We start from the raw sequence: 43,763 nt of genomic DNA, 5'->3' as shown, positions 1-43,763 counted from the left end.
GCGTGGTGATCACCCTGGTCCTCACCGGGTGCGCCGCAGGTGCCAATGAGTATGCGGGGTCTGGGTCACCGGCGGCAGGCAGGGCGCGTCCGTGACCTCGATCTGCCACGGCGAGGGGGTCTTGGTGTAGCCGGCGAACTGTGAACCGACCAGGATGTCGACCACGCCGTCGGTGATCCCGTCCTCGCGGATCTCGGCGCCCACCAGTTGCGCGGCCACCAGGCGCACGGCCGGGTCGTCCTTGCTGACCCCCACCACGGTGGTGGCCACGACCTTCTCGTCGGTGTTGTCGACCACGTCAACGATGAATCCGCGCGCCTTCATGGTGCGCGAGACGTTGGACGCGAGCCCCTGGGTGCGGCTGCCGTTGTAGATGTTCACGGTGATCTTGGTGCTCGAGAGGATGGAGCCGACCTGTTGCGGGGTGCATGACGGGACCGGCACCGGCGGTGGGGGGGCGGTGACATTGCGGTAGCCCCAGCGGGCGCCGAAGTAGAGGATCGTCAACAGCAGGAGCAGCGTGAGCGGGGTGCTCACCAACCGGGCAACGCGCTTCCACTCAACACCCTCCACAGATCGGCTCCCGTTCCGTCAGCGCAGTTCGAGCACGCGGGCGTGCATGGTCTGACGCTGCTGCAGTGCCGCCCGCAGGGCGCGGTGCAGTCCATCCTCGAGGTACAACTCACCGCGGTAGGCGACGACGTGGGCGAACAGGTCGCCGTAGAAGGTGGAGTCGTCCTCGAGGAGGGCCTCGAGGTCGAGCGTGCGCTTGGTGGTCACGAGTTCGTCGAGCCGCACCTGGTGAGGAGCGATCGCAGCCCACTGCTTTTGTACGTACCCGTGGTCGGGGTAGGGACGCGTATCGCCGACTCGCTTGAAGATCACTCTGCGAGCTTACCCAACCAACCCGTGCCGGGTCATCCGAACAGGCTGTCGTTGCCAAGGTGTGACCCTTCGCGAAGGTGACTGTGACAACCTAGGAGCCATGAGCGAGCAGCCGTCGGACGCCGTCGTCGAACAGATCACCCGCGGGTACACCTTTGAGGGGGCCTCGATCGACCTGGGTGTGCTGCTGCACGACGACCAGTCGGTGCCCAGCACGCCGGTGCCGGGGACGCGCATTCGCATCCCGTTGTCGATGCTGAACCGCCATGGTCTGGTCTGCGGCGCGACCGGCACCGGCAAGACCAAGACCCTGCAGGTGCTGGCCGAACAGATCTCGGCGGCGGGCGTCCCGGTCTTCGCCGCCGACATCAAGGGGGACCTGTCCGGGCTGGCCTCCCCCGGCGAGTCGAGCGAGAAGCTGCTTCAGCGCACCCGCTCCATTGGCCAGGACTGGCAACCACAGGCCACCCCCGTGGAGTTCTTCGCACTCGGTGGGGACGGACTCGGCGTGCCCCTGCGGGCCACCATCAGCGCCTTCGGGCCGCTGTTGTTGTCCAAGGTGATGGAGCTCAATGACACCCAGGAGTCGACGCTGAGCCTGGTCTTCCACTTCGCCGACACCACCGGGTTGCCGCTGCTCGACCTGGCCGACCTGCGGGCCGTGCTGCAGTACCTGACCAGCGACGAGGGGAAGGATGAACTCACCAACCTGGGTGGCGTCTCCAAGGCCACCGTCGGAGTGATCCTGCGCAAACTGGTCGAACTGCAGCAGCAGGGCGCCGACGAGTTCTTCGGTGAGCCCGAGTTCGACACCGCGGACCTGATGCGGGTCATCCCCGACGGCCGTGGGGTCATCTCGCTGCTGGAACTGCCGAACCTGCAGAGCCGCCCTGCCTTGTTCTCGACCTTCTTGATGTGGCTGCTTGCCGACCTCTTCAGCGAACTGCCCGAGGTCGGCGACATCGACAAACCCAAGCTGGTGTTCTTCTTCGACGAGGCCCACCTGCTGTTCAGGGACGCATCCAAGGCCTTCCTGGAGTCGATTGCTCAAACGGTGCGGCTGATCCGTTCGAAGGGGGTCGGGGTGTTCTTCGTCACCCAGTCGCCCACCGACGTGCCCGACGAGGTGCTGGCCCAACTCGGCTCGCGTGTCCAGCACCAGCTGCGGGCCCACACCCCGAAGGATGCCAAGGCGCTCAAGGCCACCGTGGCCACCTTTCCGATCAGCTCCTACGACCTGGCCGAACTGTTCCAGGGTCTGGGCACCGGTGAGGCGGTGATCACCGTGATGGACCCCGACGGCGCGCCCACTCCGGTCGCCCCGGCCCGCATCCTGGCCCCCAGGACGCTGATGGCACCCACGCCTGCCGAGGTGCTGGAGCCGGGCATCCGCGGCTCGGCGCTGATGGCCCGGTATGGGGCCGAGATTGATCGTGACTCGGCCTACGAGATGCTGACCCGCAAGCTCGAGCAGGGCGCCCGCCAGGCCGAGGCCGAGGCCTACCAGCAGGAGCAGCAGCAGGCCCAGCGACGCCCGGCACCGGCGCCGGCGCCGACCCGGTCGCGCCAGGGCCGCCCACCCCGCCCCGAGCCGTCAATGATCGAGAAGGTCGCCAACTCCACCGCCTTCAAGCAGATGGCGCGCACCGCCGGACGTGAGATCGTCCGCTCGATCTTCGGCACCGGACGCCGCCGCTAGTCGCGTGCTTCGTCCTGGCCCCTCCCAGATCCAAGGCTGTGAGGTCTGCCTCGTCCCCTGCACCAGCCACTTGCCCGTGAACGTGACCGTTGCCCCTGTCCGGGAACAGGGGCAACGGTCGTGGAGTAGAGCAAGTATCGCGAGAAGGCGATGTCTACTTCATCGTGCCCTGGCTGACCGAGCCCTGCAGCTGGCGCTGGAACAGCACGTAGACGACCAACACCGGCAGCACCGTGATCACCACGGCGGCGAACAGTGCACCGAAGTCGACGTCGTAGCCGGCCGCGGAGGCGAACCTGGCCAGCCCCTGCGACAGCACGTACTTCGACTCGTTCGTGTTCAACGCCACCGGCAGGAGGAACTGGTTCCACAGACCGAGGAAGTTGAAGATCGCGACCGAGGCCAGACCGGGCTTGGCCATCGGCAACATAATCGAGAAGAACGTGCGCCAGTCGCTGGCGCCATCGATGGCAGCCGCCTCGCTGATCTCGTAGGGCAGTGACCGGAAGAACGCATACAGGAAGAACACGGTGAACGGCAGGGCGAACGCCACGTAGACGACAATCAGGCCCGGCAACGTGTTGAGCAGCCCGAACCCCTGCAGGATGAAGAACAACGGAACGATGGCCAGGAAGACCGGCACCATCAGGCCCGCCAGCAGCGCGAAGTAGATCAAGCGTGCTCCGGGGAACCGGAATCGGGCCAGCACGTAGGCGCACATGGCACCCAGCAGCATCACCAGGAACAGTGCCGAGCCGACCACGATGACCGTGTTGAAGAAGTAGCGTCCGATGCCGGCCGTCTCCCACGCGGCGACGTAGTTGGAGACGTTGAAACTGGTCGGCAGCGAGAACGGGGAGGAGAAGATCTGGCTGGTGGTCTTGAACGAGGTCATCAGCGTCCACACCATCGGCGCGATGACGATGATCGTCCAGATCACCAGCAGGGCGTGGGCCACGGTCGCGAACGTCTTGTCCCCGGGGGTGGACGTCGGGTGCCGGGTGGCGACCTCGGCGGTGTTGAGGGTGCCGACGGAGCGGCCAGTCGTCGTGGTACTCACATCGTCACCTGGTCCTTGCCGCCGGTGAGGCGGTTCACGGTGAACACGATGGCGGCGAACACGGCCGTCAGCAGACCCATCACCACACCCATCGCGCACGCCACTCCGAACATCTGCTTGTCGAACGCCGTGGTCATCAGGTACTGGGCCATCACCAACGTCGAGTTGTCGGGGCCGCCGAACGGGTTCAGCGCCTGCATGTAGACGTAGGCGTCGATGGCCATGATTCCGAGGTAGATGTAGGCCGTCTGGACGTTCTCGCGGATCAGCGGCAGGGTGATCGTCCACGCGGTCCGGAACCGGCCGGCGCCGTCGATGCGCGCCGCCTCGTAGATCTCGGAGGGAATGCCCTTGATCGCGGCGATGAACAGGATCATGTAGAACCCGATGAATCCCCACACCACGATGAAGATCGTCACCGGCATGGCGGTGTTGACGTCACCGAGCCAGGGGAAGCTCTCGAAGCGTTCGAAACCCAGACTGGTCAGCACGCCATTGACCACACCCGCGCTGGGGTCGAAGATCTGGCCCCACATGATGCCCACCACGATGGCGGGGATGGCGTAGGGGAAGAACGAGATGACCCGGTAGAAACCGGCTCCTCGCAGACCCTTCACCTCGCCGACGCTGCGCCCGGCCACGGTGATCATCGTCGCCAGGATGAGCGAGAGCACCACGATGAGGAAGGGCAACAGGATGGCCAGCAGCACGTTGTTGCCCAGTGCCTTGAGGAACAACGGGTCCTTGGTCAACCGGACGTAGTTGTCCATGCCGACGAAGTCCATCTCACGGGAGAAGCCGCCCCAGTTGGTGAACGAGTAGCCGACGGCCTGCACGAACGGCGAGACCACGAAGATCGCGTAGAGCGCGAGGGGGAGGCCGAGGAAGACCAGGAACAGACTGACCCGGTCAAAGGAGAGATTCTTGACGCCCTTGCGGCGTGGTGGTGGAGGCTCTGCGGCCTCGACGACTTCGGGGGCGAGCGGGTTCAGCGTGGTCATCGGTGCCCTTCGCTGTCGGGGACGGCAACCGCCGTCCAAGAAGGTGTGGTGAACAGGGGATATCCCCCCGCATGTCACTGCGCGCGGGGTGGACACCCCGAAACGCCCGTCGACACTGCAGGGTTCAGCCGGGTGGACCGGCCGCACAGCGGGTCAGCGTGTCGACGGGCGTTCAACGGAGGTGAGGTTTCACCTGGCGGTCACTCGATGGTGATCTTCTTGATCGAGGAGTCGTTCTTGACCCGATCGCTGATCTGCTGCAGCCCCTTGGTCAGGGTCGCCGTGTCCGACTGCCCGGCCATGAAGCTGTTCAGCAGCACCAGCTGCTCCTTGTTCATCCCGTAGTAGAAGATGAAGCGCATCGAGAAGGTGTTGTCCCCGGCTGCGGCGAGCATCTTGCTCTGCGACTGCAGAGCGGTGGAGCCGAAGCCGTCCTCGGGAACTGTGTCCTTGACGATGGTGGGAGCCAGGCGCGTCTTGGCGAAGTTGGTGGCGGCCTCCTTCGACAACATTGCGCGCAGCACCTCCTTGCCGCCGGCACGGTTCTTGGCCTTGCTCGGGACGATGAAGCCCTCGCCAGCCTCGGCGCGGATGGCCTCGTAGCCCAACTTCGGCGAGCTTGTGACGGTGAGTTCGGGAACGCCCATCATCTTGAAGCCCTCCTTCGTCTGGGACTTCATCTCGTTCTCGATCCAGGCGCCGGACGGGTAGAGGAGCGCTTCCTGCCCGTTCGACCACTGGGCCTGGGCGGCGGTGAACTGGGTGCCATTGCCACCCGGCTTCACGTAGCCACGCTTGATGATGTTCTCCATGGCCTTGAAGACGTCCTGGATCGGCTTCTGCGACCAGGCGTTGGGCTCCAGGTTCTCCAGGGCCTTGCGGACGTCGAGGCCGCCCTCCTTGTAGGCGGAGGAGATCATCGAGGTCAGGTAGTAGGTGGCGGCTTCCTTGCCCCACAGGTACAGGAACTTGCCCTTCTCCTTCGCCTTGGCACCGAGTTCGGTGGCCTCCTCGTAGGTCTTGGGCGGGGTCCAGCCGTTCTCCTCGAACATTGAGGCGGAGTACCAGACGCCGTAGAGCGACAGGACGTAGTTGAGCACGGCGAACTTGCCGTCGTAGGTGCCGGGGCCCTTGACGCCGGCGAAGACCGTGTCCTTGATCGGCTTGCCCTCGTAGTTGTTCGCCTCGAGGATGTCGTCGAGGCTCTCGAGCTGGTCGACGATCGAGCCGAAGCCGATGAAGCCGGCGCCGGAGTTGTCGATCAGGTCGGGCGGGTTGCCACCGACGAAGCGGGGCTGCAGCTCCTGGGCGATCTGGGTGGAGGGCTTGACCTCGACAGTGACGTCGGAGAACTTCTTCTTCATCTCGCCGGCGGCGAAGTCGACGTAGTCGGTCTTGTACCCGCCGTTGAAGATGACAGCCTCGACCTTGGTGCCGGCCGCCAGGCCGAACGGGTTGTCGCTGGACGTGTCAGTGGTGCTGGCCTGGTCGGTGGGGGTGTCGCTGGATCCCCCGGCGCAAGCGGCGAGTGGCGCGATGGCTGCGGCGGCGATGGCGCCGCCCATGACTCCGCGGCGACCGATCTTGGATTGCTGCATCAGTGCTCCTGTATGCGTTCTGGATGGGGGCACCGGACCATCACCGTCGAAGGCCGTTCCCACACATGCTGTGACAGGCACAGTAGCCCCGAAACGCCGGAAACTGCAGACCCATCCCCGCCAAGCGCCGCGTTTCGTCACCAAGCCGTGACGTAGTTGCAGCAGCATTGAGCGATCGCTCACTCCGAGCGACAATTGCGAGGGCAAGGTGGCTTTGTGTTGAGCGAGCCGGGCTGCTCAGTCCTCGGCGAGGAGTTCCAGGACGCGCGGCTTCACCTGTTCGCCGAGCAGTTCGATCGAGCGCAGGGCCGCCTCGTGCGGCAGGGTGCCGTTGGAGTACTTCACGTCAATGCGTGACAGTCCCAGTTCCCTGACCACCCTGGCCATTTTGCGGGCCACCGTCTCGGGTCCACCCACGAGCAGGTTGCCCTCGGGCTGCAGCGCGGCATCGAAGGCGGCCCGGCTGTAGGCGCCCCAGCCACGCTCGGCACCCATCTTCAGCATCTGGTCGCGGTAGTGGGGGAACAACAGGTCGGCCGCCTGCTCGTCGGTCTCGGCCACCAAGCCGTGCAGGTGGGCCGCCACCGGCAGCCCCGGCCGCTCGAACTGCTGCAGCGCGCGGTGGTACAGGTCGACCAGCGGACGGAACCGTGCCGGCTCGCCGCCGATGATGGCCAGCATCACGGGCAGGCCGTACTGGGCGGCGCGCACCACCGACTGCGGGGTGCCGCCGACCCCGACCCAGGTGGTGATCGGGGTCTCGGCCGTGGGGAACACCTGCTGGTCCTCGAGCCCGGCGCGGGTCTGTCCCGACCAGGTCACCGGGTCGCCGGACAGCAGTTCGACCAGCAGGTCGAGGTGTTCGGCGAAGAGCAGTTCGTAGTCCTGCAGGTCGAACCCGAACAGCGGGAAGGACTCGATGAACGAGCCCCGCCCGGCAATGATCTCGGCGCGTCCCCCGGACAGGGCCTGCACCGTCGAGAACCGTTCGAAGACCCGGACGGGGTCGTCGGAGCTCAGCACCGTCACCGCCGACCCCAGCTTGATCCGCTCGGTGGTGCTGGCCAGGGCCGCCAGGACCACCTCGGGGGAACTGATTGCGTAGTCGACGCGATGGTGTTCGCCGACCCCGAAGAAGTCGAGACCCACCCGGTCGGCGGTCTGTCCCTCGGCGAGCACGTTGCGGACCACCTGTGCGTGTGACAGCAGGCCGCCGTCGGTTCCGCTGGTGATGTCACCGAAGGTCTCGACACCAATTTCGACGCTCATGCTGGCTGCTCCCTGTGCTGTTCCGTGGCGGATATCTAGTTGAACTAGCAACTACAGGTGGGTATTCCCGTGGCCGGCCCGGGGCGGGTCAGCCGTCGGCGCGCAGGCGTCCTGCGTACTTCTCCTTGAGCGCGTCGTTGTGGGCGTCGCCCCCGGGGACGTTGGCCGAGATGTAGACCGGGGGAGTGATGCCGCGGGCCAGCAGACGCTCGGCGATGCCCAGGGTCAGCAGCTGGGCGATGAAGGCGCCGGTGATCGAACTGATCGCACCCATGGTCATGCCGTCGGTGACCTCCAGGGTCGAGTCCCCGAAGGGGGCCAGGTTGTCGATGGTGACGTCGGCGAAGTCCTTGAGCCGCTTGCCGGTGGGGTGCTTGGGCTCGACGGCATCGGTGTGCTCCAGGCTGGTCACGACCACCAGGGGGTGCCCGGCCTGCTTGACCTGTTCGGCGACACCCACGATCGATCCGTTCACCCCGGAGTTGGAAATGATGATGAACGCGTCCCGCGGGTCGCGCGGGTGCTGGGCGAACACGTCGGCGGCCACGTTCGGGTCACGCTCCAGGCCGGCGCCGCTGAGCACCGAGGCGTCCCGGTCGCCGTACAGCACCAGGTTGCGCAGTGCCATCCGGGAGGTCGGGATGAGACCGCCTGCCCGCCCAGCGATCTCCATCGCGAAGGCCTCGGAATGTCCGGTGCCGAAGGCGGTGATGACCCCGCCATTGGCGACGGCGTCGGCCAGCAGGTCGGCCGCGCGGGCGATGGGTCCGTCGTGGGCGCTGGCGGTCAGGAGTGGCAGGCGCTGGGTGACCTGTTCGAGGAAGAGATCAGGGGTGGTGGACACGTCTTTGTTCCTTTCGGGTTGACCCGCCAGACTCTAGTAGGCATCACCACGGCGGTGACCAGCGAAGGAGGAGCAATGACGATCCCCGATGCGCGAACCGGCGACGACGGCACCCCCACCCGGCACCACGGGCGCACTGTCATCGGCGTCGACGCCGGTGGCACCGGCACCCGGGCCGTGCTGCTCGACGAGACCGGACGCGTGCTCTCACTGGCGAAGGCCGGCCCCGGCAACCCGACCTCGGCAGGTCTCGAGCTGGCGGTGGCCAACAATGTGTCGGCCTGCGTCCAGGCGCTGCTGGGGGCGCCCGATCCGGTCGAGCCACCGAGTGTGCTGGCGCTGTGCATGGCGGGTGTGCTCGCGGTCGGCGGTCGCGTCCCCGAGATCGACGTTGCCCTGGCCGCTGCCGGGCTGGGGGGCCGCACCGCCTTCAGGGGCGATGTGCTGGGCGCCTACTTCTCGGCCACCGCCGAGGCAGACGGGGCCGTGCTGATCGTCGGCACCGGCGCCACCGGCGCCCGCATCAAGGACGGGGAGTTCGCCGCCATGTCCGACGGCCTGGGGTGGTTGATCGGCGACGAGGGCTCCGGCTTCTGGATCGGCCAACAGGTCGTCCGTGCCGTGTGTCGAGCGCTTGACCACCGAGGCCCGGACACCGCACTGGTTGACGCCCTGATGGGCATCATCGACGTCACCCCCGGCCTGGTGCAGGGCTGGCGCGACGAGCGGCTCATGCACATTCTCACCTGGGCCTACGGTGGTCGTCCGGTCGAACTGGCGGCTGCCGGCAGGCTGGTCTCCGAGGTCGGCGACGACCCCGTCGCCCAGGGCATCATCGCCCGGGCCGCCGAGTACCTGGTCGCCAATGTCGCCTCGGTGATGGGCCAGCACACCGATGGCCCCGTCGTGCTCGGCGGCAGCGTGGTCGACCCGTCCTCGCCGGTCGGCCGACTGGTCGCCGCAGAACTCGGCGACCGGGTGCTGCACGCCAAGGACGGTGTCGCCGGTGCCGGGCTGATCGCCCTGCGCGAACTCGGGGTGCCAGCCGACGCCGACGTCCTGACCCGCATCACCGCCGGACTGGCCGCGTTGCGACACTGAACGATGTCACCGACGGTGGTCAATCTCACATCTGGAAATTGTCACCGGGTGAGAATGTCCATGGCCATGGACGCCGATCCGACGTAGCGTCAAGGCATCGCTTCGCCAAGGACGGTGCAAGGACGCGCCCTCCTTGCCAACCCAGGAGGACGCATGCGCGCGGTACAGGTCGTGGGATACCACCAGAACCTCGAAATGAAGGACATTCCGGAGCCCGAACTACAAGGCCCGCTCGACGTGATCATCAAGATCGGTGCCGCAGGCGTCTGCCGCACCGACCTGCACATCCTCGAAGAACAGTGGGCACCCAAGACCGGCGTCGCGCTGCCCTACACCATCGGCCACGAGAACGCCGGCTGGGTGCACAAGATCGGTGAGGCCGTCACCAACGTCAAGGTCGGCGACAAGGTGATCCTGCACCCGCTGCTCACGTGCGGCCAATGCCGCGCGTGTCGTCTCGGCGACGACGTGCACTGCGAGTTGCAGCAGTTCCCGGGCATCGACACCGACGGCGGCTACGCCGAGTACCTGCGCACCTCGTCGCGGTGCTGCGTGAAGCTGGACGATTCCCTGGAACCCGCCGACGTGGCAGCGCTGGCTGATGCCGGCCTGACCGCCCAGCATGCCGCCGCCAAGGCCTCGAAGCTGCTGCGCCCCGGCGACTTCTGCCTGATCGTCGGTGCCGGCGGCCTCGGTCACATCGGCATCCAGGTCATGAAGGCGATGAGCAGCGCCACCCTGGTCGTCCTGGACCGCAACCCCGAGGCGTTGACGCTGGCCACTGAACTGGGGGCCGACCACGCCATCCTGGCCGATGGAAGCCACGTCGACAAGGTCAAGGAGCTCACCGGTGGTCATGGGGCCCAGGCCGTCCTGGACTTCGTGGGCGAGGGCGGTGCTACCGCCGAGAACGTCTCGATGTTGCGGCGGGCCGGTTTCTACTACGTCATTGGCTACGGCGAGAACATCAACGTGCCGACCATTGACATCATCTCGACCGAGATCAGCTTCATCGGCAACCTGGTCGGTTCCTACTCCGACCTGCAGGACCTGATGGCGCTGGCGGCCCAGGGCAAGGTGAAGCTGCACACCCAGAAGTACTCCCTGGACGAGTTCCAGCAGGCCATCGACGACCTGGATGCCGGCAACGTGCGGGGGCGGGCGATCCTGATTCCCTGAACCCGAACGCTTTGCGCGGCCCGTCCCGGCGCCCCCCCACGGGCTCCGGGACGGGCTGTGCCCGGGAACGGTGGTCGACGACCACCACCCGCGGGGGTGGCCTCCTGCGCTCGACAGTCCCTGAACCTGCCCTGAACTGCCCGCGGGCGGGGGGTCGGGCTGGCAGGCTGGAAGGGTTCAGGGGCGCAGGCCCCGCCCTCACGAAGGAGTCACCAGTGGGACTGTTCGACAAGCAGAAGAAGTCCGAGTCCGCCGGCGCGTTGTCAGACGACGTGGTCACCAAGCTGGTGTCGCAACTGATGGCGGCCGGTATCGACGGTGTGGGTCCGCTCAAGTCGGCCCAGGCCGTCGCCGACAAGGCCCGGGCGAAGGCCGCCGGGAACACCGAGGCTGCCATCAAGGACGTCGTGGGTGACCACGTCAAGGCCGCCACCGCCGGGGGCTTCGTCACGGGTCTGGGCGGATTCTTCACCCTGCCCGTCGCGTTGCCGGCCAACCTGATCGAGTTCTACGTGCTCGCCACCCGGATGTCTGCCGCCGTCGCCCACCTTCGCGGATACGACCTGGCCCGTCCCGAGGTGCGCGCCGCCGTGCTGCTGGTGCTGACCGGAGCCAAGGCCGAGGAGGTGCTGCGCAAGGTCGGGATGGGTGGTGCGTTGGGTGGCTCGATCACGCAGGTGGCGCTCGGCAAGCTGCCCGCCGCCGCGCTGATGGTGATCAACAAGGGCGTCGGTTTCCAGATCGCCAAGTCGACCACCACCAAGCTGCTGCCCAAGCTCGGCAAGGGCATTCCGGTCGCCGGTGGTCTGGTCGGGGGCAGCCTGGACGCGTGGATGATGAACCGCATCGCCAGCCATGCCCGCAAGGAGTTCCCGAAGATCTGAGATGGGTGACACACCGGGGCGAAAGACTCGCGAAGAATGGCCTGCAGCCCTACCGCGACTGGCGTGATGGTGCTAGTCCGGAGGTGACGATCATCGTCGATTCGTCGTCCTCTGGAAGGGAGACGACCATGTTGCGTCCGGTGGACCGCCCTGTGGCCGCGGCCCGGAAGAAGTACCTGTTGATGGCAGATGCCTTCGTGATCTCGGGGGCGCTGTTCATGGTGTCGATGGGGGGCCTGGGACTGGTGTTCCGGGAGCCGTCGACTGCTTCGGAACTGCTGAGCCAGCTCGCGCTGATGCTCTCGCTCGCGAGCGGCCCGTTGGCCGCCTGGGTCCTGCACGGCAACCGGGTGAGGTGGGTGACCATCGCCGGCGTGGTGCTGGGTCTGGTGCTGGGTCCTGTCGTGGTGGGCCTCGGGTTCGGTGCGGTCTTCGTGGTCGCACGGTTCCTGGTCGATCCGGTGATCCGCTCGCTGTTCGATGGGCTTCCGGAGGGTCCGTGGGGGCTGGTGGCGTTGGGGGCTCTGGCCACGGTCGCCTTCCTCGGCTCGTCGCTGTTCGCGGCCGCACGTGACCTCGGCAGCCGATCGACGCCGCCTCGACGACGTCTTGGCGTGATCCGTCTGGGGCTGACGCTGCTCATCGTGGTCGTGATCGTCGCCTCGGTCGTGGTGGGCGGCGAGGGGGCCGAGGTGGGGATGTTCATGGTGCCGTTGGCCGCCGGTGGTGCCGCCACCGCCTGGGCGATCGCCTGGTTGGAGGGCAGGCAGGCGCGCACCTGACAGACTGGGCACATGCCTGTGCTCTTCGTTGACCTGGACGGAACCCTGGCCGACCGCGACGCCGCCGTGGCCCGCTGGGCGGCCGAGATCGTCGCCGACCGCGGACTGCCGGCGTCCCTCGTTGATGCCGTGATCGCCGCCGATGGACGGGGGCTGCGTCCCAAGCCACAGGTGGCAGCAGACCTCGTCGGGCTGCTCGGACTGTCGGACCAGGAGTCGAGGACCATCATCGAGGACCTGCGCGCCGGGGTGGTGCGACACGTCGCGCTGGTGTCGGATGCCGAGCCGGCCCTGGCCCGGGCACGGAAGGCGGGATGGACGATCATCATCGTCACCAATGGCGCGACCCACCAGCAGCAGGCCAAGCTGGACAAGCTCGGTGTGGCCCCCATGGTCGATGGCTGCGTGATCTCCGAGGCCTGTGGGGTCGAGAAACCCGACCCGGAGATCTTCCGCCTCGCCCTGTCGACGGTGCCGGGCACCGACAGTCTGGGTGCGTGGCACATCGGGGACTCTGCCGAGGCCGACATCCAGGGTGCCCACGACTTCGGCATTCGCTCGGTTTACCTGCGACACGGCCGCGACTGGACGCCGGGCATCGCGGCACCCACGGCCTTCGCCGACAGCTTCGGCGAGGCCGTCGACGTGGTGCTCGCCAGCACTGACCTTCCGTCGGGGTCCTGAACTGGGCATGTCGGCCCTGGCCCGGGGTGCCAGCAGGCGTGTGTACCTGGGTACTGGTCACCACCTGGATCGGTACCTGCGGCCCCTGTGGTCGCTCCACGTGTCGCCATAGCGTCGATGGCAGACGAAAGGAGCGCACATGATTACCGCTCAATCCCTGACGAAGCGCTACGGCGACACGGTCGCCGTGCACGGTCTTGACTTCACCATCGAAGCAGGCAAGGTCACCGGTTTCCTCGGACCCAATGGGGCCGGAAAGTCGACCACCATGCGGATGATGGTGGGTCTTGACACACCCTCGGCCGGCATCGTGACGATCAATGGGTGCAGGTACCGCGACATGTCGGCACCGCTGCGTGAGGTCGGCGCCCTGCTCGACGCGCGGGCGGCCCACCAGGGGCGAACGGCCTACAAGCACTTGCTGGCCATCGCGGCCACTCATCGGATCAGCCCCGGCCGGGTTCACGAGGTCATCGAACTGGCCGGCCTGGCATCGGTCGCCGACAAGCGGGTGGGTGGGTTCTCGCTGGGCATGGGGCAGCGGCTGGGCATAGCCTCCGCGCTGCTCGGTGACCCCGGCACGATCATCCTCGATGAACCCGTCAACGGGCTCGACCCGGAGGGAATCCTCTGGATCCGGGCACTGCTGCGTCAGTTGGCGCAGGACGGGCGCACGGTGCTGCTGAGCTCACACCTGATGAGCGAGATGACCCAGACCGCTGACCACCTGATCGTCATGGGGCGCGGGTCGATCCTCGCCGATGGCCCCATCCGTGAGGTCATCGACGGTGTAACCCATGCCATCGTCCGAGTTCGGACACGCCAGGTCGACCGGTTCGTCGCGGCCATCTCGGCGCCGGGGGTCACGGTCACGACCGCCTCCGACGGGGCGATCGAGGTTGCCGGAAGGACGGCAGAACAGGTGGCCGACGCGGCTGCTGCCTCGGGAGTCGTCCTGCATGAAGTCGTCACGGTGGAGGGCTCCCTCGAGGACGCCTACCTGGCACTGACGGCGGGAGCGATTGAGTACCGCTCGGCCACCACCTCAGGAATCGGAGCACACGCATGACCAGCATCGTCGTCCATCCGGACAACTCGACCCGGCCCGAACGCTCGGGCGACGGCATCGAACGGGTGCGCTTCAGCGACCTGCTGCGCTCGGAGTGGATCAAGTTCACCAGCCTGCCCTCGATGCTTGTCGGTCTCGCCGGCATCGTCGCCATCGGCGTCGGCAGTGCCTTGTTCCTGGCCGTGACCCTGGCCTCCTCCGGTCCGCCCTCCACGCCCAACCTCGACACGACCATCTTCGAGATCACGATGGGCACCGTGATCCTCGGTCAGATCATTGCTGGCATCCTCGGCGTGATGTCAGTGGGCGGGGAGTACTCCTCGGGCACGATTCAGTCGACCCTCATGGCCGAGCCGACTCGGGTGCGAAGCCTGCTGGCGAAAGCCGTGATGCAGTTCGTGATCCTGACGGCGACCGGGCTGATCACTGTCCTGGGCGCCTGGGCCGTCAGCTACTCGAGCTACGCCGAGTTCGGCCTGGCCGCACCCCTGGACGCCCCCGGTGTCGCCTTCGCGCTCCTCAGCGCCGCCTGCTACCTCGGAATGTGCGCCATCTTTGGGGTGGGCATCACCGCGCTGGTCCGTTCGACGACCACAGGAGCCATCGGTGTCTTCGTCGTGACGCTGCTCGGTCCCGTGCTGAGCGCAGTGCTGCCGCAGGGTCTCATCGCGCAGGTCGTGCGCATGTTCTTCCTCGGCACCATGGGTGACGCCATGCGCCGTATCCTTCCCGAGGGGCCCTTCCTGGACGTGTCGAGCGGACACATCAGTCCCCTGGCTGCGTGGGCACTGGCTGGGGCATGGGCGCTGGTCGCCCTGGTCGCGGGAACGATCGCACTGCGGAAGAGGGACGCTTGATGGACTCTGCGCCGGACCACGCCGTCCGGGATGCGCGGTGGGGCACCGGAGTCGCGGTGCCCCGCCGTGGCGCGCCCGATGGGCCGGGCCGACCCACCAGGGACGGCCTCGGCATGGATGCTGTGGCCATCGGTGGTTACCTGGTCCTCGCCGTGGGATTCGGCTACCTCTCGCTCGAACCACCACACGACAGTCCGTTCTGGGTGATGGTGCTGCTGCTGGGCGGCGGCATGGGAAGCCTCCTCGTTCGTCGGCGGTGGCCCAGGATCGCCTTCGCCGCTGCGCTCGCGCTGATGCTGATGTCGTTCGTGGCCGGCACCGCCGCCGAGGCGATCCTGGTGGTCATGTCCCTGCTCACGGCTGGCATCTTCCACAGCGCCCGGGCGGCGTGGCTGTGGTTGGCAGCCACTGTGCTGGCCGCAGCCGCCGGTGCCGCCATCATGAGCCACCGCATCCGTTTCGGACCGGCGCTGTGGGGCACCATCCTCCCGTCCCCGACCCGGGACCCGGTCGAGGGCTGGGTGAACGTCTTTGTGCTCAGCAGTGCGACGGCCGTCATCGTCACGCTGCTCGGGCTCAACATCGGTCACCGCCGACGCCACCTGGCCGCCCTGGTGGAGCGCTCGGAGCAGATGAAGCGTGAGCGCGACCAGCAGGCCAGCATCGCCAGTGCCCGCGAGCGTGAGCGCATCTCGCGGGAGATGCACGACGTGATCGCCCACAGTCTGGCCGTCATGATCGCGATGGCCGATGGCGCCGAGGCGATGGCCGTGCGTCGACCCCAGGAGTCGCGAGAGGCGATCGGCCGGGTCGCCGAAACGGGCCGACGCACCCTGGACGAGGTCCGGCGACTGCTCAGGACCGTGCGCGAGGAGGACGGCTCCCTGCTGCCCGGGCAGGATCCCCAGCCTGGTATCACGCAGGTACCGGCGCTCGTCGAGCAGTTCCGGGCGTCGGGTCTGCAGGTGCGTCTGGAACTGAGCGGATCGGTCCGCGATGACGCGGTGCTGGGATTGACCGTCTTCCGCATCGTCCAGGAGTCGCTGACCAATGTGTTGCGCCACGCGCGCGGGGTGCGTGACGTCCTGGTGCGCCTGGACCTGGCCGACGAGGAGGTCACGATCCTGGTGGAGGACACCTCCGATCCTGCTGCCCCATCGACCGACCCGGGCCGCGGTCTGGTCGGTGTCCGCGAACGGGCCGCAATCTACGATGGGTCGGTGCAGACCGGCCCCCGTGATGGCGGCGGGTGGCGGGTGTTCGTGCGGCTACCCCTTGAGGAGCGATGAGAGTGTCAGGACGAATTCGTGTGCTGCTGGTCGATGACCAGGAACTGATCCGGTACGGATTGCGCCTGGTGCTGGAGGCCGAGGACGACATCGTCGTCGTCGGCGAGGCCGCCGACGGGGAGGAAGCCGTCCGAGCGGCAGCGAGACTGACAGCCGATGTGGTGCTGATGGACGTCCGGATGCCGGGAATGGGTGGCATTGAGGCGACCCGGCGGATCACGGCCGGGCTGCCGGACACGCGAGTGCTCGTCATCACCACCTACGACCGCGACGAGTTCGCCTTCGGCGCGCTGCGGGCGGGGGCGGCTGGCTTCCTGCTCAAGAACGCCCAGCCAGCAGAACTGGTCGCGGCAATCCGCACCGTCATGTCTGGCGATGCGGTGGTCTCGCCGCGCATCACCACGAAGCTGATTGAACTCGCCGTTCCTCACCTGGCGGGTGCGCAGACCGGCGACGCCGACGAGGAGTTGGCCGTCTTGTCCGATCGCGAGCGGGATGTCTTCCTGCAGGTGGCCCGTGGTCTCACCAACACCGAGATCGCGCACACGCTGCACCTCAGCGAATCCACCGTGAAGGCGCACTTTGGTCGGATCCTGACAAAGCTGGGTCTGTCGAGCCGTGTCCAGACAGTGATTTTGGCCTATGAACTCGGGGTGGTGGGACGCGGCTCCAGCCAGAACTGAGCGCCGGCGCCCGCGGTGGGACGAGTCAGCGCCCCAGCACCTCGGCTGCCACCAGCGGCACATTGGTGATCAGCGCGTCGGCGCCCTGGTCGACCAGGCGGCGCATCACCTCGGGGTCGTCGATCGTCCACGGATGCACCGCGACCTCGGACTCGTGCGCCCGCTGGATCTCGTCGACGGCCAGGCTTCCCCAGAACGGATGCAGGGCAGTGGCACCGAAGGAGCGCGCGTAGTCCCAGGCACGGACCATCCGCTCCACGAACAGCACCCCCAGCGGTGCCTCGGTGCCCAGGTCGGCCAGGGTTGCCAGCGAGCGGTGGTTGAACGAGGAGTAGACGATGCGTTCGCGGGCCAGCCCCTTCAGGCGGGAGGCGCCCAGGACGGCCTCGGCGGCGGCCTCCATGCCCGGGTAGTCGACCAACGTGTTCTTCAGTTCGACATTGACGCGCAGGTCGGTGTCGGCGACCAGGTCGTAGACCTCGGCCAGCGTCGGAATGCGGCTGGCGAAGCCGTCCATGCCGTTGGCGAAGGTGAAGGCGCGCAACTGGTCCAGGGTCATCGTCTCGATGGCTCCCGAGCTTGTGCTGGTGCGGTCGATCGTCTCGTCGTGGCAGACCACGACCACCCCGTCGGCGGTCAGCTGGACGTCGAGTTCAATCCCGTCAGCCCCTTGTTCGATGGCGAGCTCGAAGGCCTCCAGGGAGTTCTCGGGGGCTTCGGCCGACGATCCACGGTGGGCCCAGATCTGCGTCATGACGGTTAGGTTACCCCCCGGCCCGCGCCAACCCGAACTGCGCGACTAGGCTGTCGCCAACCCATCCAGATGCCGACGCGGGCACTGGTCCAAGGAGGTTCAGATGTCAGATTCACCGCTGGTCATCGCCGTCGACTCATCGACCACCAGCACCAAGGCCATCATCGTTGATGCCACGGGTGCGGTGCTCGCCGAGGGACGTGCCGAGGTGCCCATGAGCACCCCCAAGGTCGACTTCTACGAGCAGGACCCCCGCGAGTGGTGGCGCACCACCAACGGCGCCATTAGCCAGGCGGTGTCCAACCTGTCCGGCAGCAACCGGGCCCGGATCAGCCACATCTCGTGCACCATCCAGCGCCAGTCGTTCGCGCTGGTCGACGACTCCGGACAGCCACTGCGTCCAGGAATCCTCTGGCTGGACGGCCGCGCCGCCGAACAGGTGCGCCGACTCGGTTCGGAGGAACTGCACGTGCTGTCCGGCTTCCAGCCCGACGTCACCCCGTCCTTCTACAAGATGGCCTGGCTGCGTGACCACGAGCCCGAGATGATGGACCGCGCCGCCAAGGTCGTCGGTGTCCACGCCTATCTGGTCTACGCGATGACCGGAAAGTGGATCGATTCCCGCGGCGCCGCCGACAGCCTGGGCCTGTTCGACATGTCCAAGCAGGAGTTCTCGGACGAGTTGCTCGACCTGGTCGGGCTCCGTCGGGAACAGTTGCCCGAACTGGTGGACCCCATCAGCGAGATCGACATCGTGCTGCCGTCGGTCAGCAAGGGCTGGGGCCTGTCCCAGGAGGTCACCCTGGTGGCGTCCTGTGGCGACGGCCAGGCAGCAGCCCTCGGAGCCGGGGCCATCGGCACCGACGAGGCCTACCTGAACATGGGCACCGCGCTGGTCGCCGGCGTCCACTCGCCGACCTACGAGCACGCAGGGGTCTTCCGCACCGACGCTGCCGGGCTCCCCGGACAGTACGTGCTGGAGATCGTGCAGAACTCCGGCGCCTACCTGGCCGGCTGGTTCCGCTCGGAACTCGGGGATCCCACGCTGCAGGGCAAGCCTGACCCGGCGCTGGAGGCCGCCGCGGCAGCGGTCCCCGCCGGCTGTGGTGGTCTGGTCACCCTTCCGTACTGGAATGCGGTGCAGTCTCCCCACTGGGACCCCATCGCCAAGGGCGCGGTCATTGGTCTGGCCGGTGCGCACAATCGTGGCGTGATGTACCGCTCGGTGCTGGAAGGCATCAGTATCGAGATGGCCAGCAACCTCAAGGGGCTGCAGCAGACCACGGGTGTGCCATTGACCACCATCCGGGTGGTCGGCGGCGGGCAGCGTTCCCCGCTGTGGCGCCAGATCATGACCGATGCCTGCGGGGTGGGCCTGACCGAGGTCAACCAAGAGGAGGTCTCGGCCATGGGCGCCGCGGTGATGGCGATGTCGGCCGCCGGGGCGCACTCGTCCACGGAGGAGGCAGCCAAGGCGATGGCCTCACTGGGTTCGACCAGCGAGCCCAACATGGAGGTCCACGAGCGCTACAACGAGCTCGGTGCCATCCAGGCGCAGGTCTACCCGGCAATGAAGGACATCTTCGAGGCGCAATACGCGTTCTCCAAGAAGTACCCGATCAACGACTGATCCGGACCGCATTTGCCCGCGTTGCAGCGATTTACCCTTGGTGCAGCCCGGGTAAATGCGTGCAGCCCGGGTAGATCGGCGAGACCCGGGTAGACCGGTGCAGGCCGGGTAGATCGGTGCAGCACGGGTGCCGGCGCGGAGTCAGGCGACACCCTGGTCGAGGCCTCGGAGGGTGTCGCGCCAGCCGATCTCGTAGGGCTCCGCGTTCGACTCGTCGGTGGGGTGGTGGATGCTCACGTCAGTGCCGCCCTCGGCCTCGATGAAGGTCACCGTCACGGTGTCGGTCTCGGCGGTCTCGATGCCGTCCTCGATCCATCGCCAGGTGAAGACCAGGCGTTCGTTCTCGACGACCTCCAGGTATTCACCGGTGACACCGAAGTCGGGGTTCTCGAAGCGGTAGTGGCCACCGACCCGGGCATCGGCGGCAATCCGGGTGGTGGGAACCGTATGCCACCACCAGGCCATCAGTCGCTCGGGATCGGTCCAGGCCTGCCACGCCCTTTCGCGGGGGACGTCGACGTGGCGGGTCAGGTCAAGGGTGGTGGTCATGCCGGCTCCTGGGTGGGGTGTTGGCTGGTGGTCGCCGCTGGGTGCATTGTGCTCACATTGTGCGTGATCACCGCCGATCTGGAGGCGATTCAGCGCCTCGGCGCAAACCTCTCCAGCATTGACAGGGGTGTGTTCTCGGTGGGCCGACGCACGAGGATGCGCTGATCTACCCGGGCTGCGCTGATCTACCCGGGCTGCGTTGATCTACCCGGGCTGCATCTCGGGTAAACCGGTGCAAGCCGGGTAAACCGGTGCACGCCGGGTGGATCGCCGCCAGCCGGGAAGACCGGGGCAGCAGGGCAGACGTTCGGCCCCAGCGCACACGCCATCGCGGGGCCAGCGGGGTGCTTGCGGCGTGACCGCGGCGCTCAGTGGCTCAGGGTCCTGGTCGACTCACCCGGTGGTGCGAGCCAGCGGTCCACCCACTGGGGCACCACCTGGGTCGCCGGGCCGAGGTGCACCTCGTCGTAGCGGACCCAGCCGTCCTGCTCCTCCAGGTTCAGCAGTACGGTGCGGGCCCCGGCGGCCCGGGCGAGCGCGGCCAGCCCGGCGGCGGGATAGACAACCCCGGACGTGCCGACCACCACGAACACATCGCAGCCGTCGACGACCTGCTCGATCTGGTCCAGGTGGTAGGGGATCTCACCGAACCAGACCACATCAGGACGAAGGGCGCGCTGGTCGCAGGTGGGGCAGGCGGGTCGATCGGCGAGGGGTCCGGTCCACCGGGTGCGGGCGCCGCATTGGGAGCACAGCGCGTTGAGGAGTTCGCCGTGCATGTGCACCACCCGGACCGACCCGGCCCGCTCATGCAGGTCGTCAATGTTCTGGGTGATCAGGGTGAAGCTGCCGCCGCGATCGACGACCGCCGCTTCCAGCCGGGCCAGGGCATGGTGGGCCGCGTTGGGGGCGACGGTCTGCGCCTGGGCCCGGCGGCTGTCGTAGAACGCGTGGACCAGGGCGGGATTCCGGGCGAAGCCGTCGGGGGTGGCCACGTCCTCGATGGCGTGGTTCTCCCACAGGCCGTCGCTGGCCCGGAACGTGGCCAGTCCCGATTCGGCCGAGATCCCGGCACCGGTGAGGACGACGACGTGGGTCATGCCTCGAAGCTACCGGCCGGGGCGCCATCCTTTGCCCGTCGGGACAGTTCCTCGTGCAGGACGCTGGGGTGGAACCGTCCGACCCGTCGCTTGACGATCACGAATGCCACCAGCAACACGACCAGGTAGGGCAGCCCGGCCTGCAGGGCGATCGACAAGCTCGGGATGAATCCGAGGGCGACGAAGACACCGAGACAGACCACCAGCACCACGGTCGCAGTCACCGGGCCGCCCCACAACTTCTTGGGAGCCAACGGCAACCCCAACCCGGCGCGGGTCCGGCGGAACTGGATGTAGGTGGCGGTGATCAGCGTCCAGGTGGTCAGCAGCCCGAAGATGAGGACGCCGAAGAGCAACTGGAAGGCGGTGTCGGGAAATGCCATGGCCAGCACCGAGGCCAGCACCATGCCGACGCTGGCGAGCAGCACCGCCGTCCGCGGGGCGCCGTGGGGTGAGGTCCACGTGAGGAAGCGCGGCGCCATCCGGTCGGCCGACAGTGAGTAGAGCATGCGTGAGGACGAGAACAGGCACCCGTTGGCGGCCGACAGGGCGGCGGTGATCAGCACGAAGTTCATCAGCCCCGCCGCGGCCGGCACGTGGGCCATCTCCAGGGCGCTGACGAAGGGGCTCTCCAGCACACCGCCGGAACCCGACGCGCTGACCGTCCAGGGCCGCAGGGTCACCACCACCGCGATCGCCAGCACGTAGAACAGCACCAGCCGGATGATCATGGCCTTCGCAGCCCGCGGCACGTCACGTGACGGGTTCTCGCTCTCGGCGGCGGCCACCGACACGTTCTCGACGCCACCGAAGCTGAAGATGGCCATCACCGCGGCGACCAGGATGCCGCCAACCCCCGCCGGGGCGAACCCGCCGTGGGCGGTCAGGTTTGCCACACCAACCGCCGGCTGGGTGGGTAGGCCCACGAAGATCAACAGGGCGCCCAGGGTGATGAAGATGACCACCATGGCAACCTTGATGATGCTGAACCAGTACTCGCTGGTGCCGTAGGCCTTCACCGTGGCCAGATTGATGGCGACAATCATCAGCGAGGCGAGCACGGTGCCCACCCCGACTGACAAGTCGGGCCACCAGTAGGCCAGGTAGTTCCCGGTGGCGACCACCTCGGCGCCGACCGCGATGCACATGGTGACCGCCACGTTCCAGCGGGTCAGCCACCCCCCGAGCGGGCCCAGATAGGCATGGGCGGCGGCCCCGAAGCCGCCGGGCACGGGATGGATGACGGTCATCTCGGCCAGGCACCACACGATCACCAGCGCCAGCACCCCGGTCAGGGAGTAGGACACGATGGTGGCCGGGCCGGCCTCGGCGATCATCGCCCCGGAACCCAGGAAAAGGCCCGTGCCCAGTGCCCCGGACAGGCCGATCATGGCGACCTGACGGCTGGTCAGGCCGCGGGCGAGCCCACCGGGCTCGCGATCAGCCGACCCGGTTGCCGGGGTCTGGGGAAGGTCGACCTGAGGTTCTGGCACGAGGCAGAAGTCTACGTGGCCTCGGCGGGGCCCGGGCAGGTGGGGTTGTCTCGACAACGCCCGACAATAGGTGGTGGCACGCAGGCAGCGTCGCCTAGATTGACGCCATGACCATCCGGACGATCACCCCCGCTGAGCAGCGCAGGTTGCGCACCCTCAATCTCGCCGCCGCCGCGTTGCACCTGGCCCAGGCGGTGGCTGTCGTCGTCCTGGCCACCGACTTCTCCCTGCCGATCACCGCCTCCTACCTCAGCGGTCCACCCGGGACCGCGCCGGCACCGGCAACTGTGCTGGCCGACCTGCCCACCGGGATCGCCGTGGCTGGCTTCCTCGTGCTGTCGTTCCTGGCGCACCTCATCGTGGCCACCGCGTGGTTCCGCCGCTACATCGGCGACCTGTCCCGGCAGATCAACCGGGCCCGATGGGTCGAGTACTCCCTGTCCTCGACGCTGATGATCGTCGTGATTGCCCAACTCGTCGGCATCTCCGACGTCGCGGCACTGATCGGGATCTGCGGCGCGAACATCTCGATGATCCTGTTCGGCTGGCTGCAGGAGAAGTACGAAACAGCCGGTACCGGCGGGTGGCTGCCGTTCGTCTTCGGCTGCATTGCCGGCGCGGTTCCCTGGCTCGCGATTGTCTATTACACGATCGCTCCCGGGTCCGAGGCCGAGCCGCCGGGGTTCGTCTACGGCATCGTGGTGTCGCTCTTCGTGTTCTTCAACGTCTTCGCGCTCAACCAGTGGCTGCAGTACCGGGCCAAGGGCAAGTGGGCCGACTACCTGTTCGGCGAGCGCACCTACATCGTGCTCAGCCTGGTGGCCAAGTCGCTGCTCGCGTGGCAGGTCTTCGGCGGGACGCTGGCCGCCTGACGCCCCACCACGACGACGTCCCCGGGACCATTGGCCCCGGGGACGTCGACGTGGATGACCGTTCAGGCGCGAGGGCCGATGTGTCCCTCGGTCGGCACCGGGGCGTTGGTCCAGTAGCCGTCGGCGGCGAACAGCTTCTCGACGACCTCGTCCAGCAGGCCGAGCTCGAAGAGCGCGTCCATGATCGTGTAGCGCGCGCGGATCGTCTGGCTCTGGTAGTAGGTCAGCTTCAGCTTCTCCAGCGAGATGTCGATCTGGGCGACGTGGTAGGGCCCGCCGACGCGCTTGAGGATGTCGGCGACCTCGGCCGCGCTCATCACCTGCGGCTTGACCCGGGTCAGGATGGCGTCCCAGTGGTCCTTGATCAACTGGACGCGCTCGGCGACCTGCTCGGCCGGGATGTACTTGGCCCGCGACTGCCCCAGGGCAGCCTCCTGGATGGCCGGGATCGGCTGCAGGTCAATGATGCGCTGGTCGTTCTGCTCGGGGGTCAGCCACTCGGCGGCGCGTGCCTGGGGGTCAACGCCCGCGACGTCCAGGGAGTCGAGGATGTCGTAGACCGCGCAGGAGGCGACGGTGCCCAGGCCCACCTTCTGGCCGTGGCTCAGCGGCGGCTCCCAGTCCAGTCCGTGGCCCTCCATCTCCCACTGGTGGCTGAAGTTGTGGCCGGCGCCCGAGGCCGGACGCGACGACTGGTGTGCCTGCATGGCCAGACCGGACAGCAGCAGTTCGTCGGCCAGCCCGACGATGGCGTCCGGGTCACCGGCCGCCAGGCCTTCGGGGTTGGACAGGGCATCGCGCAGCGGAGTCTGCACCAGGTCCCACACGTAGTCGTCCAGGGCCTCCATGCCCAGTTCGTCGGCGACCAGCCAGTCGGCGCCGCCGGGCACCTTCTCGATCAGGTCGCCCAGGCCGGTGGCGGTCAGGCGGGCGGGGGCGGCGGCCATGATGTCGTAGTCGGCCACCAGCGCGGTCGGGGCGGGGCAGTTGCGGGTGATCTTGAAGCCGTCCCGGGTGATGGAGGCGCCGAAGGCCGCGTAGCCGTCCATGGACGCGGCGGTGCAGACGTTCATGTACAGCCGGCCCAGCTCACCGGAGGCGAGTTTCACGATGTCATTCAGGGTGCCCGACGCGATGGCGACCGCGACGGCGTCCACCTTCTCCAACGCCTCGCGGGCCACGGTGACGTTCTCGTAGCCGGCGTACAGGGTGGGGGTGCCGGGGAAGATGTACGGCTCCTCGAGCTGGACGCCGGCAGCCTCCAGGCTCGCCTTGACCTGCTCGCCGGCCACGGCCCAGGTGTTCTCGTCGGCGACGATGATGGCGCGGGCCTCGCCGAAGACCCGGGTGAAGACCTGGCCGGTCTGGCTGACCACGCCACGCCCGGTGACGATCGCCTTGGTGTCGGTGGCGTTCTCGAGCGCCTTGTCAATCAACTCGGACATGCGTTGTCTCCAATCCTTGCGGTGGGCCGTTCCTGGCTGGGCCCCAACACCCCTCACCCTAGTGCTTGCCCTCGGCGGACGAGCGGGACCCCGGTAGGTCACCGAACGCCAAGCGACGCTGCCCGCGTCCGGTGATGGCAAGATCATGCCCATGTCACCCATCACTTCGCAGGCGGGGTCACGATTCGACCCGATGACCGAGGTCCGCACGTCCGGTGCCGAGTCCGCCGCGGCCGACGAGGGGGTCCGACTCGGGGCCCCCGGAGTCGCCGGCAGCGAGGGCTTCTCGGTGCGCCGACGCACGGCTCCCCGGCAGGAGCGCCGCGCCTACGGCAAGGAACTGCGCCACCAGGTGCCGCGTGACGAGCTGGGCACGTGGCATCCGTCCCAGCGCCAGGTCGACCCCGTCGACCAGATCATCGAGTCACACCAGGGGCGCATCGAGCGACTGATCCCCTTGCGGGTCGCCAGGATGACGGCCTCCCCCTACGGCTTCCTGCGGGGGGCGGCGAACGTCTCGGCGTCCGACTCGGCGACGATGGCCTACACCGGCATCATGCCCGTCATCTGCGGGGACGCCCACCTGGGCAACTTTGGTTTCTACCGCACCAGCGAGGGCGAACTGGTCATCGACCTCAACGACTTCGATGAGGCCCACCCCGGCCCCTGGGAATGGGACGTCCGACGCCTGGTCGCCAGCGTCTGGGTGGCCGGACGCGAGAACGGGTTGGGTGAGAATCAGTGCGCCGAAGCCGTGGCCCAGTGCGTCCGCGCCTACCGCGATGAGTTGCGGGCGCTGGCCGAGGAGCCGCTGCTGACCCGTGCCTTCGCCCGGTTCGACGTGGAACGCCTCAACGAGACGGTCAGCGAGCCCGGTTTGCGCGATGAGGTGGAGCGCGCCACCGCCAAGGCCCGCAAACAGACCAGCGACCGCAAGCTGCCCAAGCTGACCGAACCCGACGTCGAGGGCGGGCGTCGCATTGTCGATGCCCCACCCATCACCATCCGCTCGTCCCAGGCCCGCGCCGAACAGATTGCGGCCGCGCTCGACGAGTATCTGACCACCCTGCCCACCCAATGGGCCCGCATCGTCAGCGGCTACACCGTGCTCGACGTGGCGCACAAGGTCGTCGGGGTCGGGTCGGTCGGTCTTCGTGCCTTCATCGCGCTGCTCGAGGGTTCCAGCCCCGATGACGTGCTGTTCCTGCAGTTGAAGGAGGCCCGGCGTTCGGTGCTGGCTCCCTTCGTCCATGGCGACACCCCGCTGCACGACCACCAGGGCCGCCGGGTGGTGGAGTACCAGCAGGCGCTGCAGACCGCGTCCGACCCGCTGCTCGGCTGGTGCAGCGCCGGTCCCGTCGACCCCGCCAACACCACCATGCGGGGTCGCCCGGGGGAGTCACGGCCGGACCTGCACCTGTACGTGCGCCAGTACCGCAACATGAAGGGCGCTGTCGTGGTCGACGGGCTGGACGCCGGGGCCCTGGCCGACTACGCCAAGGTGTTGGGTCTGCTGCTGGCCAAGGGGCATGCCCGCACCTCGGGTGCGTCCATGATCGCCGGCTACATCGGACGCTCGGACGCCGTGCCGGATGCCTTCGTGAACTTCGCCCGGCTCTATGCCGACCAGACCGAGGCCGACCACGAGGCCATGCTGCGGGCGGTCAAGGACGGACGCCTGCCGCGTCCCGAGGGGGAGTAGCCCGACCACACCTGTGGGCAATCCGGTACTTGCGCAGTGAGGCAGGCCCTGTCATGGGTCCGCGATGGCCCGAAGGGACGCTCCGTTCAGCGCCCCACCCCTAGACTCAGCCCTGTGGAGCAGGAACGCGACCGGGGGTGGGAACCGCTGGTGGCCTATGCCCAGTCGCGCATTCGCAGCGGCTGGGTACGGGCGCGCGGCGCCGTGGTGCCCAACACGCAGTCGGCCATCGCCGCCACCATCGCCTGGCTGATCTGCCGCTACGTCATCGGTCAACCGCACCCCATCTTCGGGGCCATCGCCTGCTACCTGGCGATGGGCTTCAGCCGCAACCGCCAACCGCGTCGCGTGCTCGAGATTGGTCTGGGCGCCACCTTCGGGGTGGCCGTCGGTGACGTCGTCGTCCGGCTGGTGGGTTTTGGCTGGTGGCAGCTGCTGTTGATCATGCTCGTCACCCCGCTGGTGGCTCGTTTCATCGACCGCGCCGACCTGATGACGTTCCAGTCGACCATCAATGCGATGGTGGTGGCCTCGATGGCCTCCTGGGTGTTGGCCGATGGCCAGACCGCGACCGGCATGGCCCGCTGGGTGGACGCGCTGGTGGGTGCCGGGGTGGCGCTGGTCGCCTCGATCATTCTGCCCACCGACATCACCACCCGTCCCCGACGGTATGCGAGCACCGCCATTCTGCGGTTGGCGGATGCGCTGGCAGCGATCGGCGAGGGGCTCAGCAAGGGCGACGGCAACCACATCCATTCCGCCTTCGGGCACCTCAAGGTCGCGCGGCACCAGTTGACCGACGGCAACACCGCCCTGTCGTCCGCCGTCGACCTGGCCATGATCAACCCTCGCTTCCGCGCCGAACGGGTCGACCTGGCCGAGATCGACCGATTGATGACCATCACCGGACGCATGCACACCTCGATGACGATGCTGGCGCGGCAGGCCCGTGCCATCGTGGGCGAGTCCGGCCCCCGGCCGCGTCCGGGTGAGCTGGTCACGGAAGTGTCGACCGCCATGCGCCACCTCGGCTCGTCGGTCGGCCACTGGAGCAAGCCCGTGCTGGCCCGCCGCGAGGCCAGCACCATCGCCGGCGAACTGGCACCGCTGGACTCCGGCGCGCACGACGAGTGGCGCACGACCGCCCTGGTCTCGCTGCTGCGGGCAGTGGTGGTCGACCTGCTGCAACTGACGGGACTTTCCCTCGACCAGGCCCGGGCGGCGCTGACCAGCATCGGTGAGGTGAACGCGGAGCGGTTGAAGGCGCAGCTGCCCGAGGAGGGCGCCTCGTCGATGTGGGGAACGGTCACCTTCCCGGCAGTGGGTGACGAGGCGGGTTCGGGGGAGTCGGGACCAACGGAGCGCCCCTAGGATGGCCGCATGACCCGGCCAACCACACGCCAGCAGCGCCTGGTCAGCCTGGCCGAGTTCGTCCTGGAGTCCGGTGCGGTGCCCATGCGTGACCTGGCCGACCGATTCGAGATCAGTCGCATGACCGTCTATCGCGACGTCGCCGAACTGGAACGGGCCGGTGTGGTCTTCCTGCGCGGCGGTGAGGCCGTCGCCGGCGCGTCCTCGTTCACCGAGACCACCAACGCGTTTCGCAGCACGCTCAACGCTGACCGCAAGGTGGCCGCGGCGCGCACTGTGTGCGCGATGCTGCGACCCGGGTCGACGCTGATGCTGGACGACTCGTCGACGGCGCTGAAGCTGGTGCCGATGCTGGCCGACCTGGCGCCGCTGACCGTGATCACGCACTCCCAGGCCGTGGCCAATGCGGTGGCGGCGATTCCCCAGCTGCGGCTGTTCGTCACCGGCGGGCGCTACCGGCCCTCCTTCGAGTCCTTCCTGGGGGAGGCGACCGTGAACGCCCTGCGGCAGGTCAGCGCCGACGTGTGCGTGATGTCGGTGACGGCCATCAGCGACGCGGTGGCCTACCACCCGATGGAGGAGAACGTGGCGGTGAAACGGGCGATGATGCGCCAGGCCGACCGCTCGATCCTGCTCGTCGACGCCTCGAAGTTCGGTCACCGGGCGACCCATCGGGTGGCCGACCTCACCGAGTTCGATGACGTGGTGATCTCCGGTGAGGTGGCGGCCGGGGAGCGGGCGGCACTGGGCGAGGTGAACGTCACCTGGGTGGGGGAGTGAGCACTCACTCACTGCCTCGGCCATGTTGGAAAAGATGGTTAACAGACGTAACCTACGACGGTGGCAGCAACTGAATACTCCTTGGGGCACCAGGAGAAGCGCGTCTTCATAGGTCTCGTGCTCGGCATGTTCGTGGCAGCGATCTCGATGACCATTGTGGGGCCCGCGATGCCGCGCATCGTCGCCGAACTCGGCGGCATGGAGCACTACTCGTGGCTGGCCACCTCGTCGATGCTGGTCACCGCGGTGACCACCCCGATCGTGGGCAAGCTGTCCGACATGTACGGCCGTCGGCCCTTCTACCTGGCGGGTCTGATCCTGTTCATGGTGGGCTCGGCGCTGGCCGGTCTCAGCATGAGCTTCGCCTTCCTGATCTTCGCCCGATGCGTCCAGGGCGTGGGCATGGGCATCCTGATGCCGCTGTCCCAGACGATCATCGGCGACATCATTCCCCCTCGTCAGCGGGGCAAGTACCAGGGCTACATGGGTGCCTCGATGGGTGTCGCGCAGGTCGCCGGACCGCTCGCGGGCGGCGCCATGACCGATGCCTTCGGCTGGCGGGTGCTCTTCTACGCCTCGATCCCGATCGGCATCGTGGCCTTCATTGCCATCGCCCGGTTCCTGCACCTGCCGCACACCCCTCGTCAGGGTCGCATCGACCACTGGGGGATCACCACCCTGACCCTGTCCATGGTCTCGTTGCTGCTTGCGATCTCGTTCGGCGGCTCGACCTTCGCCTGGGGCTCGTGGCAGATCCTGGCAATGCTGATCGGTGGCGCCATCCTGCTCGGTGTGTTCATCTATGTCGAGACCAAGGTGGACGAACCGGTCATCCCGCTGGGACTGTTCCGCAACTCCATCTTCACCTGGTCGAACGTGGCCGGCTTCGTGATCGCCATGATGATGTTCGGCATCATCATCTACGTGCCCGTCTACGCCCAGGGCGTGATGGGCGCCTCGGCCACCGAGTCCGGTCTGATCCTGATGCCGATGAACATCGCCATGATCCTGGTCAGCATCATCATTGGCCTGCTGATCACCCGCACCGGCCGCTACAAGGAGTTCACCCTGGCCGGTGTGCTGCTGATGGGCGTCGGTGCCTGGCTGATGAGCCTGCTGACGTACGGCGACTCCCCCTGGCAGCTCAGCTTGGCGGTGCTCGTCTTCGGCGTCGGGTTGGGTGCCTGCATGCAGCAGTACGTGCTGATCGTGCAGAACGCGGTCTCACGTCGCGACCTGGGCGTGGCCACCTCGTCGACCCAGTTCGTCCGGGTGCTCGGACAGACCATCGGCATCTCGCTGTTCGGCACCTTGATGAACGTCGGGCTGGTGAGAGGGTTGCCCGACTACCTGCCAGCCGGCACGGACCCCGCCAGTGTCAACGCCGGGGTCGTCCTCGACCCCGCAGCACTGGCCCAGTTGCCGCCAGCGGTCGCCGACGCGGTGCGCCACGCCCTGGCCGACTCGCTGGGCACCGTCTTCCTGCTGGCCGTGCCGCTGGCCGTGGTGGCACTGGTCGCCACCCTGGCCATCAGGGCGCTGCCGTTGCGCGACACCGTCCACACCGTCGAGGAGATGGGGCAGGAGGCGTTGGCCACGATGGGCCAGACCTCGGGCGACGCCCGCCAGTTGCGGGTGCCGATCGGACGCTACTCGTCGCAGACCCGCACCGGTGAGCGCCTGATGGGCCTGCAGTTGCGGCTGCTCAGCGAGTTGGCCGACGCCGATCACAATCCGCTGCTGCGCCGCGCGGTCACCGACCTGGGGGACGGCGACTTCCAGCGTGGCCTGGCACGGCTGTCGACCACCGCCCTGATGCTGACCACCGAAGACCCGGAGGTCGCCGCCGACGCGGAACAGGCGGCCGTCGTCGTCGCCGCCAAGGACGAGAAGAAGGGCGGCGTGCTCAGCGAGGAGTTGCGCGCCGAACTGGCCGTGGCAGCCGCCGAACACTGCGACGAGAAGGTGCTGGCAGAGATCGAGCCGACCGTCGGGCAGCGCTATCAGGCCCTCGACATCACCCGACTGCGCCACGTCAGCAATGACCTGACCGCAGCCCTGCTCGTGGACCTCGACCGCCGACGCCGGGCCGAGCAGGCGACGGGTGAGGCCCTGTAACACCCCAGAGTGATACTTGCTGCTGTCCGGAGTGACAACCGGTCGCACCGCTGTTGGCCATGCGGCCAGTTCTCGGCCGTGACTAGGGGTTTCGTCGAGTTCGCAGGTGTGTGACCCGTCCCGCTGGGCGCTGAGGGCCTCGGCTAGGGTGGTTTCATGGCTGATGTGCAAGGTGTGGAACTCCCGTCCGGTCAGGTGGTGCCCCCGGTCACCTATGGCACCTGGAAGTTGGACGACGCCGCCGCTGAGGTGGCGGTCCGCCAGGCCGTCGAGGAGGGGTATCGCGCCGTCGACACGGGCCAGCGCTACCACAACGAGGCCGGCGTCGGCGCCGGTGTGCGGGGGGCGTCGGTGCCGCGCGACCAGGTGCTGGTGACCACCAAGCTGCGCGGTGGCGACCAGGAGCGTGAGCAGGCCAAGCGTTCCTTCAAGGCCAGCCTGCGCAACCTGGGACTCGACTACGTCGACCTGTACCTGATCCACTGGCCGCTGCCCAGGCTCGACAAGTACGTGGAGTCGTGGCAGTCGATGCGCGAACTGCGCGACGAGGGCCTGATCCGCACCCTGGGAGTCTCGAACTTCACCGCCGAGCACGTCGATCGACTGGTCGCCGAGACCGGTGAGGCGCCGGCCATCAACCAGGTCGAGGTGCACGTCGGCTTCCAGCAGGCGCAGCTGCGCCAGCAGATGGCCGAGCGCGGCGTCGTCGTCCAGTCATGGGGCTCGATCGGCCGTGGCAAGGGGTTGCTCGCCGACCAACGGCTGGTACGCATCGCCGCGGCCCATGACGTCACCCCCGCGCAGGTCGCCTTGCGCTGGCTGTGGCAGCAGGGCGTGCCCTGCATCGCCAAGTCGGGTGACCCGCAGCGGCGCCGCGAGAACCTCGACATCCACGGGTTCGAACTGACCGACGACGACCTGGCCGTGATCGCCGGATTCGAGCAGGAACGCGTCGGCAAGGACCCCGAGACCGATGTGGAGTACTGAGTTGTTTGCGGGGGATGACCCCCTGCACCCCCACGCCGCGGGGGGATGACCCCCTGCACCCCCACGCCGCGCGGGGAATGACCCCGTGCGCCCGAGACGCCCCCACCACCTGGACCCCCAGCACACCCAAGGAGAACACCATGTCCGCCACTGACATTCGTCTGGCCCAGCTCTTCAACCCCGACAGCGGCCGCTCGTTCATCACCGCCTTTGACCACGGCCAGTCGCTGCCGATGCCGGCCTCGTCCGGTCACCCCATGCAGTTGCTCGAGAAGATCATCGATGGCGGCCCCGAGGGCGTGCTGGTGAACCCCGGCATCCTGCGCCAGGGCTCGCACCTGTTCGCCCGCCGCGGGGCACCCGTCCCGGTGCTGCGCGCCGACTGGTGCTTCCTCGACGAGGGCGACAAGAACGAGCTGGGCGAGCGCTACCGCGTGCTGACCAGCCCGTCGGAGGCGCTGGCCCTGGGCGCAGGCGCGATGTGCATGTACCTGATCCTCAACCCGACCGACGGCGCCATGTTCGCCGACAACGTCAAGGCCGTTGCGGCGGCCGCCCATGAGGCGCGACGCGTCGGCATCCCGCTGATCGTCGAGGGCACCCTGTGGGGGCTGCGCAACGACGACCGCAAGGACCCCGAGCTGCTGGCCAAGGTCAACCGCATCGCGGCCGAGATGGGTGCCGACGTCATCAAGACCGAGTACACCGACGAGACCACCATGCCGCGCATCATCGAGACCGTCGGCGACATCCCGGTGCTGACCCTCGGCGGCGCCAAGGGCGACGCCTCGGCCGTCGAGGCTGCTGCTGCCGGAGCCATCCGTTCGGGCGCCAAGGGCCTCATCTTCGGGCGCAACGTGTGGAACACCGACGACCCGGTGGCCACCACCAAGGCGCTGAGCGCCATCACCCACGGGCAGGTGAAGTGACCATGAAGGCCGCCATCTTCAAGGGCCCCGGGGAGCTCGCGCTCGAGGACGTCCCCACCCCCGTGCCCGGCCCCGGCGAGGTGCTGTTCAAGGTGGGCGCCAACACCGTGTGCGGCACCGACGTGCGCATCCTGCGTGGCGAGAAGTCCAAGGGCATCGACCGCGGCGTGGTCCTGGGCCACGAGATCGCCGGCGAGGTCGTCGAACTCGGCGAGGGGGTCACCCAGTACCAGGTCGGCGACCGCTTCGCCGTGGTGCCCTCGGTGATGTGCGGGTCCTGCTGGTACTGCACCCACGGCGAGGAACAGCACTGCGAGAGCCTGGAGCTGTTCGGTTACAAGATCAACGGTGGCCTGGCCGAGTACGGCATCCTGCCCGCGCAGGCCGTGCGCCAGCGCAATGCCGTCGTCACGCTCAGCCCTGACCTGCCCTTCGAGCACATGGCACTGATGGAGCCGCTGTCCTGCGTGCTGAACGGCCGCGAGAACTACCAGCAGAAGCTCGGTGAGACCATCGTCATCATGGGGGCCGGACCGATTGGCCTGCTGCACGCCGCCCTGGCCCGCCTCGGTGGCGCGTCCCACGTGGTCGTCAGCGACCTGTCGCCGTCCCGGCGCCAGACCGCCCTCGAGCTCGGGGCCACCCATGTCGTCGACCCGGCCCAGCAGTCCCTGGACGAGGTCGTGCGGGGGCTGACCCAGGGTCGGGGTGCCGACATCGCGGTCATCTGCATTGGTCGGGGCGAGTTGTTCGTCGAGGCGCTGGGTCTGGTCCGCAAGGGTGGCCGGGTCAATGCCTTCGCCGGCTTCCCGGCCGGGGGGTCGGTCGAGTTCGACCCGAACACCATCCACTACGGCGAGATCGACGTGACCGGTACGTCCAACTCGCGCCGTGAGCATGGCGAGGCGGCCATGCGCCTGCTGGAATCGGGTGTCATCGACGCCTCGAAGATCGTGACCCACGAGTTCACCCTCGACGACGTGCTGGAAGCCATTGAGTTCTCGGCCAGCGGTGCCGGGGTGAAGGTGGTCGTCAAGCCCTGAGGGCACACCGGTCAACGGGCGAGCGCGTGAACAACCAAGTCCCCCAGAGCACACGCCCTGCACCAGTGCAGGGCACGTGCTCTGGGGGACTTGGTTGTTGACGGCACCGGACGCCGACGCGGCGTGTTCCGGCACCGTTCTGTGGCATCAAGCACACGCGAATTGTCTACGACCCCCTGTCGGAGTCCATACACCCGGGGGTATCGTGGGTGCATGAAGCGTCTGCTCATCCTCGGTGCCGGAACAGCCGGCACCATGCTCGCCAACCACCTGCGTCGAGACCTGTCCGACGCCTGGTCGATCACGGTCGTCGACCGCGACGACGAGCACCACTACCAGCCCGGCTACCTGTTCGTTCCCTTCGGCCGCTACGAGCCGGAGCGCGTCAGCCGGCCGCGGCATCGATACCTGCCAGCGGGCGTCGACTTCGTCCAGAGCGGCATTGGCAAGGTGCGAGCCGAGGACAATGAGGTCGACCTCGACAACGGCCAGACCCTTGGTTACGACTGGCTCCTGGTCGCCACCGGCACCCGTCCCCGTCCCGACCTCACCCCGGGCATGGGCGACGGCAGCCTGTGGCACCGCAAGGTCTTCGACTTCTACACCCTCGACGGGGCCACCAGGCTGCGCGACGCACTGGAAGCGTTCGGCGGCGGCAAGCTGGTGGTTCACATCACCGACCTGCCCATCAAGTGCCCGGTCGCCCCCCTCGAGTTCGCCTTCCTGGTCGAGGACTACTTCCGCAAGCGCCGCATCCGGCACAAGGTCGACATCACCTATGTCACCCCGCTGGACGGCGCCTTCACCAAGCCGGTCGCCTCCCACGAGTTGGGCACCCTGCTGGCGGAGCGCTCGATCCGCCAGACCACCGACTTCGCCGTGGAACGCATCGACAACGACCGCCAGGTGATGGTTGCCTATGACGGTCGCGAGCAGCCCTTCGACCTGCTCGTCACCGTTCCGCTGAACACCGGCCAGCAGTACGTCCGCGACTCGGGCCTGGGGGACGAGAACGACTTCATCCCCGTCGACAAGCACACGCTGCGCTCCCCGGACCACCCGAACATGTTCGTCCTGGGCGATGCCAGCAACATTCCGACATCGAAGGCCGGGGCGGTGGCCCACTTCTCGGTCGAGTCCTTCGTGCCGAACTTCCTCGCGGTGATCGAGGGCAGACCGATGCCCAACCAGTTCGACGGACATGCCAACTGCTTCGTGGAGTCGGGACGCGGCAAGGCCATGCTGCTCGACTTCAACTACGACACCCAGCCGCTGACCGGCACCTACCCGTTGCCCGTCGTCGGACCGCTGCGACTGCTGGGGGCGTCCCGGATGAACCATCTGGGCAAGCTGGCCTTCGAGCAGATCTACTGGCGCCTGCTGCTGCCAGGGCACACACTGCCCGTCCCGACGAAGATGTCGATGGCCGGCAAGCACGAGGAGGCATGACATGGCCACCAACACCCTGAACGGCCGAAGCTTCCAGGTCAACGACGAGGGGTTCTTCACCCAACGCGACGAGTGGAGCGAGGACCTGGCCGTCGACCTTGCCGCATTGATCGGCGTCGAGATGGACGCCGACCACTGGGCGCCGATCCGGTTCATGCGTCAGGACTCGGCCGCCACCGGTGTCACCCCCACGTTGCGACGGATGCAGACCGTGGGCGGGTTCGACATCAAGGAGCTCTACCGCCTGTTCCCCGGCAAGCCCGCCAAGAAGATGTCCTGGCTGGCCGGCCTGCCCAAGCCCGTCGGCTGCGTCTAGGAGATCTCCATGATTGACATTCCCGCCGGCTTCATCATGCCGGACTTCGGCCCCCGACCCACGTCGGGAGGCGGCGTGGCGGTGGCCACCGACGATGCCGTCCCCGGTGCGGCTGCCTACGCCGGGCCGCGCAAGATCGCCTTCATTTGTTCCAAGGGCAACCTCGACATGGCCTACCCTGCGCTCATCATGGGAACGGCGGCCCTCAGTGAGGGCGCAGAAGTGCACATCTTCTTCACCTTCTGGGGGCTCGACATCGCGAACCAGAAGACGAACAAGAACCTGAAGTTCACCCTGACCGGCAACACGGCCATGCACATGCCCGCGCTGGGCAACCTGCGGCCTGGCCTGGAGCACGTCTCGATGCCGCAGCAACTGGGCGGGCTGCCGGGCATGGGCGCGTTCGCCACCCGCTACTTCAAGAAGGAGATGGCCGAACTGGACATCCCCGACGTCCCGGAGTTCCTGGACATGCTCGCAGCCCAGGGCGCGCACATGTACGCCTGCCGGTTGACCTTCGACATGATGAAGCTTCTCGAGGCTGACCTGCACCCAGCCGTGGAGGGAGTGATCTCCGCCGCCGACTTCATCGTCATCAGCGAGAACGCCCAGGTGATCTTCGTCTGAGGCTCGCTGCGGGATGGACAGGTGACCCCGGGGGGAGCCGCTCGCCCGGGCAGGAGGTCAGCCGACGCTCAAGCGGATCTCGTTGTGCCACGGGTCAAGGGTCGACAGGGTGGCACCGTCGAAGGTGCTGGTCAGGCCGTGGAACCTCAGCCGCTCGTTGACCTTGGCGACCTCCTCGTCGGTGGGCACCAGGATGTCGACGACACCCATGCCGAGGGTCTTGGCGCGCGGGCCGGCACCGCGGGAGTTCCACACGTTCATGGCCATGTGGTGGTGGTATCCGCCGGCCGAGACGAACAGCGCCTGGTTGCCAAGCGTCGCAGTCTCGTCGAAGCCGAGCGCGCCGACGTAGAAGTCATGGGCACTCTTCACGTCGCCGACCTGCAGGTGCACGTGCCCCAGTTCTGCCTGGGTGGGGGCCAGGGAGGCCATGTCGACGCCGCTCAGGTGGGTGCGCAGAAAGTCCATGGGGTCGATGTAGTCGGTGCCCATGGCGACGTGGCTGCCGTTCCAGGTCCATTCCGAGCGGGGGCGGTCGTGGTACAACTCCACGCCGTTGCCCTCGGGGTCGGTGAAGTAGAAGGCCTGGGAGACCCAGTGGTCGCCGGTGCCAATGTAGGTCTCGGGGTAGTGCTGGAACATGCCGACCAGCGTCTTCGACAATTGGGGCAGGCCCCCGTAGACGACCGCGGTGTGGAACAGTCCGGCCGCGGTGCGGGGGGCCGGACGCAGGTCCTTGGCCTCGCTGAGGCGGACGATCGGGGTGGTGCCGTGGCCCAGCACCACCGCGCCGGGCTCATCGGCGAGCGGCTCGAGGCCCACGCCGGTGGTGTAGTAGGCCAGCATGGTGTCCATGTCGCGCACCCGCAGCTCGAGGCGTCCCATGCGGGTCTCGGGGGCGAGGGCCAGGTCGGTGGAGTCGGCAGCCAAGTTCGTCATGAGTCAACTATAAGCTTGAACATTCAAGTAAACAAGCGGTGCGAGCCGGGGGCCTGCTCGGGGTGGGCCTTGACCACACCGGGGCACGCGCTAGCGTGGACCGCGCGAGCGTCGTTGCTCGCCGAGGAAGTCGATGAATGCAGACCGAGTGCCCCGTGCCACCAGGCCGACCAGCAAGCAGCAACGTCTGGTGGCGCTGGCCGAACGCGTCCTGGAACGCGGTGCCGTTCCGATGCAGGAACTGGCCGATTATTTTGGCGTGACCAGGATGACTGTCTATCGCGACGTCTCGGAGTTGGAGGCAGCTGGCGTCATCTTCTTGCGGCAGGGCACGGCTGTTGCTGGTGCGTCCTCGTTCACCGAGACGGCGCACTCCTTTCGGATAGCTCTCAATGCGGCAGCCAAGGTGGCGATGTGCCGCGAAATCCGAGGTCACATTCGTCCAGGGTCAACCGTCTTTCTTGACGACTCCACGACCGTGCTGCCGTTGGTCGACCTGCTGGCGGAGCAAGCGCCCATGACGATCCTCACGAACTCGCAGTCAGTCGCGGCGGCGGCCTCCGAGCATCCGGAACTACGACTCTTTGTGGCTGGTGGGAACTACCGCCCCACCTACGCCTCCTACGCCGGGGAAACAACGTTGTCGGTGCTGCGCTCACTGAGCGCGGATTTTTGCGTGATGTCGAGCACGGTGATCAACGAGGGCACGCTCTACCACCCGGTGGAGGAGAACGCCGCGATCAAGAGGGTCATGATGGAACGATCGCGTGCGTCTTTTCTGCTGGCCGATGCCTCCAAGTTCGGCCAGCGCGCGACTCACGAGGTGTGTCGCGCTGACGGCTTCGACCTGCTGGTGACGACGCGCGGTGTCAGCCTCGGGGAGCTTGCCGCCGTCGGGTGTCCAGTTGTCACCGTGTAGTTGTTACTTGTGGCCGCATAAGGAGCCGTAACGCCACATTGAAACTCGTTTCCGCACTGTGAAGTGGGTGTTGGCTACGGGTTTTACTGTTTAGCGCCCGTAACAGGGTGCCCGTTGCGGGCCCCCCGAGCATGCTTATGCTGGAGCAGTCGCACAGGAGCGATGACTGTCCAGTTCGAGGGAGAACGAGATGGGTGGGACACCCGAGGAAACACGAAAAGAACGTATTGCGGCAACCCGCATGGGTTACGACGTCGTCGTCGTCGGTGGTGGCGTCAATGGCTGTGGCATTGCTTGGGATGCCGCACTGCGAGGCCTGCGAGTGCTGCTTGTCGAGAAGGGGGACTTGGGTTCTGGTACCTCGTCGTGGTCGAGCAAGATGATCCACGGGGGACTGAAGTACCTCGAGAAGTACGACGTCGGACTGGTGCGGGAATCATTGCGGGAGCGTGAATGGTTGCTGCGTGCCGCCCCACACCTGGTCAAGGAGCTGCGCTTCGTGCTGCCGTTCTACAAGACCGGCACCCATTCCGCGCCCATCCTGTCGCTGGGCATGGTGGCCTACGACCTGCTGAGCTTCGACAAGTCCGTGCGCCGGTTCAACCTGATGACTCGCCAGCAGATCCTGCGGCGCGAGCCCGGACTCAACCCCAAGGATCTGCTGGGCGGCGCGGTCTACTCAGACGCCCAGGTCAACTATGCCGAGCGAATGACCCTCGAGATCGCGCAGGCGGCGATGGGGGCAGGTGCCGAGGTGCTGACCCACGTCCGGGCCGTAAGACTCAACCGCCACGGTGACAGGGTCAACTCGGTCGACGTCCGCGACGAGATCAGCGGGCTTGAAGTCACCGTCCCGACTCGCTACGTCGTCAACGCCGCCGGACCCTGGATCGACGAGGTCTGGCAGAACAACGACGACTTGCAGCTGCCGCGCATGAACGGCGGCACCAAGGGCACCCACATGGTGGTCAACGCGTTCCCGGGGGCACCCAAGGACGCCTTCTACTACGACTCCGAGGACGGTCGTCCGATGATGGTGATCCCGTGGCTCGGGCGCTACCTCATCGGTAGCACGGACCTGCGCTTCGACGGTGACCTTGATATGGCGGCGGCCACCCAGGACGAGTACGACTACATCCTGCACGAGACCAACAAGGTCATTCCGAGGGCGAACCTGACCATGGCCGACATCCAGTACTCGTTCACCGGAGTGCGGCCCCTGCCCTACAAGGACGAGGCCTCCGACGTTTCCGACATCACCCGCCGCCACGACATCCGGACCCACGAGTCCATCAAGGGTCTCTACACCCTGGTCGGGGGAAAGCTGACCACGTTCCGGCAGGTCGGCGAGGACGTGGGCGACATCCTGGCCAAGCACTTCGGAATCCGGCGTCGGTCGGTCACCCACAGTCTGGCCCTGCCCGGTGGTGGCCGCCCAGACCTGGACTCATTGCGGACCCAGGTGGCTTCTGCCGGTTTGTCCGCACGCATCCGGGACAGGCTCGTCGACCAATACGGCACCGTCGCCCCAGCCCTGATCGGTTTCATCACCTCGAGCGAGGAGCGCAGCCGCGTCCTCGACGAGGCGTTCGGCCTCACCGTCGGTGAGGTGGAATGGGCCATCACGCGGGAACAGGGCTTCCGCCTGGCTGACGTGATCGCCCGACGCACCATGATCGGCGTCGAGAACGACCTCGGCGTGGGCGTCTTGGAAGACGTCGCAGACATCTGTGCTCGCGTCCTCGGATGGGACGACGAGCGGCGCGCAGCCGAAATCGCTGCCTACCGCCACTACATCACCCGATTCACTCCCTGGAAGGAGGCCCAGGCATGAGCGGACAGGAACTCGTCCTTGGCGTCGACGTTGGACTCACTGGCATGAAAGTTGTCGCCTACAACCTGGAGGGCGAGCCTGTGCACGAGGCACGGGAGAGCTCTCCCCAGGACATTCCTCAACCACACTGGGTGGAACGCGACGGGCGAGAGTTCTGGGCCCTGTTCGGCAGGATGATGCGTACCCTCACCACCCAGATTGACGCCGCAGGTGACACAGCGGTGGGGATTGGCATCTCGGCCCACGGCGACGGTGCCTGGTTGGTCGACGAGCACGGCGACGCCGTGCGTCCCGGCATCCTGTCGCTGGACTCCCGCGGCATCAACACTGCGGCGCGACTCAACGAGTCCAGCTTCGACGACCTGCTTCGCGTGACCGGTCAAGGCGTCGGCCCCGCTTCGCCAGGGGTCGTGTTGCGCTGGCTCAAAGAGAACGAGCCCGAGAATTACGAGAAGGCGCGCTGGTTCGTCTTTGCCAAGGACTTCCTGCGGCTGCACCTGACCGGAACCGTCGGCACCGACCTCACCGAGGCCAGCACCGCCTTCACCGACGTGAACACCCAGCAGTACGTGGACGAGGCCTTTGACATCTACGGGCTGTCTGAACTCAAGGACAAAGCACCGCCGATTGCACGTCCCATCGACGTCGTTGGCCAGGTCACCCACCTGTCACATCTGCACACCGGACTGCCGGAGGGGCTCCCGGTCGTCGCCGGACTCCACGACGTCGACGCGGGTGCCATCGGCGCCGGTGCGGTGAGGGCGGGGCAGTTGGCCGTCATGGCCGGCACCTGGAGCATCAACGAGGTGATCTCGGACAAGCCCAAGTTGGGCAAGGAGTGGTTCTGCAGGGCCTTCGTCGACAAGGGCACGTGGATGAACATGTCGATATCGCCCGCGAGCTCGGCCAATTTGGAATGGTTTGCCACGACACTGTGCCAGGCAGACATGGATGCGTTGAAGCGCCAGGGCGAGGACCCCTACAGCTTCATCGACAAGGAGATCGCCCAGACAAAGGACACCGATGACCTGGTGACCTTCTTGCCGTTCCTCTACGGCAACCCCCTCAACATTGACGGTTCGGCGACGTTCGCCGGTCTGCGGGCGTGGCACCACCGGGGACACCTGCTGCGCGCCGTCTATGAGGGAATCGCGTTCAATCACAAGGTGCACTGCGACCCTCTGGTCGAGGCCTTTGGGGTGGACGACATCCGGCTCGTGGGCGGGGTCACCCGGTCCTCCATCTGGCCGCAGATGTTTGCCGACGCGATGGGCAAGTCCGTCAGCATCCCAGTCAAGGCAGAGGGTGGCGCACTCGGCACGGCCATGGTTGCCGCCGTGGGGGTCGGAAAGTTCGCGGACCTCAGTGCCGCAGCTGCGGCCATGGGCAGCCAGACGCGCACCATCGAGCCCACCCCTGAGGGGATGGTGTTGATGGAGGAGCGGTTCGCCCGGTTCATGGAACAGGTCGAGGCCCAGAAGCCGTGGTGGAAGTCACAGGAGAAGCACGACTGACGCACCTGGCGCGGACGTCGCGTCTTGTGTACGTGGGTGTATTGGAGGACCCGGCCGGAGTTTCCGGCCGGGTCGTCCACCGGTCACAAACGATCCGTGCGCGGGTCCGCGTGGGTGGACGATTCGACGGCTGGGTGCGGCTGGCCGTCGCGTGCGGCGCGGTTGGCCGGCTCAGCCAACCAGTCGTTGCGCGCCTGGGATTTCCGCCAGAACCACGCCGCCGGTGGACACAGGGCCAACGAGGTGCCCCCGGCCATCAGCGCCCCGCCCACCACGTCCATCGGGAAATGTGCAGCCGCATAAAGCCTCGACAACGCGACGATCAGGATCACCACCACGCCGAGCACCACCATCCACCACCGTCGCAGCCCGTACATGGTCAGCGCGAACAGCACGAAGATGGTGATCGAGGCGGCGAATCCTGTGTGACCGCTCGGGAAGCTGGCGACGTCGTTGTAGACGACAACGGGTTCCAGCGACTCCGGTGGACGCTCCCGGGGGAACCAGCCCTTGGCGAAGTGGCCGGGCAGCCAACCGAGCGCAGGCATCGCCACCGAGGCGACCGACATCGCGATCCGTTTCAGCACCATCAACAGTGTCATCATGCCGAGCAACACCCACGGCACCACCTTGGGGCCGCCGACGAGTTCCAGGACGTGCACCACCGCGGTCAGGAACCCCGTTCGGTGGTCCTCGAACCACTGGAGCACGGCGAGTTCACCGGTGCTCGATGGTTCGAGCTCATGGCCGAAGATGCCCATCAGCATGCCGAGAGCCAGGCCGGCGATGCCCACGCCAATACCAGTCCGGGGCGAGACGATCGCCGGCTGTCGCGAATACCGACGCGCCGGCGAGGTGGTGTGGTGGGGTTCAACGGCCATCCCCGAAAGGTACTGCCGCGTGAGCGCTGGCGTCCATCCCCGAAAAGTCCGGACGATCCTTGGTGCGCGGCCGGGTGCGGCGCGGAGTCACGTCACCCGGATGATGCCCCGGCCGCCCCGCTCGGCGTCGACGAAGGAGTGGTTCACGAACGTGTAGTTGCCCGGTTCGGTGAACACCATCTCGACGAAGCCGCCCTGGGAGGGGCCGAGGTCCAGCGCCTGGGCGCCACCGGAGTGGGCATTGGGGCGCAGTAGCCACTCGCCCTCCTTGAAGACGGTGTCGAACTGGCCACCGACGACGTGGAAGGTGGTGCCGCGCGAGGGACCCGCGGCCAGCACCCACAACCGGACCCGCTCACCGACGCGCGCGGTCAGCGGCTCATGCATGTACTGGTTGGCGTGCCCGTTCCACAGGATCAGGTCGGGGTCCTCGTCGGCGATCTTGGTGGTGTCGACCTCGCCGCCGTTTGGTCCGAGGTAGGCCTCCTGCTGCACCAGCAGGTATTCCCGGTCCACCGCCGCCAGCCCCGCGGGGGGCACCACCACGGCGCCGTACATGCCGGCGGCCAGGTGCGCCGACATCGGCATCGTCGAGCAGTGGTACAGCCAGATGCCCGACCGCCTAGTGGTGAACGGGTAGTCCAGCGACTCGCCCGGTGGGATCGTCCGCATCACCTGGTCGGGGGACACGTCCCCGGCGTGGAAGTCGACGCTGTGGCCCATGGCGCCGTTGTTGGTCAGGTGAACCATGATCTGGGTGTTGAGCGCGGCCACGACGGCCGGGCCCATCACCCGTCCGTTGTAGGTCATGGCGTGCTGGGTCGTGGCGGGTGCCACCTCCTGCACGCTCTCCTGGACGACCAGGTCGAGCTCGAAGGACCCCGACCGCGGCTCGGGCAGCACCGCGTCCCGGGTCACGTAGCCGGCGCCCGGTGCCGCCCCCAGATCGATGGTCGGCGCGGCGGCGGTGCCGTCGGTGCGGACGTGGAAGACCATGCCCATGGCCCGGTGCCCGACGATGGTGCACCACCCCTCCAGCGGTGCCCCGACCACCCCCACGTCCAGGGTGGCCGTTTGCCGGTGGGCAAGCCGTCCGCTGTCGACCCCGTTCTCGAAGCGCAGGTCATGGACCTGTGCGGGGTCGTCGTTGACCAGGTGCACCACCAGCCGGTCCCCGGCGGCGATCTGGACGTGGTCGGGGACGAAGCGCATCTCGACGCAGGCCACGTCCACCTCGACGGTGCGTCCGGTGGCGGGGACGTCCGCGGCCCGGGGTGAGCTGGTGGCGTCGCGGTCGAGCCAGTACAGCGCGGCCGCCACCCCGGCGATGCCAACGCCCGCCCCCAGCAGGTCGCGGCGACTCTGCTCGGACGCCGCGGCGGCCTGCTCCTCCAGACCCTTGCGGGCGGCCGGCAGGTCCTTGGCGGACTCCTCGGCCTGCTGTCCGCGGACCTTTCTCATGGTGGCGACCATGGCGATCATCACCGGCAGGAACGAGGCCAGGGCGACGAACACCAGCAGCGAGGTGACCACCCGTGCCCAGGAGGACTCGGCCAGCAGGAAGGCGACCAGACCAGCGTTCGCGACCGAGACCCGCAGCGCGCCGGCGCGGTTCATCACCGCATTG

The 43,763-nt window shown here is 67.5% G+C and carries 40 protein-coding genes (1 of these 40 cut by a window edge); 25 read left to right on the top strand and 15 right to left on the bottom strand.

The window, feature by feature from the left end:
- Positions 1–21: 21 nt before the first annotated feature.
- Together IPV09_RS01770 and IPV09_RS01765 are read right to left on the bottom strand one after the other, a co-directional pair.
- Positions 22–537 carry a LytR C-terminal domain-containing protein gene (locus IPV09_RS01770; protein WP_207473239.1) on the bottom strand — a complete coding sequence of 172 codons (516 nt, stop codon included), beginning with the start codon at positions 535–537 and terminating at the stop codon, positions 22–24.
- Between the two features lie 54 nt (positions 538–591).
- The gene (locus IPV09_RS01765; protein ID WP_207473238.1) at positions 592–885 is read right to left on the bottom strand and encodes a type II toxin-antitoxin system VapB family antitoxin; all 294 of its coding nucleotides are present in this window, start codon (positions 883–885) and stop codon (positions 592–594) included.
- Positions 886–985: 100 nt separating this feature from the next.
- Here IPV09_RS01765 and IPV09_RS01760 point away from each other — a divergent pair, with 100 nt between their 5' ends.
- The gene (locus IPV09_RS01760) at positions 986–2,584 is read left to right on the top strand and encodes a helicase HerA-like domain-containing protein (RefSeq protein WP_207473237.1); all 1,599 of its coding nucleotides are present in this window, start codon (positions 986–988) and stop codon (positions 2,582–2,584) included.
- A gap of 154 nt (positions 2,585–2,738) precedes the next feature.
- Here IPV09_RS01760 and IPV09_RS14530 read toward each other — a convergent pair whose 3' ends face one another.
- The 5 genes from IPV09_RS14530 to IPV09_RS01735 form a co-directional block, all read right to left on the bottom strand.
- Positions 2,739–3,644 (bottom strand): carbohydrate ABC transporter permease, encoded by a 906-nt coding sequence (locus tag IPV09_RS14530; RefSeq protein ID WP_370590178.1) that lies wholly within the window; start codon positions 3,642–3,644, stop codon positions 2,739–2,741.
- On the bottom strand, positions 3,641–4,645 hold the full coding sequence (locus IPV09_RS01750; protein WP_207473236.1) for a carbohydrate ABC transporter permease: 1,005 nt from the start codon (positions 4,643–4,645) through the stop codon (positions 3,641–3,643). Before IPV09_RS01750 ends, IPV09_RS14530 begins: the two co-directional genes overlap by 4 nt.
- Positions 4,646–4,845: 200 nt before the next feature.
- The gene (gene ngcE, locus IPV09_RS01745) at positions 4,846–6,243 is read right to left on the bottom strand and encodes an N-acetylglucosamine/diacetylchitobiose ABC transporter substrate-binding protein (RefSeq protein WP_207473235.1); all 1,398 of its coding nucleotides are present in this window, start codon (positions 6,241–6,243) and stop codon (positions 4,846–4,848) included.
- A gap of 237 nt (positions 6,244–6,480) precedes the next feature.
- Complete coding sequence (locus tag IPV09_RS01740; protein WP_207473234.1) at positions 6,481–7,512, bottom strand: LLM class flavin-dependent oxidoreductase; 1,032 nt, start codon at positions 7,510–7,512, stop codon at positions 6,481–6,483.
- Between the two features lie 88 nt (positions 7,513–7,600).
- The gene (locus IPV09_RS01735; protein WP_207473233.1) at positions 7,601–8,356 is read right to left on the bottom strand and encodes an SIS domain-containing protein; all 756 of its coding nucleotides are present in this window, start codon (positions 8,354–8,356) and stop codon (positions 7,601–7,603) included.
- A 75-nt stretch (positions 8,357–8,431) separates the two neighbouring features.
- On the opposite strand from IPV09_RS01735, the gene IPV09_RS01730 reads away from it, so the two are divergent.
- From IPV09_RS01730 to IPV09_RS01690, 9 genes are all read left to right on the top strand, one after another.
- The gene (locus IPV09_RS01730; RefSeq protein ID WP_207473231.1) at positions 8,432–9,457 is read left to right on the top strand and encodes an N-acetylglucosamine kinase; all 1,026 of its coding nucleotides are present in this window, start codon (positions 8,432–8,434) and stop codon (positions 9,455–9,457) included.
- A 153-nt stretch (positions 9,458–9,610) separates the two neighbouring features.
- Complete coding sequence (locus tag IPV09_RS01725; protein ID WP_207473229.1) at positions 9,611–10,636, top strand: NAD(P)-dependent alcohol dehydrogenase; 1,026 nt, start codon at positions 9,611–9,613, stop codon at positions 10,634–10,636.
- A 215-nt stretch (positions 10,637–10,851) separates the two neighbouring features.
- Positions 10,852–11,520 (top strand): EcsC family protein, encoded by a 669-nt coding sequence (locus IPV09_RS01720; protein ID WP_207473227.1) that lies wholly within the window; start codon positions 10,852–10,854, stop codon positions 11,518–11,520.
- A gap of 128 nt (positions 11,521–11,648) precedes the next feature.
- The gene (locus tag IPV09_RS01715) at positions 11,649–12,302 is read left to right on the top strand and encodes a hypothetical protein (protein WP_207473225.1); all 654 of its coding nucleotides are present in this window, start codon (positions 11,649–11,651) and stop codon (positions 12,300–12,302) included.
- 12 nt (positions 12,303–12,314) lie between these two features.
- The gene (locus IPV09_RS01710; RefSeq protein ID WP_207473223.1) at positions 12,315–12,986 is read left to right on the top strand and encodes an HAD family hydrolase; all 672 of its coding nucleotides are present in this window, start codon (positions 12,315–12,317) and stop codon (positions 12,984–12,986) included.
- A 139-nt stretch (positions 12,987–13,125) separates the two neighbouring features.
- Positions 13,126–14,055 (top strand): ABC transporter ATP-binding protein, encoded by a 930-nt coding sequence (locus IPV09_RS01705; RefSeq protein WP_207473221.1) that lies wholly within the window; start codon positions 13,126–13,128, stop codon positions 14,053–14,055.
- The gene (locus tag IPV09_RS01700) at positions 14,052–14,912 is read left to right on the top strand and encodes an ABC transporter permease (RefSeq protein ID WP_207473219.1); all 861 of its coding nucleotides are present in this window, start codon (positions 14,052–14,054) and stop codon (positions 14,910–14,912) included. Before IPV09_RS01705 ends, IPV09_RS01700 begins: the two co-directional genes overlap by 4 nt.
- On the top strand, positions 14,912–16,201 hold the full coding sequence (locus IPV09_RS01695; protein ID WP_207473218.1) for a sensor histidine kinase: 1,290 nt from the start codon (positions 14,912–14,914) through the stop codon (positions 16,199–16,201). Before IPV09_RS01700 ends, IPV09_RS01695 begins: the two co-directional genes overlap by 1 nt.
- Positions 16,202–16,203: 2 nt before the next feature.
- Positions 16,204–16,884 carry a response regulator transcription factor gene (locus IPV09_RS01690; RefSeq protein WP_207473216.1) on the top strand — a complete coding sequence of 227 codons (681 nt, stop codon included), beginning with the start codon at positions 16,204–16,206 and terminating at the stop codon, positions 16,882–16,884.
- Between the two features lie 25 nt (positions 16,885–16,909).
- Here the strand turns inward: IPV09_RS01690 and IPV09_RS01685 are convergent, their stop codons facing one another.
- Positions 16,910–17,638: a glycerophosphodiester phosphodiesterase gene (locus IPV09_RS01685; RefSeq protein WP_207473214.1), complete on the bottom strand. Its 729-nt coding sequence runs from the start codon at positions 17,636–17,638 to the stop codon at positions 16,910–16,912.
- A gap of 103 nt (positions 17,639–17,741) precedes the next feature.
- Here IPV09_RS01685 and IPV09_RS01680 point away from each other — a divergent pair, with 103 nt between their 5' ends.
- Positions 17,742–19,268 (top strand): FGGY-family carbohydrate kinase, encoded by a 1,527-nt coding sequence (locus IPV09_RS01680; RefSeq protein ID WP_207473212.1) that lies wholly within the window; start codon positions 17,742–17,744, stop codon positions 19,266–19,268.
- Positions 19,269–19,409: 141 nt separating this feature from the next.
- Here the strand turns inward: IPV09_RS01680 and IPV09_RS01675 are convergent, their stop codons facing one another.
- The 3 genes from IPV09_RS01675 to IPV09_RS01665 all read right to left on the bottom strand — a co-directional run bounded on the left by IPV09_RS01675 (position 19,410) and on the right by IPV09_RS01665 (position 22,410).
- Positions 19,410–19,817: an SRPBCC domain-containing protein gene (locus IPV09_RS01675; protein WP_207473210.1), complete on the bottom strand. Its 408-nt coding sequence runs from the start codon at positions 19,815–19,817 to the stop codon at positions 19,410–19,412.
- A gap of 368 nt (positions 19,818–20,185) precedes the next feature.
- On the bottom strand, positions 20,186–20,917 hold the full coding sequence (locus IPV09_RS01670; RefSeq protein ID WP_207473208.1) for an NAD-dependent deacylase: 732 nt from the start codon (positions 20,915–20,917) through the stop codon (positions 20,186–20,188).
- Positions 20,914–22,410, bottom strand: coding sequence for an amino acid permease (locus IPV09_RS01665; RefSeq protein WP_370590177.1), 1,497 nt, complete (start codon positions 22,408–22,410; stop codon positions 20,914–20,916). The genes IPV09_RS01670 and IPV09_RS01665 overlap by 4 nt, the downstream gene beginning before the upstream one ends.
- A 107-nt stretch (positions 22,411–22,517) precedes the next feature.
- Here IPV09_RS01665 and heR point away from each other — a divergent pair, with 107 nt between their 5' ends.
- Entirely contained in the window at positions 22,518–23,282 is a 765-nt protein-coding gene (gene heR / locus IPV09_RS01660; protein WP_207473206.1) for a heliorhodopsin HeR, read from the top strand.
- 62 nt (positions 23,283–23,344) lie between these two features.
- Here the strand turns inward: heR and IPV09_RS01655 are convergent, their stop codons facing one another.
- The gene (locus IPV09_RS01655; protein ID WP_207473203.1) at positions 23,345–24,727 is read right to left on the bottom strand and encodes a sn-glycerol-1-phosphate dehydrogenase; all 1,383 of its coding nucleotides are present in this window, start codon (positions 24,725–24,727) and stop codon (positions 23,345–23,347) included.
- 151 nt (positions 24,728–24,878) lie between these two features.
- Here IPV09_RS01655 and IPV09_RS01650 point away from each other — a divergent pair, with 151 nt between their 5' ends.
- From IPV09_RS01650 to IPV09_RS01605, 10 genes are all read left to right on the top strand, one after another.
- Positions 24,879–26,429 carry a DUF2252 domain-containing protein gene (locus IPV09_RS01650; RefSeq protein WP_242681083.1) on the top strand — a complete coding sequence of 517 codons (1,551 nt, stop codon included), beginning with the start codon at positions 24,879–24,881 and terminating at the stop codon, positions 26,427–26,429.
- Between the two features lie 114 nt (positions 26,430–26,543).
- Complete coding sequence (locus IPV09_RS01645; protein ID WP_207473202.1) at positions 26,544–27,800, top strand: FUSC family protein; 1,257 nt, start codon at positions 26,544–26,546, stop codon at positions 27,798–27,800.
- A 9-nt stretch (positions 27,801–27,809) separates the two neighbouring features.
- Positions 27,810–28,580: a DeoR/GlpR family DNA-binding transcription regulator gene (locus tag IPV09_RS01640; RefSeq protein WP_207473201.1), complete on the top strand. Its 771-nt coding sequence runs from the start codon at positions 27,810–27,812 to the stop codon at positions 28,578–28,580.
- A gap of 60 nt (positions 28,581–28,640) precedes the next feature.
- Entirely contained in the window at positions 28,641–30,698 is a 2,058-nt protein-coding gene (locus IPV09_RS01635) for an MDR family MFS transporter (protein ID WP_207473200.1), read from the top strand.
- A gap of 156 nt (positions 30,699–30,854) precedes the next feature.
- Entirely contained in the window at positions 30,855–31,685 is an 831-nt protein-coding gene (locus IPV09_RS01630) for an aldo/keto reductase (protein ID WP_207473199.1), read from the top strand.
- A 140-nt stretch (positions 31,686–31,825) separates the two neighbouring features.
- A complete protein-coding gene (locus IPV09_RS01625) occupies positions 31,826–32,614 on the top strand; it encodes a class I fructose-bisphosphate aldolase (RefSeq protein ID WP_207473198.1) in 789 nt (262 codons plus the stop codon).
- A 2-nt stretch (positions 32,615–32,616) separates the two neighbouring features.
- Entirely contained in the window at positions 32,617–33,657 is a 1,041-nt protein-coding gene (locus IPV09_RS01620) for an alcohol dehydrogenase catalytic domain-containing protein (RefSeq protein WP_207473197.1), read from the top strand.
- Positions 33,658–33,870: 213 nt separating this feature from the next.
- Complete coding sequence (locus tag IPV09_RS01615; RefSeq protein WP_207473195.1) at positions 33,871–35,106, top strand: NAD(P)/FAD-dependent oxidoreductase; 1,236 nt, start codon at positions 33,871–33,873, stop codon at positions 35,104–35,106.
- A gap of 1 nt (position 35,107) precedes the next feature.
- On the top strand, positions 35,108–35,422 hold the full coding sequence (locus tag IPV09_RS01610; protein WP_207473192.1) for a TusE/DsrC/DsvC family sulfur relay protein: 315 nt from the start codon (positions 35,108–35,110) through the stop codon (positions 35,420–35,422).
- A gap of 9 nt (positions 35,423–35,431) precedes the next feature.
- Complete coding sequence (locus IPV09_RS01605) at positions 35,432–36,049, top strand: DsrE/DsrF/DrsH-like family protein (RefSeq protein ID WP_242681082.1); 618 nt, start codon at positions 35,432–35,434, stop codon at positions 36,047–36,049.
- Positions 36,050–36,106: 57 nt separating this feature from the next.
- Here the strand turns inward: IPV09_RS01605 and IPV09_RS01600 are convergent, their stop codons facing one another.
- Positions 36,107–36,988 (bottom strand): VOC family protein, encoded by an 882-nt coding sequence (locus IPV09_RS01600; protein WP_207473191.1) that lies wholly within the window; start codon positions 36,986–36,988, stop codon positions 36,107–36,109.
- Between the two features lie 190 nt (positions 36,989–37,178).
- Here IPV09_RS01600 and IPV09_RS01595 point away from each other — a divergent pair, with 190 nt between their 5' ends.
- From IPV09_RS01595 to IPV09_RS01585, 3 genes are all read left to right on the top strand, one after another.
- Entirely contained in the window at positions 37,179–37,907 is a 729-nt protein-coding gene (locus tag IPV09_RS01595) for a DeoR/GlpR family DNA-binding transcription regulator (protein WP_207473190.1), read from the top strand.
- A 190-nt stretch (positions 37,908–38,097) separates the two neighbouring features.
- Entirely contained in the window at positions 38,098–39,741 is a 1,644-nt protein-coding gene (locus IPV09_RS01590; RefSeq protein ID WP_370590176.1) for a glycerol-3-phosphate dehydrogenase/oxidase, read from the top strand.
- Positions 39,738–41,255, top strand: a complete 1,518-nt coding sequence (locus tag IPV09_RS01585) for an FGGY-family carbohydrate kinase (protein ID WP_207473188.1) — start codon at positions 39,738–39,740, stop codon at positions 41,253–41,255. The genes IPV09_RS01590 and IPV09_RS01585 overlap by 4 nt, the downstream gene beginning before the upstream one ends.
- A gap of 83 nt (positions 41,256–41,338) precedes the next feature.
- Here the strand turns inward: IPV09_RS01585 and IPV09_RS01580 are convergent, their stop codons facing one another.
- Both IPV09_RS01580 and IPV09_RS01575 read right to left on the bottom strand, forming a co-directional pair.
- Positions 41,339–42,136 carry a phosphatase PAP2 family protein gene (locus IPV09_RS01580; RefSeq protein ID WP_207473187.1) on the bottom strand — a complete coding sequence of 266 codons (798 nt, stop codon included), beginning with the start codon at positions 42,134–42,136 and terminating at the stop codon, positions 41,339–41,341.
- An 87-nt stretch (positions 42,137–42,223) separates the two neighbouring features.
- Positions 42,224–43,763, bottom strand: the 3' portion of a protein-coding gene (locus IPV09_RS01575) for a multicopper oxidase domain-containing protein (RefSeq protein ID WP_207473186.1). 1,064 nt of this gene lie beyond the right edge of the window; only the last 1,540 of its 2,604 coding nucleotides appear in the window; the start codon falls outside the window, past its right edge — the gene reads right to left on this strand; it ends in the stop codon at positions 42,224–42,226.

It is taken from the genome of Tessaracoccus sp. SD287 (assembly GCF_017355265.1).
In the GTDB taxonomy this organism is placed as follows: Bacteria; Actinomycetota; Actinomycetes; order Propionibacteriales; family Propionibacteriaceae; genus Aestuariimicrobium.
The sequence above is the reverse complement of the archived record's forward strand: the minus strand, read 5'-3'. Positions and strand labels throughout refer to the sequence as shown.

Excerpts from the sequence above, each read along its gene's own strand:
- IPV09_RS01760 (WP_207473237.1), top strand. The coding sequence starts at position 986 with ATGAGCGAGCAGCCGTCGGACGCCGTCGTCGAACAGATCACCCGCGGG.
- IPV09_RS01750 (WP_207473236.1), bottom strand. The coding sequence starts at position 4,645 with ATGACCACGCTGAACCCGCTCGCCCCCGAAGTCGTCGAGGCCGCAGAG.
- ngcE (WP_207473235.1), bottom strand. The coding sequence starts at position 6,243 with ATGCAGCAATCCAAGATCGGTCGCCGCGGAGTCATGGGCGGCGCCATC.
- IPV09_RS01740 (WP_207473234.1), bottom strand. The coding sequence starts at position 7,512 with ATGAGCGTCGAAATTGGTGTCGAGACCTTCGGTGACATCACCAGCGGA.
- IPV09_RS01730 (WP_207473231.1), top strand. The coding sequence starts at position 8,432 with ATGACGATCCCCGATGCGCGAACCGGCGACGACGGCACCCCCACCCGG.
- IPV09_RS01725 (WP_207473229.1), top strand. The coding sequence starts at position 9,611 with ATGCGCGCGGTACAGGTCGTGGGATACCACCAGAACCTCGAAATGAAG.
- IPV09_RS01715 (WP_207473225.1), top strand. The coding sequence starts at position 11,649 with ATGTTGCGTCCGGTGGACCGCCCTGTGGCCGCGGCCCGGAAGAAGTAC.
- IPV09_RS01710 (WP_207473223.1), top strand. The coding sequence starts at position 12,315 with ATGCCTGTGCTCTTCGTTGACCTGGACGGAACCCTGGCCGACCGCGAC.
- IPV09_RS01705 (WP_207473221.1), top strand. The coding sequence starts at position 13,126 with ATGATTACCGCTCAATCCCTGACGAAGCGCTACGGCGACACGGTCGCC.
- IPV09_RS01700 (WP_207473219.1), top strand. The coding sequence starts at position 14,052 with ATGACCAGCATCGTCGTCCATCCGGACAACTCGACCCGGCCCGAACGC.
- IPV09_RS01695 (WP_207473218.1), top strand. The coding sequence starts at position 14,912 with ATGGACTCTGCGCCGGACCACGCCGTCCGGGATGCGCGGTGGGGCACC.
- IPV09_RS01685 (WP_207473214.1), bottom strand. The coding sequence starts at position 17,638 with ATGACGCAGATCTGGGCCCACCGTGGATCGTCGGCCGAAGCCCCCGAG.
- IPV09_RS01680 (WP_207473212.1), top strand. The coding sequence starts at position 17,742 with ATGTCAGATTCACCGCTGGTCATCGCCGTCGACTCATCGACCACCAGC.
- IPV09_RS01675 (WP_207473210.1), bottom strand. The coding sequence starts at position 19,817 with ATGACCACCACCCTTGACCTGACCCGCCACGTCGACGTCCCCCGCGAA.
- IPV09_RS01670 (WP_207473208.1), bottom strand. The coding sequence starts at position 20,917 with ATGACCCACGTCGTCGTCCTCACCGGTGCCGGGATCTCGGCCGAATCG.
- heR (WP_207473206.1), top strand. The coding sequence starts at position 22,518 with ATGACCATCCGGACGATCACCCCCGCTGAGCAGCGCAGGTTGCGCACC.
- IPV09_RS01655 (WP_207473203.1), bottom strand. The coding sequence starts at position 24,727 with ATGTCCGAGTTGATTGACAAGGCGCTCGAGAACGCCACCGACACCAAG.
- IPV09_RS01650 (WP_242681083.1), top strand. The coding sequence starts at position 24,879 with ATGTCACCCATCACTTCGCAGGCGGGGTCACGATTCGACCCGATGACC.
- IPV09_RS01640 (WP_207473201.1), top strand. The coding sequence starts at position 27,810 with ATGACCCGGCCAACCACACGCCAGCAGCGCCTGGTCAGCCTGGCCGAG.
- IPV09_RS01630 (WP_207473199.1), top strand. The coding sequence starts at position 30,855 with ATGGCTGATGTGCAAGGTGTGGAACTCCCGTCCGGTCAGGTGGTGCCC.
- IPV09_RS01625 (WP_207473198.1), top strand. The coding sequence starts at position 31,826 with ATGTCCGCCACTGACATTCGTCTGGCCCAGCTCTTCAACCCCGACAGC.
- IPV09_RS01620 (WP_207473197.1), top strand. The coding sequence starts at position 32,617 with ATGAAGGCCGCCATCTTCAAGGGCCCCGGGGAGCTCGCGCTCGAGGAC.
- IPV09_RS01615 (WP_207473195.1), top strand. The coding sequence starts at position 33,871 with ATGAAGCGTCTGCTCATCCTCGGTGCCGGAACAGCCGGCACCATGCTC.
- IPV09_RS01610 (WP_207473192.1), top strand. The coding sequence starts at position 35,108 with ATGGCCACCAACACCCTGAACGGCCGAAGCTTCCAGGTCAACGACGAG.
- IPV09_RS01605 (WP_242681082.1), top strand. The coding sequence starts at position 35,432 with ATGATTGACATTCCCGCCGGCTTCATCATGCCGGACTTCGGCCCCCGA.
- IPV09_RS01600 (WP_207473191.1), bottom strand. The coding sequence starts at position 36,988 with ATGACGAACTTGGCTGCCGACTCCACCGACCTGGCCCTCGCCCCCGAG.
- IPV09_RS01590 (WP_370590176.1), top strand. The coding sequence starts at position 38,098 with ATGGGTGGGACACCCGAGGAAACACGAAAAGAACGTATTGCGGCAACC.
- IPV09_RS01585 (WP_207473188.1), top strand. The coding sequence starts at position 39,738 with ATGAGCGGACAGGAACTCGTCCTTGGCGTCGACGTTGGACTCACTGGC.
- IPV09_RS01580 (WP_207473187.1), bottom strand. The coding sequence starts at position 42,136 with ATGGCCGTTGAACCCCACCACACCACCTCGCCGGCGCGTCGGTATTCG.